The 47,830-nt window shown below is 73.5% G+C and carries 43 protein-coding genes; 21 read left to right on the top strand and 22 right to left on the bottom strand.

Going from position 1 to position 47,830, the window contains the following annotated elements; translation table 11 throughout:
* The 3 genes from ABD353_RS17455 to ABD353_RS17445 all read left to right on the top strand — a co-directional run.
* A partial coding sequence (locus tag ABD353_RS17455) for a DUF5919 domain-containing protein (RefSeq protein ID WP_344624528.1) occupies positions 1-386 on the top strand: 386 nt, incomplete at its 5' end.
* A 339-nt stretch (positions 387-725) separates the two neighbouring features.
* On the top strand, positions 726-1,961 hold the full coding sequence (locus ABD353_RS17450; RefSeq protein ID WP_344624527.1) for a Dyp-type peroxidase: 1,236 nt from the start codon (positions 726-728) through the stop codon (positions 1,959-1,961).
* A 216-nt stretch (positions 1,962-2,177) separates the two neighbouring features.
* Positions 2,178-2,906 (top strand): exonuclease domain-containing protein, encoded by a 729-nt coding sequence (locus ABD353_RS17445; protein ID WP_344624526.1) that lies wholly within the window; start codon positions 2,178-2,180, stop codon positions 2,904-2,906.
* A 46-nt stretch (positions 2,907-2,952) separates the two neighbouring features.
* On the opposite strand, the gene ABD353_RS17440 is transcribed toward ABD353_RS17445, so the two are convergent.
* From ABD353_RS17440 to ABD353_RS17430, 3 genes are all read right to left on the bottom strand, one after another.
* Positions 2,953-3,924, bottom strand: coding sequence for a polysaccharide deacetylase family protein (locus ABD353_RS17440; protein ID WP_344624525.1), 972 nt, complete (start codon positions 3,922-3,924; stop codon positions 2,953-2,955).
* 116 nt (positions 3,925-4,040) lie between these two features.
* Positions 4,041-4,928, bottom strand: coding sequence for a phosphotransferase enzyme family protein (locus ABD353_RS17435; protein WP_344624524.1), 888 nt, complete (start codon positions 4,926-4,928; stop codon positions 4,041-4,043).
* A gap of 97 nt (positions 4,929-5,025) precedes the next feature.
* The gene (locus tag ABD353_RS17430; RefSeq protein WP_344624535.1) at positions 5,026-7,257 is read right to left on the bottom strand and encodes an MMPL family transporter; all 2,232 of its coding nucleotides are present in this window, start codon (positions 7,255-7,257) and stop codon (positions 5,026-5,028) included.
* A gap of 491 nt (positions 7,258-7,748) precedes the next feature.
* Between ABD353_RS17430 and ABD353_RS17425 the strand changes: the two genes are divergently transcribed.
* The 6 genes from ABD353_RS17425 (at position 7,749) to ABD353_RS17400 (ending at position 14,423) form a co-directional block, all read left to right on the top strand.
* Positions 7,749-9,992, top strand: coding sequence for an MMPL family transporter (locus ABD353_RS17425; RefSeq protein ID WP_344624523.1), 2,244 nt, complete (start codon positions 7,749-7,751; stop codon positions 9,990-9,992).
* A gap of 303 nt (positions 9,993-10,295) precedes the next feature.
* The gene (locus tag ABD353_RS17420; RefSeq protein ID WP_263105940.1) at positions 10,296-10,499 is read left to right on the top strand and encodes a cold-shock protein; all 204 of its coding nucleotides are present in this window, start codon (positions 10,296-10,298) and stop codon (positions 10,497-10,499) included.
* Positions 10,500-10,673: 174 nt separating this feature from the next.
* The gene (locus ABD353_RS17415) at positions 10,674-12,344 is read left to right on the top strand and encodes a DEAD/DEAH box helicase (RefSeq protein ID WP_344624522.1); all 1,671 of its coding nucleotides are present in this window, start codon (positions 10,674-10,676) and stop codon (positions 12,342-12,344) included.
* Positions 12,345-12,560: 216 nt separating this feature from the next.
* A complete protein-coding gene (locus tag ABD353_RS17410) occupies positions 12,561-12,881 on the top strand; it encodes a hypothetical protein (RefSeq protein ID WP_344624521.1) in 321 nt (106 codons plus the stop codon).
* Complete coding sequence (locus tag ABD353_RS17405) at positions 12,881-13,816, top strand: WXG100 family type VII secretion target (RefSeq protein ID WP_344624520.1); 936 nt, start codon at positions 12,881-12,883, stop codon at positions 13,814-13,816. Before ABD353_RS17410 ends, ABD353_RS17405 begins: the two co-directional genes overlap by 1 nt.
* A 13-nt stretch (positions 13,817-13,829) precedes the next feature.
* Complete coding sequence (locus ABD353_RS17400) at positions 13,830-14,423, top strand: hypothetical protein (protein ID WP_344624519.1); 594 nt, start codon at positions 13,830-13,832, stop codon at positions 14,421-14,423.
* A gap of 7 nt (positions 14,424-14,430) precedes the next feature.
* Here ABD353_RS17400 and ABD353_RS17395 read toward each other — a convergent pair whose 3' ends face one another.
* Positions 14,431-15,294 (bottom strand): helix-turn-helix transcriptional regulator, encoded by an 864-nt coding sequence (locus tag ABD353_RS17395; protein ID WP_344624518.1) that lies wholly within the window; start codon positions 15,292-15,294, stop codon positions 14,431-14,433.
* A gap of 117 nt (positions 15,295-15,411) precedes the next feature.
* Here ABD353_RS17395 and ABD353_RS17390 point away from each other — a divergent pair, with 117 nt between their 5' ends.
* Positions 15,412-16,416, top strand: coding sequence for a hypothetical protein (locus ABD353_RS17390; protein WP_344624517.1), 1,005 nt, complete (start codon positions 15,412-15,414; stop codon positions 16,414-16,416).
* A gap of 18 nt (positions 16,417-16,434) precedes the next feature.
* Here the strand turns inward: ABD353_RS17390 and ABD353_RS17385 are convergent, their stop codons facing one another.
* On the bottom strand, positions 16,435-17,469 hold the full coding sequence (locus tag ABD353_RS17385) for an ABC transporter permease (RefSeq protein ID WP_344624516.1): 1,035 nt from the start codon (positions 17,467-17,469) through the stop codon (positions 16,435-16,437).
* Positions 17,470-17,574: 105 nt separating this feature from the next.
* On the opposite strand from ABD353_RS17385, the gene ABD353_RS17380 reads away from it, so the two are divergent.
* From ABD353_RS17380 to ABD353_RS17365, 4 genes are all read left to right on the top strand, one after another.
* Positions 17,575-18,204 (top strand): TetR/AcrR family transcriptional regulator, encoded by a 630-nt coding sequence (locus tag ABD353_RS17380; RefSeq protein ID WP_344624515.1) that lies wholly within the window; start codon positions 17,575-17,577, stop codon positions 18,202-18,204.
* The gene (locus tag ABD353_RS17375) at positions 18,201-18,656 is read left to right on the top strand and encodes a hypothetical protein (protein WP_344624514.1); all 456 of its coding nucleotides are present in this window, start codon (positions 18,201-18,203) and stop codon (positions 18,654-18,656) included. The genes ABD353_RS17380 and ABD353_RS17375 overlap by 4 nt, the downstream gene beginning before the upstream one ends.
* A gap of 48 nt (positions 18,657-18,704) precedes the next feature.
* Positions 18,705-19,298 carry a Uma2 family endonuclease gene (locus ABD353_RS17370; RefSeq protein WP_344624513.1) on the top strand — a complete coding sequence of 198 codons (594 nt, stop codon included), beginning with the start codon at positions 18,705-18,707 and terminating at the stop codon, positions 19,296-19,298.
* Positions 19,299-19,405: 107 nt separating this feature from the next.
* Entirely contained in the window at positions 19,406-19,579 is a 174-nt protein-coding gene (locus ABD353_RS17365) for a hypothetical protein (RefSeq protein WP_159400794.1), read from the top strand.
* 13 nt (positions 19,580-19,592) lie between these two features.
* Here the strand turns inward: ABD353_RS17365 and ABD353_RS17360 are convergent, their stop codons facing one another.
* From ABD353_RS17360 to ABD353_RS17310, 11 genes are all read right to left on the bottom strand, one after another.
* Positions 19,593-20,369, bottom strand: coding sequence for a sirohydrochlorin chelatase (locus ABD353_RS17360; protein ID WP_344624512.1), 777 nt, complete (start codon positions 20,367-20,369; stop codon positions 19,593-19,595).
* An 11-nt stretch (positions 20,370-20,380) separates the two neighbouring features.
* Positions 20,381-21,280, bottom strand: a complete 900-nt coding sequence (locus ABD353_RS17355) for an ABC transporter permease (protein WP_344624511.1) — start codon at positions 21,278-21,280, stop codon at positions 20,381-20,383.
* A complete protein-coding gene (locus ABD353_RS17350) occupies positions 21,267-22,076 on the bottom strand; it encodes an ABC transporter ATP-binding protein (RefSeq protein WP_344624510.1) in 810 nt (269 codons plus the stop codon). Before ABD353_RS17350 ends, ABD353_RS17355 begins: the two co-directional genes overlap by 14 nt.
* Before the next feature lie 134 nt (positions 22,077-22,210).
* Positions 22,211-23,359, bottom strand: coding sequence for an aliphatic sulfonate ABC transporter substrate-binding protein (locus ABD353_RS17345; protein ID WP_344624509.1), 1,149 nt, complete (start codon positions 23,357-23,359; stop codon positions 22,211-22,213).
* A 250-nt stretch (positions 23,360-23,609) separates the two neighbouring features.
* The gene (locus tag ABD353_RS17340) at positions 23,610-24,941 is read right to left on the bottom strand and encodes a sulfate adenylyltransferase subunit 1 (protein WP_344624508.1); all 1,332 of its coding nucleotides are present in this window, start codon (positions 24,939-24,941) and stop codon (positions 23,610-23,612) included.
* A gap of 1 nt (position 24,942) precedes the next feature.
* Positions 24,943-25,881: a sulfate adenylyltransferase subunit CysD gene (gene cysD / locus ABD353_RS17335; RefSeq protein WP_344624507.1), complete on the bottom strand. Its 939-nt coding sequence runs from the start codon at positions 25,879-25,881 to the stop codon at positions 24,943-24,945.
* Positions 25,878-26,459, bottom strand: a complete 582-nt coding sequence (cysC, locus tag ABD353_RS17330; protein ID WP_344624534.1) for an adenylyl-sulfate kinase — start codon at positions 26,457-26,459, stop codon at positions 25,878-25,880. Before cysC ends, cysD begins: the two co-directional genes overlap by 4 nt.
* Before the next feature lie 56 nt (positions 26,460-26,515).
* Complete coding sequence (locus ABD353_RS17325; protein ID WP_344624506.1) at positions 26,516-27,214, bottom strand: phosphoadenylyl-sulfate reductase; 699 nt, start codon at positions 27,212-27,214, stop codon at positions 26,516-26,518.
* Entirely contained in the window at positions 27,211-27,417 is a 207-nt protein-coding gene (locus ABD353_RS17320) for a hypothetical protein (protein WP_344624505.1), read from the bottom strand. The genes ABD353_RS17325 and ABD353_RS17320 overlap by 4 nt, the downstream gene beginning before the upstream one ends.
* The gene (locus ABD353_RS17315; RefSeq protein ID WP_344624504.1) at positions 27,414-29,138 is read right to left on the bottom strand and encodes a nitrite/sulfite reductase; all 1,725 of its coding nucleotides are present in this window, start codon (positions 29,136-29,138) and stop codon (positions 27,414-27,416) included. The genes ABD353_RS17320 and ABD353_RS17315 overlap by 4 nt, the downstream gene beginning before the upstream one ends.
* Positions 29,139-29,328: 190 nt before the next feature.
* Entirely contained in the window at positions 29,329-29,412 is an 84-nt protein-coding gene (locus ABD353_RS17310) for a putative leader peptide (RefSeq protein WP_317634116.1), read from the bottom strand.
* Between the two features lie 224 nt (positions 29,413-29,636).
* On the opposite strand from ABD353_RS17310, the gene ABD353_RS17305 reads away from it, so the two are divergent.
* The 6 genes from ABD353_RS17305 (at position 29,637) to araA (ending at position 38,263) form a co-directional block, all read left to right on the top strand.
* Positions 29,637-31,007: a YihY/virulence factor BrkB family protein gene (locus tag ABD353_RS17305; RefSeq protein ID WP_344624503.1), complete on the top strand. Its 1,371-nt coding sequence runs from the start codon at positions 29,637-29,639 to the stop codon at positions 31,005-31,007.
* Positions 31,008-31,312: 305 nt separating this feature from the next.
* Entirely contained in the window at positions 31,313-31,582 is a 270-nt protein-coding gene (locus ABD353_RS17300; protein ID WP_344624502.1) for a DUF5133 domain-containing protein, read from the top strand.
* A gap of 744 nt (positions 31,583-32,326) precedes the next feature.
* Positions 32,327-33,361 (top strand): LacI family DNA-binding transcriptional regulator, encoded by a 1,035-nt coding sequence (locus ABD353_RS17295; protein ID WP_344624501.1) that lies wholly within the window; start codon positions 32,327-32,329, stop codon positions 33,359-33,361.
* Between the two features lie 929 nt (positions 33,362-34,290).
* Positions 34,291-36,066, top strand: a complete 1,776-nt coding sequence (locus ABD353_RS17290) for a ribulokinase (RefSeq protein ID WP_344624500.1) — start codon at positions 34,291-34,293, stop codon at positions 36,064-36,066.
* The gene (locus tag ABD353_RS17285; RefSeq protein WP_344624499.1) at positions 36,063-36,740 is read left to right on the top strand and encodes an L-ribulose-5-phosphate 4-epimerase; all 678 of its coding nucleotides are present in this window, start codon (positions 36,063-36,065) and stop codon (positions 36,738-36,740) included. Before ABD353_RS17290 ends, ABD353_RS17285 begins: the two co-directional genes overlap by 4 nt.
* Positions 36,741-36,754: 14 nt before the next feature.
* Positions 36,755-38,263 (top strand): L-arabinose isomerase, encoded by a 1,509-nt coding sequence (gene araA / locus ABD353_RS17280; protein ID WP_344624498.1) that lies wholly within the window; start codon positions 36,755-36,757, stop codon positions 38,261-38,263.
* 76 nt (positions 38,264-38,339) lie between these two features.
* Here the strand turns inward: araA and ABD353_RS17275 are convergent, their stop codons facing one another.
* From ABD353_RS17275 to ABD353_RS17250, 6 genes are all read right to left on the bottom strand, one after another.
* On the bottom strand, positions 38,340-39,539 hold the full coding sequence (locus ABD353_RS17275; protein ID WP_344624497.1) for an MFS transporter: 1,200 nt from the start codon (positions 39,537-39,539) through the stop codon (positions 38,340-38,342).
* A gap of 46 nt (positions 39,540-39,585) precedes the next feature.
* Complete coding sequence (locus tag ABD353_RS17270; protein ID WP_344624496.1) at positions 39,586-40,050, bottom strand: RICIN domain-containing protein; 465 nt, start codon at positions 40,048-40,050, stop codon at positions 39,586-39,588.
* Between the two features lie 135 nt (positions 40,051-40,185).
* On the bottom strand, positions 40,186-41,421 hold the full coding sequence (gene mmsB, locus ABD353_RS17265) for a multiple monosaccharide ABC transporter permease (protein WP_344624495.1): 1,236 nt from the start codon (positions 41,419-41,421) through the stop codon (positions 40,186-40,188).
* A gap of 3 nt (positions 41,422-41,424) precedes the next feature.
* Entirely contained in the window at positions 41,425-43,002 is a 1,578-nt protein-coding gene (mmsA, locus tag ABD353_RS17260; RefSeq protein WP_344624494.1) for a multiple monosaccharide ABC transporter ATP-binding protein, read from the bottom strand.
* An 83-nt stretch (positions 43,003-43,085) separates the two neighbouring features.
* Positions 43,086-44,189 (bottom strand): multiple monosaccharide ABC transporter substrate-binding protein, encoded by a 1,104-nt coding sequence (gene chvE, locus ABD353_RS17255; RefSeq protein WP_344624493.1) that lies wholly within the window; start codon positions 44,187-44,189, stop codon positions 43,086-43,088.
* 384 nt (positions 44,190-44,573) lie between these two features.
* Complete coding sequence (locus ABD353_RS17250) at positions 44,574-46,250, bottom strand: carbohydrate binding domain-containing protein (RefSeq protein ID WP_344624492.1); 1,677 nt, start codon at positions 46,248-46,250, stop codon at positions 44,574-44,576.
* A gap of 464 nt (positions 46,251-46,714) precedes the next feature.
* On the opposite strand from ABD353_RS17250, the gene rsgA reads away from it, so the two are divergent.
* On the top strand, positions 46,715-47,824 hold the full coding sequence (gene rsgA, locus ABD353_RS17245; RefSeq protein WP_344624491.1) for a ribosome small subunit-dependent GTPase A: 1,110 nt from the start codon (positions 46,715-46,717) through the stop codon (positions 47,822-47,824).
* Positions 47,825-47,830: the final 6 nt, after the last annotated feature.

The following is a 47,830-nucleotide window of genomic DNA, read 5'->3' as shown; positions in this document are numbered from 1 at the left end:
CCGGCGCCTCGCCGCGCCGGCTGCCGCTGCCCGACGGCGAGCGGCCCGACCGGCTGGCGCCGCGCCGGGGCGGGGGCAGCGGGCGGGTCCGGGCCCGGCGGCGGGACCCGGGCGGCTCGGAGACCCGGGTCTCCGACGAGATCCCCCGCTTCACCCCCTACCGGGCCGAGGCCCCCCGGGCCCCCGGCCAGACCGGCGGCCGCCGCCGCTCCGGCGACGTCGGCATCGTCCAGCCCTACCTGCGGCGCGCCCGCGGCATCGAGTCGCCCGCGATCGTGCTGCGCGGCGGCGCGGGCCAGGAGCCCGGCGGCACCGAGCCGGGGCTGCTGGAGGTCTACCGCGAGGAGTTCGAGGGCAGCTGGGCCGACTCCCGCGCGGTGTCCTGACGGACCGCCGCCGCGGGTGGGCCGACCCGTCGGTGCGGCCGCCGGGGGCGGGTGGGACCTCCGGCTTTCGGCCGGGGGGCGTGCGCAGTTCGGAGTGGCGCCCGTGACGGCCCGGCTCACGCCTGGTGCCCACGGTGGCCCGCATCCGCATGGCGCAGTTCCCCGCGTCCCCGACGCCTGCTCCGCCCTGCCGGTGCAGCCGGTGCGGCCGGTCGGCGGATCGGGGGGATCGTCCGGGGTGCGGGCCGGGGTGGTGCACCGCAGCGTTGGACCGTGTGCGAAGCGGCCGTGACGGCCGGCTGCCACGATCCCCCCACGCAGTTCGACACCGGAGCCCCGATGACCGAGCCCACCGCTGCCGCCCCCGCCCGCCGCAGCTTCGTCAAGGCCACCCTCGCCGCCGTCGCCGCCGGACCGGTTCTCACCGGCGGGCCCGCCGCCGCTGCGGCAGCCGCGGCAGCGGTGGAACGGGACGCCGTCCCCTTCCACGGCCCGCACCAGGCCGGCGTCACCACGCCCGCCCAGCGCTTCGCCGCCTTCCTCGCCGCCGAGGTCACCGCCCCCGACCGGCCGGCCCTGGAGCAGCTGATGCGCTCGCTGACCGACCGCATCCGCTTCCTGACCGCCGGCGGCACCCCCGCACCGGCCGCGGCCGGCGAGCCGCCGTCCGACACCTGCCTGCTCGGCACGGACGTCCCCGCCGACGGACTGACCGTCACCGTCGGCGTCGGCGCCTCGCTCTTCGACGACCGGTTCGGCCTCGCGGCCGCCCGCCCGCTGCGCCTGACCCCGATGCCGGCCTTCCCCGGCGACGACCTCGGCCCGGAGCTGCACGGCGACCTGTCGCTGCAGGTCTGCGCCGACAACCGGGACACCGTGCTGCACGCCCTGCGCGACCTGACCCGGCACACCCGCGGCGCGCTGCGCCCGCTCTGGCGGATCGACGGGTTCCAGAACCCGGCCCGGCCGGACGGCGCGCAGCGCAACCTGCAGGGCTTCAAGGACGGCATCGCCAACCCTGACACCGGCTCGGACCGGGTGATGGACAGTCTGGTCTGGGTCGCCGCGGACGGCGGCGAACCGGCCTGGGCGGCGGGCGGCACCTACCAGGTGCTGCGGATCATCCGGATGCGGGTCGAACCCTGGGACGCCCTGCCGGTGGCCGACCAGGAGCGGATCGTCGGCCGGCACCGGGACAGCGGCGCGCCGCTCGGCGGCACCGCCGAGCAGGACGGCCCGGCGTACGGCAAGGACCCGTCCGGTGCGGTGATCGCCCTCGACGCGCACATCCGGCTCGCCAACCCGCGCACCGCCGCCACCGCCGACTCGCGGATCCTGCGCCGCGGCTACAACTACGACCGCGGCGTCGACGGGACCGGCGACCTCGACATGGGGCTGGTGTTCTGCTGCTACCAGCAGGACGTCGCCCGGCAGTTCGAGGCCGTGCAGCAGCGGCTGAACGGCGAGCCGCTGGCCGCCTTCCTCGCGCCCACCGGCGGCGGCTACTTCTTCGTGCTGCCCGGCGTGCCGGACGAGAGCGGCTGGCTCGGCAGCGGCCTGCTCGGCACCGCCTGACGCACCGCCCGACCCGTCCGCCGGAGCGCCGCCGCGCCGCGTCGCCGCACCCCTCGACGGCCCCGCCGGGCGACCCGACCGGCGGGGCTGTCACTGGTGCGGGCGATGATGGTCCCCGTCACGGCAGGAGCGACGGAAGGAGCGCCGGATGACGACCCGGAGGGGGACGCCGACCGCACCCGCCCACCACGGCCACCGCACGGCCGGGGGCCCGCGATGAGCTGGCTGGCCGCCGGCCTGCTGGCCTTCGACCTGGAGACCACCGGCACCGACATCGAGAACGACCGGATCGTCACCGCGGCCCTCGTCCGGCTGGAGCCGGACGGCACCGTCTCGCGGGAGCAGCACTGGCTGGTCGACCCGGGCATACCGATCCCGGCCCAGGCCACCGCGATCCACGGCATCGGCACCGCGCAGGCGCGGGAACGCGGGGTGGCCGCGGCCGGCGCCGTCGAGGAGATCACCCGGGCCATAGCGGAGGCCCTCGGCTCCGGCACCCCGCTGGTCATCATGAACGCGCGCTACGACCTGTCGCTGCTCGACCGCGAGTGCCGCCGACACGGCGTCAGCCCGCTCTCGGCGCGGCTCGGCGGCACGCCCGCGCCGGTCATCGACCCGCTGGTGCTCGACAAGCACGCCGACCGCTACCGCCGCGGCAAGCGCAACCTGCAGGCGCTCTGCGAGCACTACGGGGTGGTGCTGGACGGCGCGCACCAGGCCGGGGCCGACGCGGTGGCCGCGGCCCGGGTGGCCCGCCGGCTCGGCGAGGCCTTCCCCGCGGTCGGCGGCGTCACGCCGGCCGATCTGCACGCGCTCCAGGTGCGGGCCGCCGCGGAGCAGGCCGCCTCGTTCCAGCAGTACCTGCGCCGCACCTCGGACCCGCAGGCCAGGATCGAGCCGGCCTGGCCCGTGGTGCCCTGGCCCGCCGCGGCCGCCGCGGCCTGACGGCGGCGGGCTCGCCGCGGCCCGGTCCGCCCGTCCCGGCCCCGGATCAGCCGCCGGCCGGGAAGTCGAAGGTGTAACCCTGCGCGACCAGCCAGGGCAGGAGCTGGCGCAGCGCCTCGATCGTCTGGCTGCGGTCGCCGCCGCCGTCGTGCATCAGCACCACCCCGCCGGGGCGCAGGTGCTGCTGGACGTTGGCGACGATCGCGGGGACACCGGGCCTGGCCCAGTCCCGCGGGTCGACCGACCAGCCGAGCGAGCGCATGCCGTGGTCGGCCGCGATCTGCTCGTTCTCGGCGGCGAAGTCGCCGCCGGGGGCCCGGAACCACGGCACCTCGGCGCCCGGACCGGCGGCCCGCAGGATGGTCTGCTTGGCGTCGGCGATCTCGTGCACCTGCTGGTCGTGGCTGCGGCTGTGCAGCGGCTGCGGGTGGTCGACGGTGTGGTCGCACAGCCGGTGCCCCCCGGCGAGGACCAGACGCACGGCCGCCGGGTCGCGGTCGACCTCGTTGCCGACCATGCAGAAGGTCGCCTTGGCGTGGTACTGCGCCAGCAGGTCGAGGATCGGGCGGGTGGCCGGGCCCGGGCCGTCGTCGAAGGTGAGCGCCACGGTGCGGCCGCCGCTCGCGGTGGACCGCAGCACCTGGTGGCTGCGGGTCGGGTCGCTGCCCGGGGTGTGCCAGGACGGGCTCGCGGAGGCGCTCGGCGCGGAGGGGGCCGCACTGCCGCTGCCGGGCGCGGCGGTGGTCGGCGCCGCGGTGGTGGCCGGGGCGCTCGCCGAGGGCGGTGCGGAGCGCTGCGCCGGGACGGTCGGGGTGGGGCTCGCGGCGGACGGCGAGCCGCTGGTGGCGGCGGTGTCGCGCGGGGTGACGGCGGCGGCCGTGGTGCGGGCGCCGTCGGCGCTCGCGTTGCGGGTGTGGGCATGGGTGGCCGAACCGCAGGCGGCGATCACGGTCGGGGCGAGCAGCGCGGCGAGGCCGAGGCCGAGGGTGCGACGGGATCGGGGGCGGGGAATCCGCATGGTGACGACTCCTGACGTCGTACCGGCCACCCCGGGTGGGGGCGTGTGCCGGGGACGACGTCAGGCGCGGACCGCCGGTTCCGTCGTCGTGTACGAACGGACCCGGTTGTCGGGTCTCAGAACGGATACCAGCGTACGGAGGCCTGCCCGTTGCGCAAGGAGTCCACCCGGCGGCGGAACTCGGCCGCCGCGGCGGGGTTGCCGGGGACGTGCTGGGCGACCCAGGCGGCGCTCGCCGTCTCCCGTGCACCGCGCAGCACCGCGAAGCCGTCCCAGTCCCGGGCGTCCCAGCCGTAGGCCGCGGTGAAGGCCCGGTACTCCTCCTCCGGCACCCCGTACCGGTCCTGACTGAGCGCCAGGACGACGAGGTCGTGCTCGCGCAGGTCGTGGCCGGCGTTCTCCAGGTCGAGCAGGACGGGCCCGTCGGGGCCGACGTGGACGTTGCGGGGGAGGGCGTCGCCGTGCACCGGGCCGGGGGTGAGGTGGGGGGTGAGCGCGGCCACGGCCGTGACGAAGCTCTCCTTCCGGGCACGCAGGAAGGCGGTGTCGGCCGGGTCGACGTGACCGGCCGCGGCGGCGAGCCATCCGTCGACCGGGGCGAGCAGGTCGCGGGGGCCGAGCAGGAGGCCCTCGGGGGCGGGCAGCGCGTGCAGCGCGCGCAGCAGCGGCGCGAGGTCGGCCGTCCGCGCCGGGCGGACGGGGGCGGGCAGTCGGTGCCAGAAGGTCACCGGGTGTCCGCCGGCGGTCACGGGCTCGGGGTGCCGGGGCCGGACGACCGGGATGCCGGCGGCGTCCAGCCAGGCGGCGACGGCCAGTTCGCGGGCGGCCCGGGGGAGCAGCGCGGGGCTGCGGCCGACCTTGGCGACGAGCGCGGGGGAGCCGAGGTCGAACACGGCGTTCTCACCGAGCGCGAGCAGCCGGGCGCCGTCCGGTGCGGGCAGTCCGGCGGTGCGGCAGGCGCCGGCCAGCAGGGTGCGGGCGCGGGCTTCGTCGAAGGCGGTCACGGCGGGCTCCTCGGTGCGGTCCGGACCATCCTGGCGCACGGCGGCCGGGCCCCGCGTGCTGCGGGGCCCGGCCGTGGGGCGGTCGATCGTGCGGGGGTCAGACCCGGGCGCCGCCGGCGGACTGGCCGTCCGGCAGGTGCAGGCCGGCCGGGGCGGGAGCGGCCGGGGTGACCGGCGGGAAGGACTCTCCGTGCGAGAGGTTCGGCAGCCAGTTCAGCCAGCGCGGCAGGTACCAGTTGCGCTCGCCGAGCAGGCTCATCACTGCGGGCAGCAGCACCGCGCGGATCACGGTGGCGTCGATCAGCACCGCGACGGCGAGGCCGGCGCCCATCTGCTTCATCGACTGCATGGACAGCGTGCCGAAGACCGCGAACACCCCGACCATGATCACTGCGGCGCTGGTGACCACACCGGCGGTGGAGCGGATGCCGTAGGAGACGGCGGCCCGGGTGGCCAGGCCCCGGTCGTGCGCCTCCTTGATCCGGGAGACCACGAACACGTGGTAGTCCATGCTCAGGCCGAACAGGATCACGAACAGGAACAGCGGCACCCAGGACTCCACCGCGCCGACCCCGGCGGTGCCGAACAGCGAGGCGCCGACGCCGTGCTGGAAGACCAGGGCGAGCACGCCGTACGCGGCACCGACCGAGAGCAGGTTGAGCACCACCGCGGTGAGCGCGATGCCGAGCGAGCGGAACGAGCAGAGCATCAGCAGGAAGGCGAAGGCGACGACGAAGCCGAAGACCGGGAGCATCGAGCGGGACATCTGCTCGTTGAAGTCGTGCGAGCCCGCGGTGCTGCCCGTGACCGGGGCCTCGGTTCCGGGCACTTTGAGCACCGTGTTCGCCACCACGTCGCCCCGCAGCGCCTCCAGGGCCTCGGTGCTGGCGGTGTCGTTGCCGGTGCCGACGAGCGGGATGTCGACCAGGGCGACGTTCTGCGCGCCGTGCACCGTCACCTGGATCGGCTCGTGCATCTTGCCGGTGGCCAGCGCCCGGGTCCTGAGGTCGGCGAGGGCCTGCTTCATCTCGGGGGAGTCGACGGCGCGGGCCTTGACGACGACCGTGGCGGGGGCGGGGCTGCCGGGGAAGGCCTTCTCGATCCGCTGCGAGGTGGCGACCAGGGCGTTGCCCTTGGGCAGCTGCTGCTGGAAGGTCAGGTTGGCGGTGTGCATGGTGAGCAGCGGCGCGGCGAGGCCGAGCAGCAGGCCGCCGGCGAGGACGGTGGCGGCGAGCGGCCGGTTCAGCACCGGGGTGAGCAGGGCGTTCCAGACCCGCCCGCCGGTGGCGGCGTCGCTGCGGCGGAGCTTGTGCAGCAGCGGGAGGCGGCCCTTGTCGACCCGGTCGCCGAGCATCGACAGCAGCGCGGGCAGCACGGTGAGCGAGCCGAGCACGGCGGTGATCACCACGAGGATGGTGGCGAAGGACATCGCCTGGAAGTCGGCGATGCCGGTGAGGAAGAGGCCGGCCATGGCGACGACCACGGTCACGCCGGAGACCAGCACGGCCCGGCCGGAGGTGGCGGCGGCGACCTGGAGCGCGGTGGCGGCGTCGCGTCCGGCGGCCCGCTCCTCGCGCTCGCGGCGCAGGTAGAACAGGCAGTAGTCGACGCCGACGGCGAGGCCGACGAGCAGCATCACCGAGCTGGCGTCGTCGCTGGTGTGCAGCAGGCCGCTGGAGAGGGCGACCAGGCCGCCGGCGGCGATGAAGGCGGTGAGCGCGAGGACGACCGGCAGCACGGCGGCGACCAGGGCGCCGAAGGCGATCAACAGGATGCCCAGCGCCAGCGGGACGGCCGTCCACTCGGCGCGCTGGAAGTCGTTCGAGAACTGCTCCTGGAACCACTTGCCGGAGCTGGCCTCGCCGAACTCCTCGACGGTGAGGTCCTTGTGCTTCGCCTGCACCCCGGCGACCGCGTCGAGCACGGCCGGCACGTTCTCGACGGCCTTCTCGCGGTCCTCCCCGGCCACGGTGAACTGCAGCAGCGCGGAGTGCCGGTCGGCCGAGACGGCGCCGGTGTCGTACGGGCTGCGCAGGTCGGCGGCCTTGCCGGTGGCCCGCACCGCGGCGGCGGCCTCGTCGACGACGGCGCGGAAGGCCGGGTCGTCGGCGGTCAGCGCGGCGCTCTGGACGAGCACGGTCTCGCCGGCCGGGGTCTTGATGCCGGCCTCGTCGAGGATCTTCGCGGCGCGGGCGACCTCGCCCGGCATCATCTCGGAGTCGGTGACCTTGGTGCTGCCGTGGAGGCCGCCGAGGAAGGCGGCCAGGACGACGAACAGGAGCCAGCCGAACACCGCCGTCTTGCGGTGTCTGGCGCTCCACGCGCCCATGGCGGCGGCGAGGCCGAGCTTGGGTGTCACGGGTCCCCCAGGGAGAGCGGCGGGTGCGGTCCGCCGGAGCTTGGTGCCGGTGTTCCCGGCTGCTGGAACGACCCTAGGAAGCGGGGAGTTGACGGAGTATCCGGCTGGCGGGTGAGTCGACCCTGGGCCTGCCCGGAGGGCCGGGGTGGGGTTTTCCCCACCCCGCGCTCCTCCTCGGGGTCGGTCTTCGGCTCCACCCTGAGGGGGAGGCGGATCCGCCCGGAGCAGGAGGTGCACGGCGCGGGCGCAGGTCAGGATGGTCCGAGGAGGCAGCCGGTACCCCCTAGGGGTGCCCGCCGGGGGCGGGGTTACCTGCCGACCGGCTAGTGGCATCGCATAGGATGCCTCCACACGTACTTGCCTGCCGACCGGCTAGGGATTCCTCCCGGGCCGGTCCTGCCGTTGCCCGGTTTCCGTCCCCCGAGGGCTGCGGTGAACCATGCCCAGGAGGCATCACGAGCATGTTCCACCGAATCGGAGACTTCGTCGTCAGGCGGGCCTGGTGGGTGATCGGAGCGTGGCTGATCGCGGCCGTCGCGATCATCTCCACCGCTCCGACGATCACCGCGCAGACCGACGAGAGCGCCTTCCTCCCGAAGCACTACGAGTCGATCCAGGCCGCCGAGCTGCAGGCGAAGGCCTTCCCGGCGAACTTCTCGCCGGGCGCCTACGCGCTGTTCGAGCGCACCGACGGCGGCAAGCTGACCGAGGCCGACAAGGCCACCGCCGAGAAGGTCGCCAAGGGCCTCGCCGACAAGCACATCGAGTCCGTCGAGACCGTCCTGCCGGTCGGCAAGACCTACGCCCCGGACGGCACCTTCGGCATGTCGATGATCGCCATCGACAAGAAGGTCATGCAGAAGCCCGAGGCCGCGGACGCCGCCAAGGCGCTGCGCGAGGCGGGCACCGAGCTGACCGCCGGCACCCCGGTCAAGATGCTGCTCGGCGGCCCGGCCGCGAGCATCCTCGACCAGCAGGACTCGTCCAAGCTGGCCGAGGCGCTGATCGGCATCGGCACCGTGGTGATCATCCTGCTCACGCTCTGGCTGATCTTCCGCAGCCCGATCGTGGCGCTGCTGCCGATCGTGTCGATCTTCGTCTACTCGATGGTCGCCAACGGCCTGATCGCCGACGCGAGCAAGGTCTTCGGACTGAAGGCGGACAACTCGATGTCCGCCATCCTCATCGTGGTGCTCTTCGGCGTCGGCACCGACTACTTCCTGTTCCTGATGTTCCGCTACCGCGAGCGGCTGCGGGCCGGGGACGACCGCAAGGAGGCCGTGGTCAACGCGGTCGGCCGGGTCGGCGAGGCGATCGCCTCCGCCGCGGGCGCCGTCGTGGCCGCCTTCGCCGTCCTGGTCCTCTCCAGCCTCGGCATGTTCACCGCGCTCGGCCCGTCCCTGGCCATCGCCGTGGCGGTCACCGCCTTCGCCTCGATCACCCTCGTCCCGGCCGTGCTCTCGGTCCTCCCCGAGCGGGTGCTCTTCCGCCGGGTCGTCGAGTGGCTCCGCTGGGACGGCCGGCAGCTGGCCTGGCTGGCCCGCCTCGCCCGCGGCCCGCGCCCGACCGGCGACTTCCCCGCGCACTGGATGCGCCAGGCCAAGGGCACCCGCTTCGCCGCGCTCGGCAGCGGCGTGCAGCGCCGTCCGGCCCTCGCCGCCCTGGCCTCCGGCCTGGTGCTGGTCGCCCTGACCGTCGCCGCCCTCGGCTACAAGGGCACCTTCGACCTGGCCAGCGGCTCGATGCCGAAGACCAAGGAGTCGATGGTCGTCCAGGACCGGATGATGAAGGCCTTCTCGGCCGGCGCCGCCGACCCGAGCCACGTCTACCTGACCGCCACCGGCGGGGCCAAGCTGGACACCGCGGGCCTCGACACCTACCGCGCCGCGCTCGCCAGGACCCCGGGCGTCGCCGCGGTGCCCGCCGAGCGCACCCAGCTCAGCAAGGACGGGCTCACCGCCGACATCACGGTGATCCTCAAGGACGCGCCCGCGACCAACAAGGCCATCGACACCATGGGCGGCCTGCGCGACACCGCGCACGGCTCCGCCCCGAGCGGCACCAAGGCCCTGGTCGGCGGTCAGACGTCGATCTTCAAGGACATCAACACCGCGATGGTCCACGACTACACGCTGGTGTTCCCGCTGGCGGCGCTGCTCATCCTGGTCATCCTGGCCCTGCAGCTGCGCAGCGTGGTCGCGCCCTGGTACCTGATGGCCTCGGTCGGCCTCGGCTTCGGCGCCACCCTCGGCGCCACCTCGCTGATCTTCCAGAAGATCGGCGGCGAGCCGGGCCTGATGTTCATGCTGCCGATCTTCATCTACCTGTTCGTGGTCGCGATCGGCACCGACTACAACATCCTGATGATCGCCCGCCTCCGCGAGGAGGTGAAGGAGGGCCGCAGCCCCCGCGAGGCCGCCGGCCAGGCGGTCAAGCACGCCGGCCCGACCGTCGCCGCCGCGGGCTTCATCCTGGCGGCCACCTTCGGCACCATGCTGCTGGCCGGGAACTCGCTCTTCAGCCAGATGGGCTTCTCGATCGCCTTCGGCATCATCATCTCGGCCTTCGTGATGGCGATGTTCTTCACCCCGGCGATCACCGCGCTGCTGGGCCGCGCGGCCTGGTGGCCCGGCCACCAGGACGCCGCCGACCGGGACGGCCCCACCGTCCCCGAGGCGGAGCCGCAGCCGGCCGGCCGGATCTGACCGCACGGTCCGCACGGACCCGCGGGCGGGGCACACGATCGGCTGTGTGTGCCCCGCCCGCGGGCCGTTCAATCCCGGGGAGCCCGAGGTGTGACGAGGAGAACTCTCCCGATCATTGAAGGCGCCACCGTGCTACAGTCGAGGCAGTTGCAGTTTTGGTCCCATGAACGTGCGTGTGCGCCTGCTGGTTCCAACCGCCAGGCGCATTTGTTTTTATCCGGTGTTTTGTCTCCGGACGGGGATCGCGGCTACTCGGGGTCTGCGAGGTGCAGGCCCCTGATGCCCCAGAATGAGGAGACGGTTATGGCTACCGGCACCGTGAAGTGGTTCAACAGCGAAAAGGGCTACGGCTTCATCGAGCAGGACGGCGGCGGCGCCGACGTCTTCGCCCACTACTCGAACATCAACGCCCAGGGCTTCCGTGAGCTCATCGAGGGCCAGAAGGTCGAGTTCGACGTCACCCAGGGCCAGAAGGGCCCCCAGGCGGAGAACATCCGCCCCCTCTGAGTCCGGCCCAGCCCGACTCACGCTTGACGAGTGAGGGTCCGCACCTGCGGGTGCGGGCCCTCGCCCATTGCCGCCGAACGGCCGGGGCGGCCCCGCGCGCACTCCTGACGGCCGACCCACAAGGTCCGGGCGCACGGCACCGCCGTGCCCGCCGGCCGATCAGGACGGAGCAGCATGACCGATCAGGCACGCCCGCAGCGCGGCACCTCCCGCCGGGCCCCGGGCACCGGACGCCCCCAGCGCGGTGGCGCCCCCCGCGGCGGCGCCGAGCGCCGCGTCCAGCGCGCACCACGCGCCGCACGCCCCGCGGAGAGCCAGGACTTCACCGTCGTCGAGGGCACCCCGGCCCGCCCGCCGGCGGCCACCTTCGCCGAACTCGAGATGCCGAAGGCGCTGCTCACCGCGCTGGAGCGGCAGGGCGTCACCGAGCCCTTCCCGATCCAGTCCGCGACCCTGCCGGATTCGCTGGCCGGCCGCGACGTGCTCGGCCGCGGCCGCACCGGCTCGGGCAAGACCCTCGCCTTCGGCCTGCCGCTGCTCGCCCGCACGGCCGGCAAGCGGGCCGCCGCCCGGCGCCCGCTCGCCCTCGTCCTGGTGCCCACCCGTGAGCTGGCCCAGCAGGTCACCGAGGCGCTCAGCCCCTACGCGCAGGCGCTGCAGCTGCGGATCGCCACCGTCGTCGGCGGCATGCCGATCGGCCGGCAGGCCAACCAGGTGCGCCGCGGCGTCGAGGTGCTGGTCGCCACCCCCGGCCGGCTCGACGACCTGATCAACCGGCAGGACGTGGCCCTCGGCGACGTCGCCGTGACCGTCCTCGACGAGGCCGACCAGATGGCCGACATGGGCTTCCTGCCCCAGGTCAGCAAGCTGCTGGAGCAGGTCGCCGAGGGCGGCCAGCGGATGCTGTTCTCCGCCACCCTCGACCGCAACATCGACCGGCTCGTCCGCCGCTTCCTCGACGACCCGGTCACCCACTCCGTCGACCCGTCGGCCGGTGCGGTCAGCACCATGGACCACCACGTCCTCCAGCTCGACCCCTCCGACAAGGCCTCCACCACCGCGCACATCGCCTCCCGCGAGGGCCGGCTGATCATGTTCGTGCACACCAAGCACGGCGCCGACCGGCTCGCCAAGCAGCTGCTGGCCAGCGGCGTGCGGGCCGCGGCCCTGCACGGCGGCAAGTCCCAGCCGCAGCGCAACCGGGTGCTCGACCAGTTCCGCGACGGCCGGGTCACCGCGCTGATCGCCACCAACGTCGCCGCCCGCGGCATCCACATCGACGGCCTCGACCTGGTCGTCAACGTCGACCCGCCGATCGACCACAAGGACTACCTGCACCGCGGCGGCCGCACCGCCCGTGCCGGCGAGTCCGGCACCGTCGTCACCCTCGTCCTGCCCGAGCAGCGCCGCGAGGTCAACCGGCTGATGGGCACCGCCGGGATCCGTCCCACCGTCACCAAGGTCCGCCCGGACGACGCCGAGCTGCGCCGCATCACCGGCGCCCGCACCCCCAGCGGCGTGCCGGTCAGCATCGTGGTGGCCGAGCCGGCCGCCCCCGCCGCGTCCGCCGAGCAGACCGGCGACAAGCCCGCCGGCGCCCGCTCCGGTGCACCGCGCCGCCGCCCCGGCAAGCGTTCCGCGCTGCCCAAGGACGTCGACGCCAACGGCAACGCCCGCCAGCCCCGCCCCAAGCAGCGCATCGGCGGCGGCAGCGGCAGCGGCAGCGCGGGCAGGCGCACCGCGGCCGGGTTCATCGGCCGGTCCTCCGGCCGCGCCAAGCCCGGCTCGGGCTCGCGCAGCGGTTCCAACTACGGCACCGGCCGCCAGCGCCGCGACGTCGGCTGATCCACCGACCACGAAGGGGCGCCACCCGCCACGGGTGGCGCCCCTTCGGCTTTTCCGGATCCGCCGGATCGCCGACGAACCCTCACATCACCCTCCGGACCTCCTGCGAACAGGTGTGTTAGCTTCTTTGTCCGTTCATGGGCTTTCCATGACCTGGATTAGAGGTTCCGTCAATTCGGCGCCGTACCGGGCGCACTGCACGGGGGAGGACACATCGTGTCAGGGGAGTACCGCGTCGATCCGGAGGCACTGCGGCGATTCGCCCGCACCTCCGCCGACCGTTCGGAGAGACTGCGCGCCATCCGCGCCGAACTCGGCGCCCACCGGCTGGCGCCCGACGCCTTCGGCAAGCTGCCCGAGGCCGAGCAGACCGGCCGCGACTACGCCGAGCGTGCCGACGCCGCCGTCGAGAACCTCACCTCGGCCGCCGACACCATGGCCCGGATCGACGAGCACGCCCAGGGCGTCGCCCGCTCCTACGAGCAGGCCGAGGCCGAGACCGCGGAGTCCCTCAACGCCATCGCCAGGGGGCTGTGATGACCGGTCCCGTGTCCGGCGCCGTCGACGCCTACACCAAGATCAACCAGTGGATGAGCCCGCTGGGCAGCGTGATCGACGAGATCATGCGCCCCATCGTCGAACCGCTCGCCGAACCGCTGGAGTTCGTCACCGGCGACCCCGAGGGCCTGGAGGCCGCCGCCCGGCTCTGGCGCAGCCAGGCCACCGAACTGCGCGAGGTCGTCGCCGACCAGCGCCGCGACCGCGCCGCCCTCGCCCACGACTGGCAGGGCGAGGCCGCCGAGGCGTTCCTCCGGGAACTCGCCGAGTACGAGACGGCCCTGGAGGCCGAGGCGGACGACATGGACGCCACCGCCGAACTCCTCGACGAGGCCGCCGCCGAGAGCCGGATGGCCCAGGACCTCGTCGAGACGGTCATCCGCGAACTCATCGAGTGGGCGATCATCACCCTCGCCGCCTCGCTCGCCTTCAGCGTCGTGACGGCCGGCATCTCGCTCGCCGCGGAGGCCGCCGCGGCCGCCGCCGAGGGCACCATCGCCAGCGCCCGGATCGCCAACCTGGTCGCCAAGCTGGCCCGAGCCCTCAAGAAGATCGAGGAAGCGATGAAGGCCCTCAAGGCGGTCTCCAAGCGCCCCCACCTCAACCCCAAGAAGCCCTGGACCTGGAACCGGCCGATCGACGTCCCGGCCTACCTCGCCAAGAAGGGCACCAAGATGATCGGCAAGGCCGCGCTGCACGGCATCGGCCTCACCGGCGACCCGGTCGGCCAGACCGTCCAGCAGGCCGTCCAGTCCGGCGCCGGCATCGTCGCCGACGAGATCGACGACCGGATCGCCGGCAACCCCCACCCCTCCACCGCCGCCCGCGAACACGCCGGCATCGCCCAGCCCCGCCAGGAGCCGGAGCTCAGCCCGGAAGAACGCAAGGCCCGCTTCGACGCAGCCTTCGGCTGACCGGGAGGACACCGTGCTCAACCGCGACCGCGACATCGTCACGCCCTTCCTGCACCCCGGCGAACAGCTCCTCGGCGCCGCCTCGATCAGCCTCGCCCCCGGCATCCCGCACCCGCCGGCCGGACTCCTCCCGCCCCGGCGGCCCAGCGAACTGGAGCAGAAGCTCGGCAAGCCGTTCAACGTGCTGCGCCGCGCCTACGCCGTCGTCAACCCGGTCTCCGCCGCCGTCGGCGCGGTCGAGGACAAGGCCATGGACGCCGTACCGGACTCGGTCTGGCACGGCGAGGGCATGGGCGGCGGCTGGCACGGCGAGGCCGGCCGGTTCGTGCTGCGCATGCACGAGGAGAACAACGGCGGCGGCACCTTCGCCGTCACCGACCGGCGCCACCTCGTGGTCGTCGACGGCTCCAAGCCGTGGCAGCTCAAGGAGCAGTACGCCCTGCACTGGGAGGCGCCCCGGCAGGCCGTGGCACTGCACCGCAACCCCACCGGCGTCCTCCAGCGCGGCCGGATCGACCTGCACTTCGCCGACCGGTCCTGGGCGGGCATCACCACCCCGATGCCCGCCACCGCCGACGAACTCGCCGCCGCTGCCCGCCTGGGCTGACGGCCGGTCAGACGGCTGCCGCCGACGAGGGGACCGGAACGAGCCGCCGCAGGCGCTCCCGGGTCTCCTCGTCGCGCGGCGCGGCCACCACCAGCTGCAGGCCGCCCGGTGCGCGCAGCACCACCTGGTCCAGCCGCAGCACGCCCACGGCCTCGTGCCGGACCTCCTTCTCGCAGCCGGTCTTCTCGCTCACCCGGTGCTCGTCCAGCCAGCGGTCCGCCTCCGGGAACGACGCCCGCAGCCGCCCGATCACCTCCGTGAGGCGCCGCGACGCCGGCGAACCCGACCCGCCCCGCTCCCCGTACGCCGCCCGCAGCTCCGCCAGCGTGCGGCGGGCGTGCTGCTCCCAGTCCACCGTGCGGCGGCGGATCCGGTCGTCCGCGAACACCGTCCAGGCCAGGTTGCGGTCCTCGGGCGGCATCCCGGAGAAGCCGAACATCGCGTCGGCCGCGGCGTTCCACGCCCGGATGTCCCAGTCCGCGTCCATCAGGAACGCCGGCGCCGGATCCTGCGCGTCCACCAGCCGCAGCAACGCCTCCGGCACGTCCGCACCGCCCGCCCCGCGTGCGTCCACGGGGTGCGGCCCCGCGCCCGCCAGCCGGAACAGGTACGCCGTCTCCGCCGCGTCCAGCCGCAGCGTCCGGGCCAGACTCGCCAGCACCTCCGGCGAGGGATTGATGTCCCGGCCCTGCTCCAGCCACGTGTACCAGGTCACCCCCACCCCGGCGAGCAGCGCCAGCTCCTCCCGCCGCAGCCCCGGCGTCCGGCGGCGCACCCCCGGTGCGATGCCCACGTCCGCCGGCGTCAGCGACGCCCTGCGGGTCCGCAGGAAGTTCGACAGCGCCTGCCGGCGCACGTCCCCCTCGGCCATGGATCCTCCCCCTGACTCCTGGTAGCCCGACTACCAGTATCGCCACGCACTGCTGCGCCGCCGCACCGGGCGGAAGGCTGGACACCGTCCGAACAAGCACTCCTGACGGGACGACAGATGAACCAGCGCGCCCGCGGCGCCCTCCTGCTCGCCGCCCTCGCCGCCACGATCGCCGCCGCACCGGCCCTGCCCGCCGCCGCGGCACCCGCCCACCACCGGCCCGCCGCGATCACCGCGAGCGCCGACACCCTGCACCCCGAGGGCGCCGCCTGGGACGCCGCCCACGGCCGTTTCCTGGTGAGCTCCCTGCGCCACGGCACCGTCTCCGCCGTCCGCCCCGACGGCTCGGTCACCACCCTGGTCGACGACCCCGCGGTGCTCGTCTCCACCGTCGGCCTCCACGTCGACGCCGCCCGCAACCGCGTCCTCGTGGCCAACGGGGACCCGGGCGTCTCCCCGCGCACCGCCCCCGGCGGCTCGGGGCACGTCGCCGGCATCGGCGCCTACGACCTCACCACCGGCCGGCGCCTCTTCTACACCGACCTCGCCGCCACCGCCGCCGACGGCGGATCCCACCTCGCCAACGACCTCGTCGTCGGCCCCGACGGCACCGCCTACGTCACCGACTCCTTCGCCCCGGTCGTCTACCGGGTCGCCCCCGACGGCACCGCCGGGATCCTCGTGCGGGACAGTCGGCTCGCCGCCCCGCAGGGCGGCTTCGGCCTCAACGGCATCGTCCGGCAGGGCCGCACCCTGGTGGTCGGCAAGTACGACGACGGCACCCTGTGGCGGCTGCCGATCGACCACCCGGAGCAGCTCGCCCGCGTCGCCGTCGGCGGCCCGGCCGATGCCCTCACCGGCCTCGACGGACTGCTGCTCCGCCCGGACGGCACCCTGCAGGGGATCACCAACCGCCTCGGCGGCAACGGGGCCACCACCCGCGTCGAACTCCGCTCCGCGGACGGCTGGCGCACCGCCCGCGCCACCGTCCACCCGCTGGCCGACCCGGCGCCGACCGTGCTCACCTCCGGCCCGGCGGGCAGCGTGTACGTCCTCGACGGCCGCATCGACCTGCTGTTCGCCGGGACGCCGGTGGACACGTTCACGCTGTACCGGATCTGAGGGGGCTCACGGAGCGAGTCAGGGGTTGGCCCGAACCGGTTCTGCGGCCGGTCCCGCACTGCGCAGTTCCACGCGCCCCTGGTCCCGCTGCCCCGTCGGGCGGGTGCGGCGGGCCGCCGTGAGGCCGACGGCGGCGAGGCCGAGGCCGGCCCAGAGGGAGAGGGTGAGCAGCGGGCCGGCCGCCCCGGCGCCGTCGAAGTAGGAGACGGACCGCAGCAGCGTCCCGGCCGCGCCCGGGGGCAGCTGCTGTCCGAGGACGCCGGCCGGGGCGGGGAGCAGTTCCGGCGCGGAGGAGACGCCGGAGAACGCGTTGCCGATCAGCACCATCAGGAGCCCGGCCACCCCGAGGCCGGCCGTGCCCAGCAGGGCCGCCGTCCCGGCCGAGGTGGCGCCGACCGCGAGCACCGTCAGGCCGATCACCCCGGCCTCGGCCCACCAGCCGCCGGTCAGCGCGCCCAGCCAGCTGTGGGCGACCCCGGCGCCGACCAGGCCGGTGAGCAGTGCGGCCCCGGCGAGCGCGGCGATCGCCCGGCCGCCGCGCAGCCGCAGCACCGTCACCACCGCGCCGGTCGCCACCCCGGCGAGCACCAGCGGCAGCAGGCCGGCGCCGAAGACCGCCCCGCGCGGGTCGGTGGCCGGGGCGGGTACCACGTCCGTGACGTGCACGGTGGTGCCGGGCGGGGCGGCGGACTCGGCGGCGGTGCGCAGCAGCTGGGCCACGGTCGGGCCGGCGGCCGAGGCGGTGAGCAGTTCGGGGCCGCCGGGGGTGGCGACCAGGGCGCCGTAGACCTCGCGGTCCTCGACGGCGTGCCGGGCGGCGGCCGCGTCGGTGTAGTGGTGGATCTCGAAGGCGCCGGGGTGCGCCGCCAGCCGCTGGTCGACGGTGGCCGTGGCGGCGGCCGGTCCGGCGACGCCGATCGGCAGGTCGCGCGGGGCGAGGCGGGAGGCGGGCCAGGCGAAGGCCCACAGGGCGAACGCGGCCAGCAGCGGCACCAGCAGCCAGACGGCGACGAGGCGGCGGGAGGCGGGTGCGGACTCGGGGGAGGCGGACATGGCAGCCCCTCGATTCAAAGAGAAGGATCGTTCGTTTTACGTGGCCCACTCTCCGGCCGCCCGTCGCGCTTGTCAAGAATGAACGTTCGTTTTACGGTGGACCCCATGGCCCGCGTATCCCAGGCACACCTCGACGCCCGCCGCCGGCAGATCCTCGACGGCGCCGCCCGCTGCTTCGCCCGCAACGGCTTCCACGCCACCTCCATGCAGGACGTGCTGCGCGAGTCCGAGCTGTCCGCCGGCGCCGTCTACCGCTACTTCGCGGGCAAGGAGGAGATCGTCGCCGCCATCGCGACGGAAGCCTTCGGCGTGATCCGGGCCGCCTTCGCCGAGGCCGCCGCGACCGTGCCGCCACCCACCCCGGACGTGCTGCTCGGCCGCGTCCTGCAGGCCGTCTTCGACCAGGCCCCGCCCGAGGGCGACCGCCAGGCCTTCGCCCGCCTCATCGTCCAGGTCTGGACGGAGACCCTGCGCAACCCCGCCCTCGCCGCCGCCCTCGACGAGGGCTACACCGCGATGCGGGCCGCCTGGACCGGGCTGGTCGGCAGCTACCGTGCGACCGGCCTGATGCCGCCCGGCCCCGAGGCCGACCACGTCGCCCGCACCCTCATCGCCACCGCCCAGGGCTTCATCGCCCAGCAGGCGCTGTTCGGCGACGCCGACCCGGCGGTCGTCGAGGACGGCCTGCGCGCCCTCGCCTCCATGCGCACCGCCCCCGCCCCGGAGACCCCGTGACCGCCGCACCCGGCCCCGCCGAGCGGCTCGACCTCCAGGAGCGGGCCCTGGACGCGCTCCTCGCCGAACTCGGCCTGCCCTTCGAGGAGCCCGACGACCCCCGGATCGCCCGCCTCGCCGAACGCCACCCGCACTACCCGCAGTACCACCGCATCGGCCACAAGCGGCAGACCGCCTACCGCGCCCTCACCGCCGACCGCGGCCTCGCCCGCGCCCACGCCGACGCCGTCCACGAGGCCCTCGTCCACGACGACGACCCGAGCTCCCCGCGCTGGCTCGCCGCCGTCCTCGTCACCGCGATCGGCTCCCGCGCCCTCCAGGAACGCCTGCTCACCACCCTCGCCACCGGCACCCCCCACCAGCGCACCTGCGCCGCCCACGCCTGGCGCTGGGCCGACGCCGACCCCGCCGACCCCCGCTACCTGGCCCTCCTCCCACGATCGGGTGAGTGATCGCCCGAACCCGCTGGGTACGCTGGACACGAAGGCGAGAATCCGGCCATGGGAGCAGTGATGACCGTCGCACCGCAGCCGACCTGGCCCGTTCCGCCGGAGGGCGGCTGGACGGCCGACGACCTCGACCGGCTTCCGAATCTGCCCCCGCACACGGAGCTGATCGACGGGAGCCTCGTCTTCGTGAGTCCGCAGGCCCTTTTCCACCTGTACGCCATCCGCCTTCTCGAGTTCGGCCTGTACGCGGCCAAGCCGCCGCATCTGGCGGTGCTCCGGGAGATGACGGTGACACTCGGCCGCCGCGACCGGCCGGAGCCGGACCTCATGGTCGTGTCGCGCGACGGAGCCCAACGGCCGCAGCAGACCACCCAGCGCCCCGAGGACGTCCTGCTCGCCGTGGAGGTCGTCTCTCCCGACTCCGAGGCGCGGGACCGCGAGGTCAAGCCGCGCAAGTACGCCGCCGCCGGCTTCCGGCACTTCTGGCGGGTCGAGAACGAGGACGGCGAACTCGCCGTCCACGTGTACGAGCTGGACGGCGCCACCGGCCTCTACGCGCCCATGGGCATCCACCGCAAGCGGCTCGCCCTCGACCTGCCGTTCCCGGTCGACATCGACCTGACGGACCCGGAGCGCTGGCTCTGAGATTCCCTGCGTGTCCGTGTCGGCGGATGGGTAGTGTGCCCGGCATGCGATGCGGGATGTGCGGGTCTCAACGGCTGAGTCCGGTGGGGGAACTGACGACGGATTCGATGGCGACCGAGCGGATGCGGCTGCGCTTCCCGCGGCCGGGCAGATTCAAGTCGCGGCCCACCTTCACGGTCACCTTCGCCCGTGCGTGCCGGGACTGCGGCACCCTCTACCCGTGCCTCGGCGAGTACGAGCGGATGCAGTTGGACGCCACCGCCGACGGCCTCGCCGAGTGAGCCGCGGCGCGGCTCAGGCCGACAGGGCCGCGGGCGCGGCGGCGGCGAGCCGGGCGTCGTCGTAGCGCTGCAGCAGGAGTTCGGCGACCTCGGGGGCGGCGCCCAGGACCCGGGCCAGCAGGTCGGCGCCGTCCGCGGCGGCCGCGATCCGGTCGGGCAGCAGCCCGGGGGCGAGCAGGTAGGGGGCGACGGCCACGGTGCCGGCCCCGGCCTCCCGCAGGGCGGCGACGGCCGCCGGCACCCGCGCGCCGGCCGCGATCGCGTACGCGACCTCGACGCCGGCCCAGCCGCGGCTGCGCCGCCAGGCCTCGGCGACCGCCCGGGTGGCGGCATCGGCGGCCGGGTCGTAGGAGCCGGAGGCGGCGAGCACCACGCCGGTGCGGGCACGGACGGCCGCGGAGACGGTGTCGAGGCCGGTCTCCGCGAGGCGCCGGTCGAGCGCGTCGAGCAGCAGCGGCGAGGGGCCGAGCACGTCGGCGAGCGGCAGGTCGGCGCCCGCGGCGCGCAGCGCGGCGGGGATGTCGCTCTTGGCGTGGAAGGCCCGGTTGAGCAGCAGCGGGACGGCGACGGCGGCGCCGAACCGGCCGGCGACCTGGGGGATGCGCGGTGCGCAGTGGTCCAGGTAGGCGGTGGCGACGGTGAGGCCGGGCCGCAGGGCGCGGACGCGGTGGACGAGGGCGTCCACGGTGGCGGCGTGCCGCGGGTCGCGGCTGCCGTGGGCGATCAGCAGCAGGGCGGGGCCGCCCGCCCCGCTGTGGCGGGCGGGGACGGGCGGGGTACCGGTGCGCACGGTCGGCGTCCTCAGCGGCTGGTGACCAGCAGGCCGCGGTTGCGCAGCACGCGGCGCTCCAGCGGGGAGAAGACCAGCAGGTCGATCGCCACGCCGACGACGAGGATCAGGACGATGCCGAGCAGCACGCCCGACATGTCGTTGAACTCGCGCTGGTTCTCCAGGTAGCGGCCGAGGCCGAGGCCCAGGTCGGGGGAGGAGGCGATGAGTTCGGCGGCCATCAGCGAGCGCCAGGAGAACGCCCAGCCCTGCTTGAGGCCGGCCAGGTAGCCGGGCAGGGCGGCGGGCAGCAGCACGTGGCGGGCACCGGCGAGGCCGGTGGCGCCCAGGGTGCGGCCGGCCCGCAGGTAGATCGGCGGCACCTGGTCGACGCCGGAGACCAGGCCGTTGGCGATCGACGGGACGGCGCCGAGCAGGATGACCGCGTACATCGCCGAGTTGTTGATGCCGAGCCAGATGACGGCGGCGGGCACCCAGGCGACCGAGGGCAGCGACTGCAGGCCGGAGAGCACCGGGCCGAGCGCGGCGCGGACGGGCTTGACCCGGGCGACCAGCAGGCCGATCGGGGTGCCGATGACGACGGCGGCGACGAAGCCGGAGATGCCGCGCCACAGGCTGGTCCAGATGATCGAGAACAGCGTGCCCTCGTACCAGAGGTCGGTGAGCGAGGACCAGACGTCGGCCGGGCTGGGCAGCTTGTCCGGGGTGGTCAGCTCCAGGCTGAAGGCGAGCTGCCAGACGCCGATGACGAGCAGCACGCCGAGCACGGGCGGCAGGACCTTCTGGCGGAGCACCTCGCCGATCGGGGTGCGCTGGACCTGGACGGAGTCCAGGGCGTCCAGGCCGGCCTCGACGCTGGCGGTGTCGGTGCCCGGGTCCTTGACCAGGGTGGTGGTGTCAGTGCTGGACATGGCGGCGGATCTCCCCACGCAGCTCTTCGGTGATCTCGACGGACAGGTCCGCGACGCCGGAGTCCTCGATGCGGCGCGGCTGGGGCAGGTCGATCCGCCACTCCTTGGCGACCCGGCCGGGCCGGGAGGAGAGCAGGACGACGCGCTGTGCGAGCCGGACGGCCTCGCGCACGTTGTGCGTGACGAACAGGACGGACAGCTTGCGCTCCGCCCAGATGCGGGTGATCTCGTCGTGCAGGACGTCGCGGGTGATGGCGTCGAGCGCGGCGAACGGCTCGTCCATCAGCAGCACGTTGGCGCCCTGGGCGAGCGAGCGGGCCATCGCCACGCGCTGGCGCATGCCGCCGGACAGCTCGTGGACGCGCTTCTTGCACGCGCCGCCGAGCCGCACCAGCTCCAGCAGCCGCTCGGCCTCGGCCCGGCGCTCGGCCTTGGGCACACCGGCGAGGCGCAGCGCCAGCTCGATGTTCTTGCCGGCGGTCAGCCACGGGAAGAGCGCGTGGTCCTGGAACATCAGGGCCGGACGGCCGCCGGGCACCTCGATGTCGCCGGCGGTGGGCTTGTCGAGGCCGGCCACCAGGTTGAGCAGGGTGGACTTGCCGCAGCCGGAGGCGCCGAGCAGGGTGACGAACTCGCCGGGGGCGACGTCCAGGCTGATGTCGTCCAGGACGGGGGTGGCGGCACCGGGCCGGCCGAAGGACTTGTGCACGTGCGAGAGGCGGACGGCGGGCCGGTCGAGCGTGGCCGCGGCAGCGCTGGTGGTGGCGGGCTCCGTGGTGGTCAGTGCCGGGGTCATCCGGGGACCTCCTCCGTGAGTGGACGGGCAGCTGGCTGGTGGCTCTCGGGGGCCGGGGTCCGGCCCCGCCCCGCCCGGTGACTGGGCATCGACTGGGCGGGGGCGGGGCGGACCGCGGGGTCAGCGGGTGCGGATCACTTGGCGCCGAGTCCGGCGTCCGCCACGGCGGTCCCGCCCTGGGCCTGGAGCACCTTGTTGAGCGGGGCCAGGTCGTAGATCCCGGCCAGGTTCGGCTTCTTCAGCAGGCCGGCGGTCACCGCGTGGTCGGCCTCGGCCTGCAGGGTGTTCGCCAGCGGGTCGTCCAGGAACTCGATGTCCTTCCACGCCGGGTCGAGGATCGCGGCGTCCAGCGCGTTGCCGGCCGCGTCCTTGATCGCGGCGTTGGCGGCCGCCTTGGCCTGGTCCGGGTTGGCCTTGATCCAGGCGTTGGTCTTCACCGAGCCGCGCAGCACGGCCTCCACCACGTCCGGGTGCGCCGTGAGGAACTTCTGCGAGACGATGATGTTGGTGATGACGAACTTGCCGTCCGGCCAGACCTGCTTCTCGTTCAGCAGCTCCTTGGCGCCGAGGCTGATCAGCTTGGACGCGGTCGGCTCGGGCACCCAGGCGCCGTCGATCGAGCCGGACTTGTAGGCGTCCGGGGTGACCTTGTTGTCGGTGCGCACCACGCTGACGTCGCCGGCGCCGGACGCGGCGTCGACCTTGTAGCCCTTGGTGGCCAGGTAGTTGAGGAGCGCCACGTCCTGGGTGTTGCCGAGCTGCGGGGTGGCGATCTTCTTGCCCTTGAGCTCGTCCAGGCTCTTGATCCTGTCCGGGTTGACCACCAGGCGGACACCGCCGGAGGCCGAACCGCCGATGATCCGCAGCGACTTGCCGTCGGACTTGGTGTAGCCGTTGATCGCGGGGGAGGGGCCGATCCAGCCGATGTCGATCGAGCCGGCGTTGAGCGCCTCGATCTCGGTCGGGCCGGCGTTGAAGATCTGGGTCTTGATCTTCGTGCCGCCCAGCTCCTTCTGGAACAGGCCCTCCTTGAGGCCGACCAGTGCGGTGCCGTGGGTCAGGTTGGCGAAGTAGCCGATCTTCACGGTGTCCGCGGAGAGCTTCGCGCCGGAGGCGGCCGCGGCCGGGGCCGCCGAGCTCTTGTCCTCGCTCTTGGAGCCGTAGCTGCAGGCGGAGAGCAGGCCCGCGGCGGTGAGCGCGGCGACGGCGACCGCGGCCGGCCGTCTGAACCGGCCGCTGCCGAACCGGGTGGAGGTATGCGTGGTGGCGGAGTCGTGTGCCATGGGGAGTCGTCCCGTTCACGGTGGGCGCCGTGGGAAGCGCCGATGGAAGAAGTCGGTGTGGTGCTGACGGCACGTCACATGCCGGGCAAGCCGGGCCGGTGCCCGCTGTGGGAAGGAACCGGCCCGGTGACAGGGGCTCAGCGCCCCTGTCCGCCCCCACATCGCGTCAGGCCGCCCTGGCCGCTGCCGAGGACGCCGCTGCCGATGCGGCCGCCTTCCTTGTCCATGCCCGAGAACGCCTCGCTGGGCATCAGACCCAGTCCTCCTCGTCGCCCGATCCGGTGTCACCCGTGGTGGCGCGTACGGTGTCGAAGGCCTCGCCCGCCATGCCGGCGGTGAGGGTGGTGCCGTCGGCCGGGTCGATCAGCAGGAACGAGCCCGTCCGGCGGTTGTCGGTGTAGCTGTCGAGCGCCAGCGGCTCGGCGGTGCGCAGCACCACGTGGCCGATGTCGTTGACGTCCAGGCCGTCGGCACCGGAACGCTGCTCCAGCGTGTCGATGTCGATCCGGTAGGAGATCTCCTTGACCAGCGCGCGCACGGTGCGGGTGGTGTGCTTGAGCAGCACCTTCGCGCCGGGGCGCAGGGCCCGCTCGTTGAGGTGGCAGACGGTCGCCTCGATGTCCTTGGTGGGCACCGGGGCGGGGCCGGCCGCGATCAGGTCGCCGCGGGAGACGTCGATGTCCTCGGCGAGGCGGACGGTGACCGACTGGGGGGCCCAGGCGATGTCCGTCTCCCGGCCGAGCGCGTCGATGCCCGCGACGGTGGTGGTGTGCCCGGACGGCAGGACGGTGACCGGGTCGCCGACCCGCAGCACGCCGGAGGCGAGCTGGCCGGCGTAGCCGCGGTAGTCCGGGTGGGCCTCGGTCTGCGGCCGGATCACGTACTGGACGGGGAACCGGGCCGGCTCGTTGCTGGGGTCGCTGCCGACCGGGACGGTCTCCAGGTGCTCCAGCAGGGTCGGGCCGCCGTACCAGTCCATGTGCGCCGAGGGCTCGACGACGTTGTCGCCGGCCAGCGCGGAGATCGGCACCGCGACGACGTCCTTGACGCCCAGCGAGGCCGCGTAGGAGGTGAACTCCGCGGCGATCGCGGCGAAGACGGGCTCCGCGTACTCGACCAGGTCCATCTTGTTGACCGCGAGGACGACGTGCGGCACCCGCAGCAGCGCGGCGACGGCGGCGTGCCGGCGGGTCTGCTCGACGACGCCGTTGCGGGCGTCGACCAGGACGACGGCGAGCTCGGCGGTGGACGCGCCGGTCACCATGTTCCGGGTGTACTGCACGTGCCCCGGGGTGTCGGCGAGGATGAACCGGCGCCGGGCGGTGGCGAAGTAGCGGTACGCGACGTCGATGGTGATGCCCTGCTCGCGCTCGGCGCGCAGACCGTCGGTCAGCAGCGCCAGGTCGGGCGCCTCCTGGCCGCGGTTGCGGGAGGCGTGCTCGACGGCCTCCAGCTGGTCGGCGAGGACCGACTTCGAGTCGTGCAGCAGACGGCCGACCAGGGTCGACTTGCCGTCGTCCACGGAGCCGGCGGTGGCGAACCGCAGCAGCGAGGTGGCGGTGGTCTCCGGAGTGGTGGTCATCTTAGAAGTACCCCTCGCGCTTGCGGTCTTCCATCGCGGCCTCGGACAGCTTGTCGTCGGCACGCGTGGCGCCGCGCTCGGTGAGGCGGCTGGCGGCGATCTCGGCGATCACGTCGGCGATCGTGGCGGCGTCGGAGTCGACGGCGCCGGTGCAGGACATGTCCCCGACGGTGCGGTAGCGGATGAGCCGGGACTCGACCGGCTCGCTCTCCTTCGGGCCGCCCCACTCGCCGGCGGTCAGCCACATCCCGTCGCGCTTGAACACGTCGCGGTGGTGGGCGTAGTAGATCTCGGGGAGCTCGATGCCCTCGCGCTCGATGTACTGCCAGACGTCCAGCTCGGTCCAGTTGGAGAGCGGGAAGACCCGGACGTGCTCGCCGACGGCGTGCCGGCCGTTGTACAGCGACCACAGCTCGGGGCGCTGGCGGCGCGGGTCCCAGGCGCCGAACTCGTCGCGGAGCGAGAAGACGCGCTCCTTGGCGCGGGCCTTCTCCTCGTCGCGGCGGCCGCCGCCGAAGACGGCGTCGAACTTGTTGCGCTCGATGGCGTCCAGCAGCGGCACGGTCTGCAGCGGGTTGCGGGTGCCGTCGGGGCGCTCGCGCAGCCGGCCGTCGTCGATGAAGTCCTGCACGTTGGCGACGTGCAGCCGCAGGTTGTGCTGCGCCACGGTGCGGTCGCGGTACTCGATGACCTCGGGGAAGTTGTGCCCGGTGTCGACGTGCAGCAGCGAGAAGGGGACGGCCGCCGGCCAGAACGCCTTCAGCGCCAGGTGCAGCATGACGATGGAGTCCTTGCCGCCGGAGAACAGGATCACCGGCCGCTCGAACTCGCCCGCCACCTCGCGGAAGATGTGCACCGACTCCGCCTCCAGGGCGTCGAGGTGCGACAGCGCGTACGGGTTCTCCTGGGTGTCCAGGAGGCTGTGCGTGGCGGTCGTCATGCGAGGCCCCTTGTCGTCAGGAAGGCGTGCAGCTCGGCGGCGGATTCGGCGACCTCGCGGCCCCGGGTCTGCAGGCGCAGCTCCGGGTCCTGCGGCGCCTCGTACGGGTCGTCGACGCCGGTGAGACCGGAGATCTCGCCTGCTGCCTGCTTGGCGTACAGGCCCTTGACGTCGCGTTCGGCGCAGAGCTCCACCGGGGTGGCGACGTGGATCTCCAGGAAGTCGGTGCCGTTGGCGGCGTGCCGCTCGCGGACGGCGGTGCGGGAGTCCGCGTACGGGGCGATCACCGGGGCGAGCACCTTGACCCCGTTGGAGGCCAGCTTCTCGGCGACGAAGCCGATCCGCGTCACGTTGGTGTGCCGGTCCTCCTTGGTGAAGCCGAGGCCCTTGGAGAGGAACTCGCGGATCTCGTCACCGTCCAGGACCTCCACCTTGTGGCCCTCGGCGCGCAGGCGCTCGGCGAGGGCGAAGGCGAGGGTGGTCTTGCCCGCGCTGGGCAGCCCGGTCAGCCACACGGTGGCGCCGCGCTCGCAGGGGGCGGCCGTGCGGGCCGCCTCTGCGGCTTCCCCGGCGTCCAGTGTGTCGGCTGTGGTCACGGTGGTCTCTCCTGAGGTCTCGTCGGTCTGGTGGCTGGTCAGAGGTGGATGCCGCACTCGGTCTTGCCCGAGCCCGCCCAGCGGCCGGCCCGGCCCTCCTCGCCCTCGCCGGGCTTGGCGGTGCAGGACAGCGGCGAGCAGCCGATGGAGGTGTAGCCCTCCCACAGCAGCGGGTTCAGCAGTACGCCGTTGGCCTGCACGTACGCGTCGACGTCGTCCTGCGTCCAGCGGGCGATCGGGGCGAGCTTCACCTTGCGGCGCTTGGCGTCCCAGGCCACCACCGGGGTGTTGGCGCGGGTCGGCGACTCGTCGCGGCGCAGCCCGGTCGCCCAGGCGTCGTACGCGCCGAGGCCGCGGTTGAGCGGCTCGACCTTGCGCAGCGAGCAGCACAGGTCCGGGTCGCGGTCGTGCAGGTCCGGCCCGTACCGGGCGTCCTGCTCGGCGACGGTCAGCTTCGGGGTGAGCGTGATGACGTTGACCGGCATGGTCGCGGCCACCGCGTCCCGGGTGCCGATGGTCTCGGCGAAGTGGTAGCCGGTGTCCAGGAAGACCACGTCGACGCCGGGCAGCACGGTGGAGGCGAGGTGCGCGACGACCGCGTCCTCCATCGAGGAGGTGACGCAGAACCGCTTGCCGAAGGTGTCGGCGGCCCACCGCAGGACCTCCTGCGCGGTCGCCTCCTCCAGGTCGCGGGCGGCCGCGGCGGCCAGCGCCTCGTAGTCGGTCGTGGTGCTCATTCGCCACCTCCTTCGGTCTGCTCGGTGTCGGTCGTCGTGCCGGCGGTGCCCGTGGTGCCGTCGGGCCGGAGCAGACCCAGGAACTTCAGCTGGAAGGCCCTCCGGCAGGAGGCGCACTCCCAGCAGCCGTGCCCGGCCTCCGAGGGCCGCAGGTCCTCGTCGCCGCAGTACGGGCAGTGGAACGGTGCAGCACGCTCACTCACGACAGCTGGTCCTCGGTGGCCCGGGCCGTCCACTGGGCGAAGCGCTCGCCCTCGTGGCGCTCGGCCTGGTAGCGGGTCAGCACGCGCTCGACGTAGTCGGCCAGGCCGTCCTTGGTGACCTTCAGACCGCGGACCTTGCGGCCGAAGCCGGCCTCCAGGCCGAGCGCGCCGCCGAGGTGCACCTGGTAGCCCTCGACCTGCTCGCCGTTGTCGTCGGTGACCAGCTGGCCCTTGAGACCGATGTCCGCCACCTGGATGCGGGCGCAGGCGTTGGGGCAGCCGTTGATGTTGATGGTGAGCGGCTCGTCGAACTCCGGCAGCCGCTGCTCCAGCTCGTCGATCAGACGGCGGCCGCGCTCCTTGGTCTCGACGATGGCGAGCTTGCAGTACTCGATGCCGGTGCAGGCCATCGTGCCGCGGCGGAAGGTGGACGGCTTGACCTGCAGGTCGAGCGCCTCCAGGCCGGCCACCAGCGACTCGACCCTGTCCTCGGCCACGTCGAGGACGATCATCTTCTGCTCGGCGGTGGTGCGCAGGCGGTCGGAGCCGTGCTGCTCGGCGAGGTCGGCGATCTGGCCGAGGATCTTGCCGTTGACCCGGCCGACGCGCGGCGCGAAGCCGACGTAGTAGCGGCCGTCCTTCTGCCGGTGCACGCCGACGTGGTCGCGCCAGCGGGCGACCGGCTCGGCCGGCGCGGGACCGTCGATCAGCTTGGTCTTGAGGTACTCGTCCTCCAGCACCTGGCGGAACTTCTCCGTGCCCCAGTCGGCGACCAGGAACTTCAACCGGGCGCGGTTGCGCAGCCGGCGGTAGCCGTAGTCGCGGAAGATGCCGATCACACCGCCGTAGACGTCCGGGACCTGCTCCAGCGGCACCCAGGCGCCGAGGCGGACGCCCAGCTTGGGGTTGGTGGACAGGCCGCCGCCGACCCAGAGGTCGAAGCCGGGGCCGTGCTCGGGGTGGACGACGCCGACGAAGGCGACGTCGTTGATCTCGTGCGCCACGTCCAGCAGCGGCGAGCCGGAGATCGCCGACTTGAACTTGCGCGGCAGGTTGGAGAAGTCCTTGTTGCCGATGAAGCGGCGCTGGATCTCGGCGATGGCGGGGGAGCCGTCGATGATCTCGTCCTCGGCGATGCCGGCCACCGGTGAACCGAGGATGACGCGCGGGGTGTCGCCGCAGGCCTCGGTGGTGGACAGGCCGACAGCCTCCAGCTTCTGCCAGATCGACGGGACGTCCTCGATCCGGATCCAGTGGTACTGGACGTTCTGCCGGTCGGTCAGGTCGGCGGTGCCGCGGCCGTACAGTTCGGAGACCTCGGCGACGGCCCGCAGCTGGGCGACCGTCAGCTGGCCGCCGTCGATGCGCACCCGGAGCATGAAGTACTCGGCGTCCAGCTCGTGGGGGTCGAGGACGGCCGTCTTGCCGCCGTCGATGCCCTCCTTGCGCTGGGTGTAGAGGCCCCACCAGCGCATCCGGCCGCGCAGGTCGGCCGGGTCGATCGAGTCGAAGCCGCGCTGGGCGTAGATCGTCTCAATGCGTGTCCGCACGTTGAGACCGTCGTCGTCCTTCTTGAACTGCTCGTTGGCGTTCAGCGGCGTGAAGTGGCCCATGCCCCACTGACCCTCACCGCGGTGGCGGGTCACCTTGCGGGCGGCGGCGGGACGGCGCACGGGGGCGCCGGCGACCGTGGGCTCGACCGGTTCGGGGGTAGGGGCCATGGTGTCTCGTCCTTTGGCAGCTGGCTCTGATGGGGGGTTCGGCATCCCCGGGCACGCAACTGCTCTGACCTGCGCTGTTGCTGCAGGCGTCAGGGTGCAGTGACGCTGGCCGGAGGGCGCCCGCGCATCCGCGTCGGCGGGGATTCGCGAGGTGCCGGCGCCGGTGCCGTGGTGGCGGCGGGGGTAGGGCTCAGGTCACCGGACAGATGGCGCTGGACACGCGGAGGAGATCGACGTGCAGTCGACCTACTAGGGTGGCTCCGGCGCTTGGCATGGCAAGAGATTCGCACGGCGAACGACCCTCGGTCCACTAACGTCCGCATTTTGGACGCGGTTGTTTCGCATCGTGGGATGGTGTGGGAATACCCCGTCGTCACAGCCGTGCGGATCGTACCGGAGTGCCGCTTTCCCGGGCCCCTGACGGGCCGTCCGCAGCCCTCCCCGGCCCCCTACGCGCGCGTGCGCGGAGGAGTGGACACCGCCCAGTACGGTAGGGGCGTGCAAGCAGCAGGCAGTAACCCGCGGGAGACCCCCGGCCAGGCCCCCGACCGGCCCTCGCGCCGCCGGGGCGGCCGTCGCCGCGCCCGCCGCAACGGCTGGCGTCAGACCCTGTGGGCCCTGCTCAAGGACACCACCGACACCTGCGTCGAGTACCGCGTCACCGGCCTCGCCGCCGAGGCCGCCTTCTTCACCCTGCTGTCGATCCCGCCGCTGCTGCTCTGCCTTGCCGGAACGCTCGGCTACCTCGACGACATCCTCGGCGCCGGCACCATCGACAAGCTGAAGAACGACGTCGTCTCGGCATCCGAAACGGTGCTCTCACCGGATTCGGTCGACCAGATCGTCCAACCCCTGCTGACCAGCGTCTTCGACAACGGCCGACCGGACCTCATCTCCATCGGCTTCCTACTCTCGCTCTGGTCCGGGTCGCGGGCGCTCTACATCTTCATCGACACCATCACCGTGATGTACGGCCTCGACGGCAAGCGCGGCATCGTCAAGACCCGCCTGATGTCGCTCGGCCTCTACCTCGGCGCCCTGCTCATCGGCTCGCTCGTCCTGCCGCTGCTCGTCGCCGGCCCCGGCCTGGTGATCGGCGCCCTGCCCAACTCCGCCGGACTGGTCAACGCGCTCTACTGGCCCGCCGCGATCCTGCTCCTGGTGATCTTCCTCACCACGCTCTACCACGTCGCCGTGCCCGCCAACACGCCCTGGCGCGAGGACATCCCCGGCGCCCTGGTCGCCCTGGTCGTCCTCGTGGTGTGCAGCGTGCTGCTCCGCGTCTACCTCGTCAGCTCGGTCGAGGGCCCCTCGGTGTACGGCTCGCTCGCCGCACCCGTCGCCGTGCTGCTGTGGATTTTCGTGGTGGCGCTCGCCGTCCTCATCGGCGCCGCCATGAACGCCGCGATCGACCGCCGCTGGCCGAGCGTCGAGACCGCCGACGCCCGCGCCGAGAACGAGCGCGTCAGCGAGGCCGCCGCCGCCACCGTCGTCCGCGAGGCCGCCGCCCGCCGCGCCCTCCAGCGCGCCCAGCTCGTCCGCGAACTCGGACTCGCCGACGGCGGCGAGCACGACGACGAGGAGGACGACGACGACGGCGTCCCCGCCGAGTACCCGGAGCGCTGGGCCGAGGTCCTCCCGCCGAACAGCCTGCTGCGCCGCATCCTCGGCGGCGGCGCCCGCCGCCGGCAGGCCCCGCCCCCGCCGGACACCGACCGCCCCGCCGTTCCGCCGCGGTCCTCCCCTCACCACCACCCGCACCCGGCGCAGCCCGTGCAGCAGCCCGAGCCGCTGTACCCCCCGCCTCCGCCGCCGATGCCGCCCGTCCCGCCGCTGCAGTCCCCCCGCACCCCCTGGGACAGCCGGTAGGGCCCTGGGGCCCGCCTGCGCGTGTCGCGCCGGACCGCCTTGTGCCGGACCGCCTTGTGCCGGACCGATCCGTGCCGGACCGCCCCGTGTGGGGCCGACCCGGCGGGGAAGACGCGCCGGTGGTTCGGGTGAGCCCCCGCGTCCGATCGGCCGCACATTGGTCGAGGACATGTCGACAAAGCGGGGGAAATGTGAAGATCGTGCGTCCGTTCGAAGGAGCCTGGCTTGGCGTGCGAACGGGCGGGCAGCCGCGCGAGCAGGATGCGGAACCGGTCCGTCCGTCCTTGAACCGAGGGAGTTGGCCCATGCCGCTGATCAACTACGTCGTGCTGAGTGCGCTGGTCGCGGAGCTGGACGCGCTCGCCGATGTGGGCGCGCCGGACGCGGCAGTCCGGCGCCGCCGGGAGGACGCCCTCTACACCGTCTGCGTGTACACCGGCGTCCGCGACCCCCTGCAGGCCCTCGCCCGGGCCCGCCGGCTGCTCGCCCGGCGCAGCGCGTCGCACACCGCCGCAACGCCGGCGGTACGGGTCGAGCCCGCCGGGGTGGCGCCCGAGCCCGTGGTCGCCGCATAGCGGCGCAGGGCCGGCAGTGAGACCCGGCCCCCGTCCAGGAGCCCCGCGCCGGAGGGAGCCCTGGACGGGGGCCGACCAGTTCCCCGGCGACCCTCCGGGCCGTCCCGGCCACACGGCCCTCCGTCTCCTGGCCCCACCGTCCCGGCCCGCGGTTCTGCCGCACCGGACGGACCGGCCGTGTCGGCCGCACGACCGCCGATTCCCGGCCGCAGCGTCCTGATCCTCGGACCGCGCCGCGTCGGCCGCCCTGGCCGTGCGGGCCGTGCCGCTCCGGTGTTCCGGCCGCCGTGTCCCGTTCTGTGGCGTCGCGGTACCTGGCCGTTCGAGCCGTGGTGCCTCGGCCTCCTGGCCGCGGTGTCCCGTTCTCGGGTTTGCCGTGTGGGCCGTGCGGGCCATGCCGTTTCCGCGTTCCGGCCGGGCTGTCCCGTCCAGTGCGGTGGCGGTGCCCGGCCGTTCACGCCGTGCCGTCTCGGTCTCCTGGCCGCGGTGTCCCGTTCTGTGCAGTCGCGGTGTCGGCCGTGCGGGCCGTGTCGCTCCCCGTGTGCCGGCCGGGCTATCCCCCTTTCGCCGCGGTCGCGGTGTCGGCCCTGCCGGCCATGTCGGCTCCGGCCTCCGGCCGCGCTGGCCGCACTCTCGACCGGAGTGTCCCCCGCTTGCGATGTGAACGCAAACAATTACACTCCCTTCCGCACTCGTGAGACAGTTGCAGCCGCATCTGGCTCTGCACCGACAAGGGGGCTGTGAGTGGGAAGTGAGACTGCCGGGACGGATCCCCGACAGCCGGTGATGGCCGACGTCGCCAAGCTCGCCGGCGTGTCGCACCAGACCGTCTCCCGCGTCCTGAACGGAGCCCCGCACGTTCGGCCCGGGACCCGGGACAAGGTGCTGGCCGCCATCCGGGAGCTGGACTACCGACCCAACTCGGCCGCGCGGGCGCTGGTCACCCGCCGCTCCCAGACGCTCGGCGTGGTGAGCTTCGCCAGCACCCTCTACGGCCCGGCCTCCATGCTCGACGGCATCGAGCAGGCCGCCCGCAGCGCCGGCTACTTCGTCAGTGTCGCCAGCCTCCGCTCACTGGACGCCCGTTCCGTCCAGGAGGCGGTGGACCGCCTCCGCGACCAGGGCGTCGAGGGGGTCGCGGTCATCGCCCCGCAGATCTCCGCGGTCGGTGCGGTGGCCCGGCTGTCCAGTTCCGTCCCGGTCGTCGCGGTGGGCTCCGGCAGCCGCTCGCGCGTTCCGATGGTCGCGGTCGACAACCTCACCGGCGCGGCCGCGGCCACCCGCCACCTGCTCGACCTCGGCCACGGCACGGTGCACCACGTCGCCGGTCCGGCCGGCTGGCTGGAGACCCAGGACCGCCTGGACGGTTGGCGCCGCACCCTGGAGGAGGCGGGCGCCCCGGTGCCGCAGGTCTACAGCGGCGACTGGAGCGCCCGGTCCGGGTACGAGGCGGGCCGGCAGATCGCGGCGGACCCGGAGGTGACCGCGGTCTTCTGCGCCAACGACCACATGGCCCTGGGTCTGCTGCGGGCGCTGCACGAGGCCGGCCGCCCGGTGCCCGGCGAGATCAGCGTCATCGGCTTCGACGACATCCCGGAGTCCGCCTACTTCACTCCGCCGCTCACTACCGTCCGCCAGGACTTCGGCGAACTGGGCCGCCGCGCCCTCGAGTTGCTCGTCGAGGAGCTCGCCGGGGTGGCGCACGCCCGCAGCCACGTCCTGGTCGCCCCGGAGATGGTCCTGCGCCGCTCCACCGGCCCGGCCCGCCGCCCTGCCTGACCGACCGGCCTGATCAGCCGCAGCCTGCCGCTCCACCTGCCACGAGGCCGGGTGTCCCTCAGGGGTGCGTGGGGGCACCTCCCGGCCGAAGGCTGGGGGAGAACCGCGCAGTCCGGGGGCGGGTGGCTGAACAGCGGGGGACAGCTCTTGCCCGGTACGAGAACCACATCCCAATCGCGCGGTTCTCCGCGCCCCTGACCGGCCTGGCCGCCCGAGGGCGCGGGCCGGGGGAGCCGTGCGGTCGGGGAGCCGCGTCGCCGGGCTGTGGGCGCGCAGTTCCCTGCGTGATCAGCGGCGGTCCGTCCTGTCGTCCGAGGTCCGGGCGGCCGGGAGGCGGTGGTCCTGCCGCCGGTCGACGGTGCCCGGGGTGGTGTGGAGCCCGGCGGCGGGCGACTGAGCGCCCCGCGGCCGTCCGGCCGTGTGCGGGTGTGCGCCCCGCGGCCGTCCTCGTGCATGCCCGGCGTGCGAACCGGTTCCGGGCCCGTCCGGTGCTTCGGGCGCGGCCGGCTCGACCTGCGTGATCGGTCCGCCGGGTGCCGTGCGCCGCCCCGGGTGCCGTGTGCCGCCCCGGGATCGGGTGTCCGGGCCGGGCCGTGCGTTCGACCTGCGCCGGAGGTGCCGCGGCCGCACGGTGGGGGAGGGGGCGTGTGGGCGGGTGGTCGTCCGGCCGGTGCGTTCCCGCACCCTTGACAGCCAAAATGTGAACGTTAACAATCACAGCATCCGGAGTCGCCCGGCCTCGCCGGCCGTCCCGGCCACCCGCTCCGCCGGCCGGCGGTCTCCCCGCTTCGACCCGCCCGGCCCGGCGGCAGCCGTTCCGCTCCTTATGAGGGTGAGGCAGCGGAACATCGGCCGCCCGCCGGCCCGCGACGGCGCGGACCAGCCGGCGGCCGGCCCGAACTCCCCACCCCCGTACGAAGGATGAGACAGTGACCGAGACGCCCCCCACCCGGGCCGAGCAGACCGGCACCGAGCAGGCCGGCAGCGCGCCCGGCACCGGGCCGACCGGTGCGGCCGAGCCCGCCGGCGGCGACCGCTACGTCGTCGGCGTCGACTTCGGCACGCTCTCCGGCCGCGCCGTCGTCGTCCGGGTCCGGGACGGCGAGGAGATCGCCACCGCCGTCCACGGCTACCCGCACGCCGTCATCGAGGAGCGCCTGCCCGGCACCGGCCGCCCGCTGCCCCCCGACTGGGCCCTGCAGCACCCCGAGGACTGGCGCGAGGTGCTGCGCACCGCCGTCCCCGAGGCGCTCGCCGCCTCCGGCGTGGACGCGTCCGACGTCATCGGCATCGCCACCGACTTCACCGCCTGCACCGTGCTGCCCGTCCGCACCGACGGCACCCCGCTCGCCGAGCTGCCCGAGTGGGCCGCCCGCCCGCACGCATGGCCCAAGCTGTGGAAGCACCACGCCGCCCAGCCGCAGGCCGACCGGATCAACGCCCTCGCCCACGCCCGCGGCGAGAAGTGGATCCACCGCTACGGCGGGCGGATCTCCGCCGAGTGGCAGTACGCCAAGGCCCTGCAGGTGCTGGAGGAGGACCCGCAGGTCTACGCCGCCTGCGAGCGCTGGATCGAGGCCGCCGACTGGATCGTCTGGCAGCTCACCGGCACCGAGAGCCGCAACACCTGCACCGCCGGCTACAAGGGCATCCACCAGGACGGCGCCTACCCGGACGAGGACTACCTCGCCGCGCTGAACCCCGGCTTCGCCGACTTCGCCCGCACCCGCCTGGAGCACCCGCTGCTCCCGCTCGGCAGCCGGGCCGGCTCGCTGACCGCCGAGGCCGCCGCCTGGACCGGCCTGCCCGAGGGCATCGCGGTGGCCGCCGGCAACGTCGACGCCCACGTCGCCGCCCCCGCCGCCCGCGCCGTCGACAACGGCCAACTGCTCGCCATCATGGGCACCTCCACCTGCCACGTCGTCAACGGCGCCGCCCTCGCCGACGTCCCCGGCATCTGCGGCGTCGTCGACGGCGGCATCGTCGCCGGCTCCTACGGCTACGAGGCCGGCCAGAGCGCGGTCGGCGACATCTTCGCCTGGTGGCTGCGCCAGGGCGTGCCCGCCGAGTACCTCGCCGAGGCCGAGGCGACGGGGGAGGACCTCCACCGGCTCCTCAGCCGCAGGATCGCCGACCAGCCGGTCGGCGGCCACGGCCTGATCGCCCTCGACTGGATGGGCGGCAACCGCTCCGTCCTGGTCGACCACCACCTGTCCGGCGTGATCGTCGGCCTCACCCTCGCCACCCGCCCCGAAGAGGTCTACCGGGCGCTGCTGGAGGCCACCGCCTACGGCACCCGCACCATCGTCGAGGCACTGGAGGAGGGCGGCGTCCCCGTCACCGAGTTCGTCGTCGCCGGCGGCCTCAAGAAGAACGCCCTGCTCATGCAGATCTACGCCGACGTGCTGCGCCGCCCCGTCTCGCTCGCCGCCTCCGAGCAGGGCCCCGCGCTCGGCTCGGCGATCCACGCCGCGGTCGCCGCCGGCGCCCACCCCGACGTGCGGACGGCCGCGGCCGCGATGGGCCGGGTCCACCGCCATGCGTACCTGCCCGACGAGGCCCGCGCCGACGCCTACGACGCCCTGTACGCCGAGTACCGCGCCCTGCACGACCACTTCGGCACCGGCCCCGACAAGCAGCTGCACCGCCTGCGCGCCATCCGCAACGCCGCCCTGACCGCCCACCGCACCAGCGAGGACCGATGAGCTCCCCGATCGATCTGATCCGCCGCCAGGTCAGCGACCTCCACCAGGAACTGGTCCGCTACGACCTCGTCGTCTGGACCGCCGGAAACGTCTCCGCCCGCATCCCCGGCGAGGACCTGATGGTCATCAAGCCCAGCGGCGTCGCCTACGACGAGCTGACCCCCGAGGCCATGATCGTCTGCGACCTCGACGGCACCGTCGTGGCCGGCGAGCACAACCCGTCCTCCGACACCGCCGCCCACGCCTACGTCTACCGCCACATGCCCGAGGTCGGCGGCGTGGTCCACACCCACTCCACCTACGCCAGCGCCTGGGCCGCCCGCGGCGAGGCCGTGCCCTGCGTCCTGACCGCCATGGCCGACGAGTTCGGCGCCGAGATCCCGATCGGCCCGTTCGCGCTCATCGGCGACGACTCCATCGGCCGCGGCATCGTCGACACCCTGCGCGGCCACCGCTCGCCCGCCGTCCTGATGAAGAACCACGGCGTCTTCACCATCGGCAAGGACGCCAAGGCCGCCGTGAAGGCCGCCGTCATGTGCGAGGACGTCGCCCGCACCGTCCACATCTCCCGGCAGCTCGGCGAACCCCAGCCCATCGCCCAGGCCGACATCGACCACCTCAACCACCGCTACCAGAACGTCTACGGCCAGCAGACCGCGCCCGCGGCCCGGTGAAGGAGAACCACCCCATGACGCACCCCGCCGACACCCGCGAGATCTGGTTCCTCACCGGCAGCCAGGGCCTCTACGGCGACGACACCCTGCGCCAGGTCGCCGAGCAGTCCCGCGAGGTCGCCGCCGCGCTCTCCGCCGACGGCGGCATCCCCGTCCGCATCGTCTGGAAGCCCGTCCTCACCGACGCCGCCGCGATCCGCCGCACCTGCCTCGACGCCAACGCCGAGGACTCCTGCATCGGCCTGATCGCCTGGATGCACACCTTCTCCCCGGCCAAGATGTGGATCGCCGGCCTCGACGCCCTGCGCAAGCCCCTGCTCCACCTGCACACCCAGGCCAACCGGCAGCTGCCCTGGTCCACCATCGACATGGACTTCATGAACCTGAACCAGGCCGCCCACGGCGACCGCGAGTTCGGCTACATCCAGTCCCGCCTGGGCGTCGCCCGCAAGACCGTCGCCGGCCACGCCAGCGACCCGTCCGTCGTCCGCCGCGTCGCCTCCTGGGCCCGCGCCGCCGCCGGCCGCGCCGAACTCGCCACCCTCCGGCTCGCCCGCTTCGGCGACAACATGCGCGACGTCGCCGTCACCGAGGGCGACAAGGTCGAGGCCCAGCTGCGCCTCGGCGTCTCCGTCAACACCTACGGCGTCAACGACCTCGTCACCGCCGTCGACGCCGCGACCGACGAGGACGTCAACGACCTCGTCAAGGAGTACGACGAGCTCTACCGGCTCGCCCCCGAACTCCGCGCCGGCGGCGACCGGCACGACTCGCTCCGCTACGCCGCCCGCATCGAACTCGGCCTGCGCACCTTCCTCACCGACGGCGGCTTCGGCGCCTTCACCACCAACTTCGAGGACCTCGGCGGCCTGCGCCAGCTCCCCGGCCTCGCCGTCCAGCGCCTGATGGCCGACGGCTACGGCTTCGGCGGCGAGGGCGACTGGAAGACCGCCGTCCTGCTGCGCACCCTCAAGACCGCCGCCGCGGGCCTGCCCGGCGGCACCTCCTTCATGGAGGACTACACCTACCACCTGGAGCCCGGCCAGGAACTCATCCTCGGCGCCCACATGCTGGAGGTCTGCCCGACCATCGCCGCCGCCACCCCCTCCTGCGAGATCCACCCGCTGTCGATCGGCGGCCGCGAGGACCCCGTCCGCCTGGTCTTCGACGCCGAACCCGGCCCCGCCGTCGTCGTCGGCATGGCCGACCTCGGCGACCGCTTCCGCCTCGTCGCCAACGAGGTCGACGTCGTCGCCCCCACCGAGCCGCTGCCCCACCTGCCGGTCGCCCGCGCCGTCTGGAAGCCCCGCCCCGACCTGCGCACCTCCACCGAGGCCTGGCTCACCGCCGGCGGGCCCCACCACACCGTCCTCACCCGGGCCCTCGGCGCCGAGGAGCTCGACGACCTCGCCGAGATGCTCTCCGTCGAACTCGTCCTCGTCGACGCCGACACCACCATGCGCCGCTTCACCCGCGAACTGCGCTGGAACCAGGCCTACCACCGCCTCGCCAAGGCCCTCTGAGCCCCGCTCACCGGCCGTGCCCGACGGGCCCGTGCCTCCGCGTCCCGCGGGGGTGCGGGCCCGTCCGCGTCCGCCCTCAGCGGCTCGGCACCGGGCGGCGCAGCAGGTACAGCCCGGCGAAGACCGTCAGCAGCGCCATGCAGACGATGAACACCACCCCCGCGTCCTCCAGCCCCACCGGCTCGGACAGCACACCCACGCCGATCACCGGGATCGAGATCCCGGTGTACGCCACCACGAACAGCGAGGAGATCGACCCGGCCCGGTGCTCCGCGGGCGCCGCGGCAGCCACCGCACCCACCGAACCGCGCAGCGCCAGCCCCTGGCCCGAACCGCCGACCAGCGCACTCAGCACCAGCAGCGCCAGCAGTTCTGCCAACAGCGCGCCGCCGAGCAGCGCCAACCCCACCAGCAGCACCGCGCAGCCCAGCGGCAGCGCCCGCCGCGCGCCCAGCGACCCGGCCGCCAACTGGCCGCCCGTCGACGCCAGGAACGTCGCGAAGACGATCAGGCCGATCAGTGCCCGGTTGTGCACGTCCAGGGTCTGCGCCAGGAACGCCGGCGACACCGCCGTGAACACCCCCAGCAGCGCGAACCCGGCGAACGACGCCACCCCCGCCGGTACGAACACCCCGCGCACCTCCGGCGGCAGGCTCGGCGCCTTCACCCGCGCCGCCGACAGCCCCTTCGCCCCCGCCACCGACTCCGGCAGGGCCAGCAGCACGCCCGTCGCGACCGCCACCATCACCAGGTGCACCACGAACGGGAGCACCAGCGGATCCGGCGCGTACTCGGCCAGGACGCCCGACAGCAGCGGGCCCAGCCCCAGGCCGCCCATGTTCGCCGCCGTCGCCGCGAACGCCGCCCGGCCCTCCCGGCCGGCCGGCGCCAGCTCCAGCACGTACGCGGTCGCCGTCCCCGTGAACAGGCCCGCCGAGAGACCCGACATCAGCCGGCCCAGGCACAGCAGCGGCACCCCGCCCTCGAACAGGAAGCAGAAGGCGCTCAGCGCCGCGAAGCCAAGCCCGGCCAGCAGCACCGGCCTGCGGCCCACGGTGTCCGAGACGTTGCCGAACGCCAGCAGCACCCCGATCACCGCGAAGGCGTACACCGCGAAGACCACCGTGACGACCAGCTCGGAGAAGCCCAGCTCCTCCTGGTAGAGCGAGTACAGCGGGGTGGGGAGGGTGGTGCCGGCCATGCAGACCGCGAAGACGCCGGAGGCAGCCAGGTACGCCTTGGCACCGGCCGGACGGCCGCTCTGACGATCGCTCATGCGCCCACGGTACGGGCCCGGCGCCACCGGCCCGCGGGGGCGCGCGTCAGGCGGGCTCCAGCCGCCACCACTGCGCGGGTGTGTCGGCGTCCTCCTGCTGGCGCACCGAGCCGTCCGCGCAGCCCTCCACGGCCTTGCCGCTGATCACCGCGACCACCGTGAAGGTGCCCGGTGCGTCCACGTGCCGTTCGAACAACCACTCCTGGGCGCCGAAGCCGTTCGGCGACCACTGCTGGATCGGCACCCCGTCCTCCGTGCGGGCACCCATGACGTCGAGGCGCTTGCCGCTCGCGGCGTTCTCCAGGTGGTACAGGCCCGCCCCGGGATGCACCGGCGACACCCGCCAGACCTGGGCCTCGCTGCCGTCGTCGGCCGCGTGCCGGGCCTTCGCCCCGCTGCCGCCGCGCCCGCCGGCGATCTCCAGCAGCAGTCCGCTGCCGACGTTGCGCAGCCGGTAGCGGCCCTCCGTCACCGGCCCGTGCGCCGACCCGCCCGACCGTGCTCCGCCCATGTGGTGTCCTGCCGCCGCCCGGCCGCCCGGGTGCGGCCGTCCTCGGAGGTCCACGCTACGCGCCGCCACCGACGGAAAGGGCTCCGCCCGGTGTGCGCACACACACCGGGCGGAGCCGTTCGCGCGGGGTCGGGGTCAGGAGCCGACCTTGCGCTTGTTCCAGACGTCGAAGCCGACTGCGGCGAGCAGCACCAGGCCCTTGATGACCTGCTGGTAGTCGGTGCCGACGCCGACCAGGGACATGCCGTTGTTCAGGACGCCGAGGACCAGGCCGCCGATGATCGCGCCGAGCACCGTGCCGACGCCGCCGGAGGCGGAGGCGCCGCCGATGAAGGCCGCCGCGATCGCCTCCAGTTCGAAGTTGATGCCGGCCTGCGGGGTGCCGGCGTTGAGCCGGGCGGCGAAGACCAGGCCGGCCAGGGCCGCGAGCACGCCCATGTTGACGAAGGCGAGGAAGACGACCCGCTTGCTCTTCACGCCGGAGAGCTTCGCGGCGGGTTCGTTGCCGCCGATCGCGTAGGTGTGCCGGCCGATGATCGAGTTCCGCATCAGGTAGCCGAAGCCGACCAGCAGCGCGCCGAGGATCAGCAGCACGATGGGGGCGCCGTGGTAGCTGGCGAGCAGCAGGGTGAAGACGAGGACGGCGGCGGTGATCGCGGCGAGCTTGGCGAGGAAGAAGCCGACCGGCAGCAGTTCCAGGCCGTAGGAGGCGGCCTGGCGGCGGCCGCGGACCTCCTGCAGCACGGCGATCGCGAGCACGCCGAGGCCGAGCAGCAGGGTCAGGTTGTGGTAGTTGGTGTGCGGGCCGACCTCGGGGAGGAAGCCGCTGGAGATCTTCTGGAAGCCCTTGGGGAACGGCGCGATGGACTGGCCCTGGAGCAGGATCTGGGTGCCGCCGCGGAAGAGCAGCATGCCGGCCAGGGTGACGATGAACGAGGGGATGCCGATGTAGGCGATCCAGAAGCCCTGCCAGGCGCCGGCGACCGCGCCGATCAGCAGGGCGAGCACCAGGGCGAGCGGCCACGGCAGGTCGTGCTTGACCATCATCACCGCCGCCGCCGCTCCGACGAAGGCGGCCAGTGATCCCACCGACAGGTCGATGTGGCCGGCGATGATGACGATCATCATGCCGATCGCCAGGATCAGGATGTAGCCGTTCTGCTGGATCAGGTTGGTGATGTTGAGCGGCTTCAGCAGGGTGCCGTCGGTCCAGATCTGGAACAGCACCACGATCAGCGCGAGGGCGACCAGCATGCCGTACTGGCGGACGTTGCCGCGCAGCGCGTCGGCCAGCACGGCGCCGGTGGAGCGGGTCCGTGCGGGGGCCGCCGGGCCCGGCGGGGTCGTCGGGGTGGTCTGGGTCTGGGCCATGCCTTACACCTGCTCGGGTCGGGGTGCTGCGGTCTGCGGGGCGGCGGTCTGCGGGGCGGCGCTCACGGTCATGAGGCGCATCAGGGACTCCTGGTCGGCGTCGGCACGGGCCACCTCGCCGGTGATCCGGCCCTCGGCCATGGTGTAGATCCGGTCGCACAGGCCCAGGAGTTCGGGGAGTTCGGAGGAGATCACCAGCACGGCCTTGCCCTGTGCGGCGAGGTCGGCGATCACCTGGTAGATCTCGGCCTTGGCGCCGATGTCGATGCCGCGGGTCGGCTCGTCGAGGATCAGCACCTCCGGTCCGGCGAAGATCCACTTGCTGAGGACGACCTTCTGCTGGTTGCCGCCGCTGAGCTTGCCGGTCTCGGCGAACACCGAGGGCGCCTTGATGTTCATCGACGCCCGGTAGGCCTCGGCGACCTTGGTCTCCTCGTGCCGGTTCACCCAGCCCCGCCGGGCGACCTTGCCGAGCGCGCTCAGCGTGATGTTCCGGCTGATGTCGTCGATGAGGTTGAGGCCGAGGTGCTTGCGGTCCTCGGTGACGTACGCGATGCCGTGGCCGATCGCCTGCGGCACCGTCCGGGTGGAGACCTCCCGGCCGTGCACCAGCACCCGTCCTCCGGTGTACCGGCCGTAGGAGCGGCCGAAGACGCTCATCGCGAGTTCGGTGCGGCCGGCGCCCATCAGGCCGGCGATGCCGACGATCTCGCCGGCGCGGACGGTCAGCGAGGCGCCGTCGACGACGTTGCGGTGGTGGTCGATCGGGTGCTGGACGGTCCAGTCCTCGACGGCGAAGGCGACCTCGCCGATCGCGGGGGTGCGCTCGGGGTAGCGGTGCTCCAGGTCGCGGCCGACCATGCCGCGGATGATGCGGTCCTCGGCGATGCCGTCGGCGCCGACCGGGATGGTCTCGATGGTGCGGCCGTCGCGCAGCACGGTGACGGAGTCGGCGACCCGGGCGATCTCGTTGAGCTTGTGCGAGATGATGATGCAGGAGATGCCCTGGGCCTTGAGCTCCAGCATCAGGTCGAGCAGCTTGCGGCTGTCCTCGTCGTTCAGCGCCGCGGTGGGCTCGTCGAGGATGAGCAGCTTCACCTCCTTCGCGAGCGCCTTGGCGATCTCGACGAGCTGCTGCTTGCCGACGCCGATGTCGGCGATCCGGGTCTGCGGGTTCTCGTGCAGGCCGACCCGCTTGAGCAGGGCGGCGGCGTGGGTGAGCGTCCGGTGCCAGCTGATGATGCCGCGCGTGGCGTGCTCGTTGCCGAGGAAGATGTTCTCGGCGATCGACAGGTACGGCACCAGGGCGAGCTCCTGGTGGATGATCACGATGCCGCGCTGTTCGCTGGCCCGGATGTCCTTGAACCGGCAGGGCTCGCCCTCGAAGAGGATCTCGCCCTCGTAGCTGCCGTGCGGGTAGACGCCGCTCAGCACCTTCATCAGGGTGGACTTGCCGGCGCCGTTCTCGCCGCAGATCGCGTGGATCTCCCCGGCGGCGACGCTGAGCTCGACGTCGGAGAGGGCTTTGACGCCGGGGAAGGTCTTGGTGATCGAACGCATCTCGAGGACAGGTCCGGCCATGGGGTGCTTCCGTATCTCTGGGGGCGGCGGGGCGGGGGCGGTCCCGCCCCGCCGCCGGGTCGGCGGCCCGTGCGGGCCCGGGGCTACTTCAGCTGGTCGGCCGTGTACTGGCCGCCGTCGACGAGGACCTTGGCGTAGTTCTCCTTGTCGACGCTGACCGGCTGCAGCAGGTAGGCCGGGACGACCTTGGCGCCGTTGTCGTACTGGGTGGTGTCGTTGGTCTCCGGCTTGCCGCCGGTGAGCACCGCGTCGCCCATCTGGACGGCGACCTTGGCGAGTTCGCGGGTGTCCTTGTAGACGGTCTGGGTCTGCTCGCCCGCGATGATCGACTTCACCGAGGCCAGCTCGGCGTCCTGGCCGGTGACGATCGGCAGCGCCTTGCCGGCGCTGCCGTAGCCGACGCCCTTGAGCGAGGAGAGGATGCCGATCGAGATGCCGTCGTAGGGCGAGAGCACCGCGTCCACGTGGGCGCTCGTGTAGGACTTGCTCAGCAGGTTGTCCATCCGGGACTGTGCGACGCCGCCGTCCCAGCGCAGCGTGGCGACCTGGTTGAAGGCGGTCTGGCCGCTCTGCACGACGAGCTTCTTGCTGTCGAGGTACGGCTTGAGGACGCTCATCGCGCCGTTGAAGAAGAACTGCGCGTTGTTGTCGTCGGGCGAGCCGGCGAACAGCTCGACGTTGAACGGGCCCTTGCCGTCCTTGAGGCCGAGCTTGTCGGCGATGTACGTGCCCTGCAGCACGCCGACCTTGAAGTTGTCGAAGGTGGCGTAGTAGTCGACGTTCTTGGTGCCGCGGATCAGCCGGTCGTAGGAGATCACCGGGATGTGGGCGTCGGCGGCCTTCTGCAGCACGTCGGTGAGCGAGGAGCCGTCGATCGCGGCGACGACCAGGAGCTTGGCGCCCTTGGTGATCATGTTCTCGATCTGGGACACCTGGTTCTCGACGACGTTGTCGCCGTACTGCAGGTCGGTCTTGTAGCCCTTGCCCTGGAACTCCTTGACCATGTTGTTGCCGTCGTTGATCCAGCGCTCGGAGGACTTGGTCGGCATGGCGATGCCGACCAGCCCGCCCTTGGCGCCGTCCTTCGACGCGCCGTCGCCGTCGCCGACGCCGTTGGCGCTCTGGCCGCAGGCCGCCAGCGACAGCGCGAGACCGGCCGCGGCGAGGGCCGTAGAGAGCTTCCGCACAGTTCCTCCAGGGGTGTGCCGCGACCGGGGCGGGCGGGGAGCGCCGGGTCGGTCGAGCGGTGGTTCGGGGGCAGGTGTCGAGCAGGGGTGGGCGCCAGGGGGCCGACCGGTTCGGTCAGGTCCCTGTCCGGGGCCCTGGCCTGGCGTTACCTGAGTGTTAACGCTCACAAGAAGCCCGTCAAGAGGGGCTGGAGTCACCATCGGGTCACGTGCGGGCATAGATATGGAAGCGCTGTGCAGGCTGCTTGACGGGCGGACTGTTAGCGCTAACAATTTGCCCGGGAGAGGCTGCCCGGACGCACGGGAGCCGCCCCCGCCGGTGGGCGGGGGCGGCTCTGCGGACCTGCGGTTCTGCTGCCTCGCGGTTCTGCGGACCTGCGGTCGTCAGCCGGTGAAGCCGGCCGTGATCGAGGTGAACTGCCAGTTGTTCTGGTTGATGCCGGAGCAGTTCTCGGCCACGCCGCCGCCGGCGCACGGCCGGTCGCGGTTGACCGACCAGAAGGCGAGGCGGGCGATGTGGTTGGTGTTGGCCCAGTCGCGGATGCTCGTCCAGGTCGCCGGCGTGGTGGTCTCCTGGTTGTCCGAGAGACCGTTCATGCCGGAGATGCCGACGTGGGCGTAGGCGGTGGCGTCGTCCCAGCCGAAGGTCGACTTCAGCTTGTTCTTCAGGCCGTTCGCCGCGCTGACGGTGCTGCCGTACATGTCGGCGCCGCCGCCGAAGTCGAACGGCATGATGGTGAAGACGTCGATGTCGGCGCCGAGCGCCTTCGCCTGCTCGATCAGCCGGTTGCCGTAGTAGGTCGGGCCGGTGGTCGCGGTGCCGAAGGTGAGGATCGTCCGCAGGCCCGGGTTGTTCTGCTTGACGATCTTCAGGGCGCCGAGGATGCGGTCCTGGACGACGGTGTTCTCGAACTCGTCGGTGTTCTCGATGTCGACGTCGATCGCCTTCAGCCCGTACGCGCTGATCACCTGCTGGTAGGCGGCGGCCAGGGCCTCGGGGGTGGCGCAGTTCGGGCCGAGCTTGTTGCCCTGCCAGCCGCCGATCGACGGGACGACGTCGCCGCCGGCCGCCCGGATCGCGTTGATCGTCTGCTGGTCGACGCCGCCGGTGAGCGGACGCTGGCCGTCCCAGGACGGGTTGCAGCCGCCCGAGGAGAGGATGAACGCCATGGTGAACCACTTGATGCCGGTGGCGCTCATCACCGTGGTCGCGGACGGCGGCTCGCCCCAGCCCATGTAGAGGTAGGGCGCGGCCTGCTTGAAGCCGGTGCCGCCGCCCCCGCCGCCGGAGCCGGTCGTGGCCGAGACGGCGTTGGAGGCGGCCGAGGTGTTGCCCGCCGCGTCCCGAGCCTTGACGGTGAAGGTGTAGGAGGTGCTCGCGGCCAGGCCGGTCACGGTCGCCGAGGTGCCGGTGCTGCTGGCCACCACGTTCGAGCCGCTGTAGACGTCGTAGCCGGTCACGCCGACGTTGTCGGTGGAGGCGTTCCACGACAGCGAGACGGTCGAGGAGGTCGTGCCGGTCGCGGCGAGTCCGCCCGGCGCGGTCGGCGCCTGGGTGTCGCCGCCGCCCCCGCCGCCGCCCGGGCCGTCCAGGCTGATGTCGTCGGCGTAGTAGGTGCCCTGGCCGTACCAGCCGTGGGTGAAGATCTGCGCGCTGGTCTGGCTCGCGCCGGTGGTGAAGGTCACCGACAGCTGCTGGTACGAGGCGGCGGACGGCGTCCAGGTGGAGGCGCCGCCGGTCACGCCCAGGTAGACGTAGTTGCCGCGGACCCAGCCGGACAGCGTGTACGTGGTGTTGGGCTGCACCGAGACGGTCTGGGTGCACTGCGCGGTGTCGCTCGCGCTCGCCGCGGCGGCGAGCGCCTTGCTGCCGGAGTGGACGGGGGAGCCCACCACCGAGCCGAGCCCGCCGGTGCAGGACCAGCCGCTGAGCGTGCCGCTCTCGAAGCCGGGATTGGTGAGCAGGTTGGCCGCCTGGGCCGTAGCGGGCAGGGCGACGGCCGCGGCCGAGCCCAGCGCGACGGCGCCGAGCGCCGCCACGAGGCGGTTGCGGGAACGCACAGGACCTCCAGTGGGGGATGGGGGTTGCGGCCGCAGGGGTGCGGGGGAGCCGTGCAGGCCGCGTGCACCGCCAAGATGGACTAGACCAATATCGGGTGTCAAGGGCCCGTCAACGCCCATCGGCGGAACCGCACTTGGCCCGGCACGGCACCCTCCCAGGTGGGACCGCCCGGGACCGGCGGCCGAGCCCCCGCGCAGCCGCGGAAATATTCGCTGGCGCGGCCCCGCCGGCCGTGGCTACCGTGGTGCCGTTCGGGAGGGCCCGCCGAGGGCCGTCCCCCCGTCGTGCCAGCCCTGCACACCCGGAGGTGAGGACCGTGATGACCGTCGCTGCGCTGGACGCTGCCCGCGTCCGTACGTCGTTCACTCCCACCCCCGTGGCCACCGGCTGACTTCCACGACTCCTTGACGCGCCGTCGGGCGCGCACCGCCGGGGCCACCCTCGCCGAAGGGCCCACCCCACCGTGACCAGCTCCACCTCCGCCGCCCTCCCGCTCTCCGCCCACGGCTGGAACGAGGACAGGGCAGCCGAGTTCGCCTTCTACGCCGAGGCGGGGCTCACCCCCGCCCTGATCTCCCGCGTCGACCGCGGCCAGTGCGACGTCCTGCTCGCCGACCCCGAGTCCGGCGAGCTGCGCACCGTCCGCGCCGACACCCGGCCGGTCGGCGACCCCGACCCGGTCAAGTGCCCCTGCACCGGGGACTGGGCCGCCGTCGACCTCGCCGCGCAGCCCCTGCCCACCGTCTCCGCCCTGCTGGGCCGGAGCACCGCGATCGTCCGCAAGACCGCGGGCGGCCGCTCCGACGGCCAGGTGCTCGCCGCCAACGTCGACACCGTCATGATCGCGGTCTCGCTCGCCGCCGACCCGGACCTCGGGCGGATCGAGCGCTTCCTCGCCCTCGCCTGGGAGAGCGGCGCCGTCCCGCTGGTCGTCCTCACCAAGGCCGACCTGGTCGACGACGCCGACTTCATCCGCGAGGACGTGGAGAAGATCGCCCCGGGCGCCGCCGTGCTCACCGTCAGCGCCGAGACGGGCGAGGGCATGGACGAGCTGCGCGCCCACCTGCCCGGCGCGACCGCCCTGGTCGGCCAGTCCGGCGCGGGCAAGTCCACGCTCACCAACGCCCTCGCCGGCCGGCACGCGATGGCCGTCCAGGAGACCCGCTCGGTCGACGAGAAGGGCCGCCACACCACCACCACCCGGGAGCTGATCCCGCTGCCGGACGGCGGCGTGGTCATCGACACCCCCGGGCTGCGCGAGGTCGGCCTGTACGGCGGCGAGGGCGTCGACCTCGCCTTCGCCGACATCGCCGCGATCGCCGAGCGGTGCCGCTTCGACGACTGCAGCCACCGCTCCGAGCCGGGCTGCGCGGTCGCCGCCGCGCTGGAGGACGGCACGCTGCCGCAGCGCCGGATGGACAGCTACCTCAAGCTCCAGCGCGAGAACGAGTGGATCGCCTCGCGCAGCGACGCCCGGGTCGCCGCCGAGCGGGCCAGGAAGTGGAAGGCCGTCACCAAGTCGATGCGGGGCTCGTCGAGCCCCACCCGGCACGACCCGCGCCGCACCCGCTGAGCCGGG

Origin of the sequence: Kitasatospora arboriphila (assembly GCF_039528095.1) — a bacterium.
Classification (GTDB): Bacteria; Actinomycetota; Actinomycetes; order Streptomycetales; family Streptomycetaceae; genus Kitasatospora; species Kitasatospora arboriphila.
Note: the sequence above shows the minus strand (reverse complement) of the source record. Positions and strands in the feature narration are given on the sequence as shown.

Coding starts and splice junctions, on each gene's coding strand:
- mmsB (WP_344624495.1), bottom strand. CDS start 41,421: ATGGCCCAGACCCAGACCACCCCGACGACCCCGCCGGGCCCGGCGGCC.
- ABD353_RS17270 (WP_344624496.1), bottom strand. CDS start 40,050: ATGGGCGGAGCACGGTCGGGCGGGTCGGCGCACGGGCCGGTGACGGAG.
- ABD353_RS17365 (WP_159400794.1), top strand. CDS start 19,406: ATGGCGACCGAGCGGATGCGGCTGCGCTTCCCGCGGCCGGGCAGATTC.
- araA (WP_344624498.1), top strand. CDS start 36,755: ATGACGCACCCCGCCGACACCCGCGAGATCTGGTTCCTCACCGGCAGC.
- ABD353_RS17395 (WP_344624518.1), bottom strand. CDS start 15,294: ATGGCCGAGGGGGACGTGCGCCGGCAGGCGCTGTCGAACTTCCTGCGG.
- ABD353_RS17315 (WP_344624504.1), bottom strand. CDS start 29,138: ATGGCCCCTACCCCCGAACCGGTCGAGCCCACGGTCGCCGGCGCCCCC.
- ABD353_RS17390 (WP_344624517.1), top strand. CDS start 15,412: ATGAACCAGCGCGCCCGCGGCGCCCTCCTGCTCGCCGCCCTCGCCGCC.
- ABD353_RS17440 (WP_344624525.1), bottom strand. CDS start 3,924: ATGCGGATTCCCCGCCCCCGATCCCGTCGCACCCTCGGCCTCGGCCTC.
- ABD353_RS17405 (WP_344624520.1), top strand. CDS start 12,881: ATGACCGGTCCCGTGTCCGGCGCCGTCGACGCCTACACCAAGATCAAC.
- mmsA (WP_344624494.1), bottom strand. CDS start 43,002: ATGGCCGGACCTGTCCTCGAGATGCGTTCGATCACCAAGACCTTCCCC.
- ABD353_RS17345 (WP_344624509.1), bottom strand. CDS start 23,359: ATGGCACACGACTCCGCCACCACGCATACCTCCACCCGGTTCGGCAGC.
- ABD353_RS17340 (WP_344624508.1), bottom strand. CDS start 24,941: ATGACCACCACTCCGGAGACCACCGCCACCTCGCTGCTGCGGTTCGCC.
- ABD353_RS17285 (WP_344624499.1), top strand. CDS start 36,063: ATGAGCTCCCCGATCGATCTGATCCGCCGCCAGGTCAGCGACCTCCAC.
- ABD353_RS17350 (WP_344624510.1), bottom strand. CDS start 22,076: ATGACCCCGGCACTGACCACCACGGAGCCCGCCACCACCAGCGCTGCC.
- ABD353_RS17310 (WP_317634116.1), bottom strand. CDS start 29,412: ATGCCAAGCGCCGGAGCCACCCTAGTAGGTCGACTGCACGTCGATCTC.
- ABD353_RS17415 (WP_344624522.1), top strand. CDS start 10,674: ATGACCGATCAGGCACGCCCGCAGCGCGGCACCTCCCGCCGGGCCCCG.
- ABD353_RS17325 (WP_344624506.1), bottom strand. CDS start 27,214: ATGAGCACCACGACCGACTACGAGGCGCTGGCCGCCGCGGCCGCCCGC.
- ABD353_RS17425 (WP_344624523.1), top strand. CDS start 7,749: ATGTTCCACCGAATCGGAGACTTCGTCGTCAGGCGGGCCTGGTGGGTG.
- ABD353_RS17275 (WP_344624497.1), bottom strand. CDS start 39,539: ATGAGCGATCGTCAGAGCGGCCGTCCGGCCGGTGCCAAGGCGTACCTG.
- ABD353_RS17355 (WP_344624511.1), bottom strand. CDS start 21,280: ATGTCCAGCACTGACACCACCACCCTGGTCAAGGACCCGGGCACCGAC.
- ABD353_RS17370 (WP_344624513.1), top strand. CDS start 18,705: ATGGGAGCAGTGATGACCGTCGCACCGCAGCCGACCTGGCCCGTTCCG.
- ABD353_RS17385 (WP_344624516.1), bottom strand. CDS start 17,469: ATGTCCGCCTCCCCCGAGTCCGCACCCGCCTCCCGCCGCCTCGTCGCC.
- ABD353_RS17450 (WP_344624527.1), top strand. CDS start 726: ATGACCGAGCCCACCGCTGCCGCCCCCGCCCGCCGCAGCTTCGTCAAG.
- cysD (WP_344624507.1), bottom strand. CDS start 25,881: ATGACGACCGCCACGCACAGCCTCCTGGACACCCAGGAGAACCCGTAC.
- ABD353_RS17430 (WP_344624535.1), bottom strand. CDS start 7,257: ATGGGCGCGTGGAGCGCCAGACACCGCAAGACGGCGGTGTTCGGCTGG.
- ABD353_RS17445 (WP_344624526.1), top strand. CDS start 2,178: ATGAGCTGGCTGGCCGCCGGCCTGCTGGCCTTCGACCTGGAGACCACC.
- ABD353_RS17300 (WP_344624502.1), top strand. CDS start 31,313: ATGCCGCTGATCAACTACGTCGTGCTGAGTGCGCTGGTCGCGGAGCTG.
- ABD353_RS17380 (WP_344624515.1), top strand. CDS start 17,575: ATGGCCCGCGTATCCCAGGCACACCTCGACGCCCGCCGCCGGCAGATC.
- ABD353_RS17420 (WP_263105940.1), top strand. CDS start 10,296: ATGGCTACCGGCACCGTGAAGTGGTTCAACAGCGAAAAGGGCTACGGC.